Source organism: Thermostichus sp. MS-CIW-25, assembly GCF_054060015.1.
On the sequence record NZ_JBSSCS010000012.1, the window covers coordinates 1 to 53497 of the forward strand.

Genomic DNA, 53497 nt, shown 5'->3' on the forward strand with positions numbered 1-53497 from the left:
GCCATTGCTGGAGTGCCTGTGGTACTGGTTCCGCCCGCCTATACCAGTCAGACCTGTCATAACTGCCTGCACATCCACCCTGAGCAGGGCAAGTCCTACCGAAGCGGCAAGTCGTTCAAGTGTGGACATTGTGGCTGGGAAGGGGATGCTGACTATAACGCTGCTCAGGTAATCTCTCTCCTTGGGGCGACTGTAAACTCGCCTGAAATTCCGAAACTTAGCTGCCCTCTGGGGCCGCTAGGGATTGGGATAAAGCCCGCACCCTGCGCATAGCGCGGGTGCCGGGTAGTTTACTCCCAACTTTCGGGCCTTAGAACCCAGATAATGCAACGGTTTGAAAGGCGTGTCTACGTTGGACGCGCTTTCCCCTCAGGGGACAGGGATCCTGCTGTTTGGGATAGAGCACCTTGTTTGCAGAGGTCATGCACAGGGTAGCTGCCGAAGAGCTTCAAGGTTTCAGCAATTGATTCCAGCGCCGCAACCACCTCGGCATCCAAATAGGGTTGGCCGATAGGGTTCTCCAAATCGACAAAAAAGACATACGTCCCTGCCGATTTTTTGGTGGGGCGCGACTCAATGCGAGACATATTCAGGCCTCGCTCCGCAAACACTTGCAGAGGTTTCAGCAGCGCTCCCGGCACGTTGTGGGGGAGGCTGAAGGCTAAGGAAGTATGGGATCCCCCCGGAGAAGCAGGATCGGCAGAGGTTTCACCCTGTTGACCGGAACGCGAGAGCGGCGCACGGCCAATAACCCAAAAGCGAGTGCAATTGTCGGGGTGATCGTTGATCGGGCAGGCCAAGACCGGCAGTTGGTAGAGGGTGGCAGCTCGTTCTGAGGCGATGACGGCGGCGCTGGGCTGCTCCTGCAGGCGATCCAATTCTTCGGTGGTCGAGCGGGTTGGGATCAAAGTGGCCTGGGGCAGATGGGATCTCAGCCAAGCCTGACATTGGGCCAAAGCTTGCGGGTGGGAGTAGACCTGCTCAATTTGCTCCAACCGCGAGGCACGTCCGATGAGGGCATGGCGAATGGGCAGGATCAGCGCCTGCCGGATCCCTAGCCCCTCCAGTTGCCAGAGGGCGTCTAAGGTCATCGAGACCCCCCCCTCCACCGAGTTTTCCACCGGCACCACCGCCCATTGTTGCTGGCCGGCAGCTACCGCCTCTAGACAGGCGCTGATCGTTGGATAAGGCACTAAGGGGTGGGATCCCTGGCTGTGCAGGTGAGGCTGCTCAGGGCAGGCCAGCAAAGCTGCCAACTCTGTGTAGGTTCCAGCAGGGCCGAGGAAGGCCACTGGCGAAGGGGAAACGTTCGCGCTAGCGGAGCGCAGCTCCATCAGAGCCATTTCTTCAATTGTCGCTAGGGGCCAGCTCTAACTCTATCGCCTCGACGTCGCGCGGCAGCAAAGGACATTCAGGTTCTGGGCAACGGGGATTGGCCGCCACCTTGTCCATGGCCTTCACCACCTCCAATCGGATCAGCCTCTGCAACTCCTGATCCGCTTGAATGGCTTCCAAAGTGTGGAGAGAGCCGTGAAAACTGGTGGCGTATCGAGGCTGGAGGTTGTTCAAGGCCAGGGCGGCAGCATCGTTACAGAATTTCTCGCAGAAGCAGTAGCGCTGTTGACTCTCCATCAGCAGGATTTCATTGACCATCTCCAGAACAGCCCGTTCCATTTGATTTTCCAGGCTCTTCAGAGGCTTATGTTGCTCCGCCATCGCTACCTCCCAATGGGAACCGAATCCGCCGCCAAGTCACTGTTTTCAGTGATCAGGAGTGCCCTCGATTACCTTCGATGCTGCTCTACTCTCTGTTGACACGTCAAGTCAAGCCCTCTGCTGCCGACGCGAACAGCCTCTGGCCCGCTCCTATCCGTGCTTGAGACAATCCAATCTGTCGTGTCAGGCATCATCAAAACCCAGAGAATTAACCAACACTCTTGGCAGACGGGCAGAAAGTCCACACAGCAACTCATAGGAAATAGTACCCAACTGATCGGCCCAATCCTGCACAGATAAACCCGCATTTGCCAGATTGGGGCCCAGCAGCTCCACCACATCCCCCACCTGGATATCCGGCCTCTCGGTTACATCCCACATACATTGATCCATCGTGATTGTGCCCACCTGTTGGATCAAGCCGCCGCGCACCCATCCTCGCAGCCAGCCGGAAAGCCGCCGTGGGATCCCATCCGCATAGCCGATGGCCAGAGTGGCAATGCGACTGGGGCGAGAGGTGATGTAGCGATGCCCATAGCTCACGCCAGTTTGAGCAGGCACAGTTTGGATGTGGGACAGCCGCGCCTTGAGCCGCAGAATTGGCTGCAGACCTGGCACCGGCAAGTGAGGGGCAGGGGACAGGCCATAGAGGACCAACCCCAAACGCACACGGGAGTAGTGGAGATGGGTTAAAGCACCGGCTGAGTTATCCAGATGCAGCGCCGGTAAGGGATCCCCGGCTTGGCGGATCTGTTCCACCACCTGGGCAAAGCGGGCGTGCTGCTGTTCCATGACTGGAGAATGGGGCTCGTCCGCCGTCGCCAAATGGGAAAACAAGCTACAGCCTTCCAGCTCCGGGATCCGACAAATCTGCCCCCACACGGCTGCAGCTTCCTTCCAGGGGATCCCCAAACGGGTCATACCCGTATCCACATTGACATGCACCGGGACGGGGCGCCCGGCCCAACGGGCTACCTGGCGCATCAGCGGGATTTGGTCTGTGCAGGTGAGGCTGACCTCCAACCGGGCTGCCATGGCCTGCTGTAGCTCCGCCCAAGTATTCAAAGCTCCCAACACCAGAACCGGAGCCTGCAGCCCCGTTTGCCGCAACTCGATCCCTTCGGCCAGGGTGGCCACACATAGCCCCTTGGCCCCAGCCGCAACAGCCACGGGAGCCACCAACTGCGCCCCATGCCCGTAGGCATTGGCCTTCACCACCGCCCAGATCTCGACGTTTGAGCCTAGGCGCCTCTGCAACAGTCGCAGGTTTTCTCGCAGCTGGGCTGCGTCAATTTCCACCCAAGCCCGACTGGTCAACAGCTCCAGGTCGATGGCCCAATCCAGCTCCGCCAAGGAATTGGCCTTCTGGGATCCCTCTCTCCAAGTATTGCCCTGCACTCCCAGAGCAGCTGCTCTCAAAGTGCCCTGCGCCGCCGGCGCGACCGGTTCTCGATTCACCGTTCACCCCCCACACCCAAAACCCGTCCTGATTAGATTTAGGTTTAGCGCAAAGTCCACTCCGGCGCCATCCACAGCAACGGCACGTCTGGGATCCCAACAGCCTCGTTGCTCTCCAACAGCCGGCCCAGCCAAGCGGCTTGCCTTTGCGAGGACAGTCCTTGGCTTAACAGGCGTCGCAGTACTCGTTGGAAGCCCTCTCCCTCACCCGCCGGCGACAAAGAGGGATCCCCGGTCATGCGCCGCAGATCCTCCACCGCCTCCGTGTACCCCCCCAAAGCATCCACCAAGCCCACCTCCACAGCTTGCGCCCCGGTGAAGATGCGTCCATCGGCCAATTGTCGCACCCGGTCTTCATCCAAGCTCTGCCGTCGCGCGATCATCTCTGCTTCCAGCACCTCATCTGCCTTTTCTGGCAAGTGCTGGCGTCCTTGGGCCACATCGCGAATGAACTGCTCGAGGGTATCCTCCACCAAGTTTTGCAGAAGGCGCTGCTCTTGAGGAGTGGCACTGCGGAAAGGAGAGAGAAGGTCTTTGTACTCGCCGGTTTTGAAGGTCTGCGGCTCTATGCCGTAGTTCTCCAGCAACTTACCAAAGCTGAGGCCGCTGATGATAACCCCTATGCTGCCGGTCAGGGTGCCAGGGTTGGCATAGATTTTGTCGGCAGCGCTGGCCACGTAGTACCCCCCACTGGCAGCAATGTTTTCTAGGATAGCGATCACCGGCTTGTCCGCCTCGTGCAGAGCAGTTACGGCACGGTAGAGTTCCTGGCTGGATCCCACAGCTCCGCCGGGACTGTTGATGCGCAGCAATACAGCCTTGACAGAGGGATCCCGTGCTGCCTCCCGCAACTGTTCCACAGGAGAAGTGGGCAGGCCTACCAAAGTCGAACCCCCTGGGCTGCCTATCGCTCCTTCCAGGGTGACCACCTCGATGCGATCCGCCCCCCGTGCGGCCTCTAGACCGACCCCGCCTCGGGTAGACTCTGGGGCAGGGCGCGTGCCCCCGACAATGGCCGCGATAAGGCAGACGACCAGCAAAGAAGCTGCCAAAGTGCGGTTAAGCAGAGTTTCTTGTGTCACAGGCCCCTCAATTGCCACTGACTCCGTTCTACCACCCTGCGGGCTTCCTGGGATGCCGGGCAACAAAAGGCTGAGGGCCGAGCAAACCCCACTGTTGCTTCCCCCCAGTTGAGCCATCCAAACTATTGACAAGGATCCTCCCCTTATCTAGTATGGGATCCCAGCACTTTTTACCAATAAGGCAGCTTCTACAGGCTGCAGGTGTAGAATGGAATAGAAAGTTGGATCCTTGAGCGGGATTCTGGCTCGAAGCCAAGTGATTGGGGCTTTAGCTCAGTTGGTAGAGCACTTCAATGGCATTGAAGGGGTCAGCGGTTCAAGTCCGCTAAGCTCCATTGATTGTGAGTTGGTTATGATACAACAGCATCCAAAGCCTGGAGAGTTTCCGGCAGGCCAGGGTTCTGGGACTCTTCAACCCTGGAACCTGCAAAGCTCACCAAGACGGTTAGCCCCGGCGAATTGACAGGCCAAAGGTTCGCCAGCAAGAACCAGGAGCAAAAAAACAGCAGTGGAAAAGGGATCCCCAGCCTTTCCCACAATTCACACCGATGGTGATATCGCTCCGTTCCAATCCAATGTCTTCGACCCAGCAATCTGTGGCCTCGTGGGAAACAGGCAAGGCATAGCGGCAAACCCGGTCATGGTTGCCCCTCTCCCTGGCGGCGGATCAAGAAGCGGATTTCCTGAAGGAGAACCTCAAAGCGTTGATCCGATTCAGCCTGCCGCTGCCTCAATTCTCTCAGCTCCTGCCGCAATTCCCGCACTTCCTGCCGCAATTCCAGGACAACCTCAGCGAGACGCCCCGAAAGAGTCTGCAAGGCAAGCTGAGCATCGGTAACCTGGGCAACTGTATTGGCCACCCTGGTCACAGCTTCGGCCAACTGGACAAACCGCGTCTCAATTTCCTCATTGGTCATGGCCGGGTGTGTCTTGCTTGGCTAATGATCAGCTCATTCTACCCTGCACGGTATGGAGTGCCACTCTCTGAGAATGGGCCGCAATTTTGAGGAAAAACCGGCTGGCCAACGGGGGTTATCAACCCAGGGATCCCCCATTCGCGCAAGTCAGCTGGCCAGCGCTATGAGGGTGGTGTAAATCCCTTGGAGGGACGCAGTGGCCTGGCTCCAGAGGGTGTGGGTCAACGACCACCTATCCAGACCCATGGCCCCGCACAACAGCAGCAGATACAGGTTGGCAAACGTGAAGAGCGAGGCTGCCCGATCTCGATTGCAGGGATCCTGCAGCAACTGCACCGCCTTCCAAACCAAGAGGGATCCCAGCAGCGCCGCGACGCTCAGATAAAAGGATCCCAGCATTCCCAATGGGTAAACCAGCAACAGGCTGACCGGAACCATCAGCAGCGCGTAGAGCAAAATCTGCGCGGCAGTGATCCTTTCGCCCGCGACCACCGGCAGCATCGGCACCCCCGCGCGAGCGTAGTCTTCCTGCTTCAGAATGGCCAAAGCCCAGAAGTGGGGTGGAGTCCACAAAAAGATAATGGCAAACATCACCCAGGCAGCCCAACTCAGCTCACCTGTGGTCGCTGCCCAGCCCACCAAAGGCGGGATGGCTCCTGCCGCTCCACCGATGACAATATTTTGCGTGCTGGAGCGCTTCAGCCAGTGGGTGTAGACCCCCACGTACACCAGGATCCCCGACATGGCCAAACTGGCAGCCAGCAGGTTGGTGAACGTGGCCAACAGCCCAAAAGCAGTCAAAGCCAGGATCCCGGCAAAAATCAGAGCATCCTGCGCTCGGATTCGACCGGAAGGCAAGGGGCGATGACGGGTTCGCTCCATCATCCGATCGATATCGGCGTCATACACCATGTTGATGACGTTGGCTGCCGCCGCCGCCATTCCTCCCCCCAAAAGGGTGATGAAAAACCTGAACGGGTCGGTGTTGCCTGCCATCCACATGGCCCCAGCCGTGGTCATCAGCAAGAGGGCGATGATCTTGGGCTTCACCAACTGGCTGTAGCTGCGCAAAACCTGGACAAGCGCCTGGCGTTCGCGCCCCAGAGCACATGGGCTCTGCTCGGCAGGGATCCCCCCTATTGGCTCCTGGTAGGAAGCCAGACGGTCAGTTAAAACGCTATTTTGCATGGAAATTCACTCACCGGTCATTTCTGCGGTTACGGCCATCCACCGGCCTTCTTCCCCTCGGCTTCGCATTTGCCAGGCCAGCACCGTAAAAGCCAGCAAACAGGCCAGCAAAGCTGCCCCCACCATCTGATGGGCCACCGTCAGAGGCTCCACCTGCAGCCGGTAACGGTAGGTCAAAACGCCGATCCCCACCTGAACCAGCAGCAGGCCGACAGATCCATGACCCAGAAGCTTGAGGAGCCAGGGGATCCGCTTGCGCCGTAGCCCGGTGGCCACCGCTACTGCCAACACCCCAAGGGTGGCCGGAGCAACTCCCAGCAGGTGGCTGTTCATCACCCAGCACAGCTCGCCGGCAGCAAAGCATTGATGCAACGCCCATTGGGAGGCCACCAAGGCACCGAGAAGGCTCTGGACATACACCAGCAGCACCGCCCCCAAGCCCAGCCAAGGCAAGTAGCCGACGGAAAACGGTCCTTCACCCAGTCGTGCCGGCAGGACGAAGCCCTCGGAACCGGATCCTGTCAAGATCAGTAATCCCAGAGTAAGCAGAGTGGCAAAGAACAGCAGGCCCGTGCCCAAGTGGGCTGTCACAATGTCAAAGCGCAGCAGCTCCGTGACCGTCAGCCCGCCCAGGATCCCTTGCATCAAGACCAGGGCAAAAGCCAAACTCAAACCCCAGGGCAGCCAAGTGGGCAATGCCTGACGCTTCAGCCAAGCAAACCCCATTAGAACCAAGGTAGCCAAGCCTACCCCAGAAGCCACCATGCGGTGAAACCATTCCAAAAAGACTTGCAGGTTCATCTGCTGGCTGGGCACAATTGCCCCGTAGCAAAGGGGCCAATCTGGACAAGACAGCCCAGCATTCATGACGCGGGTGGCACTGCCCAACCCCATTAACAGCCAAGTGGCCAATGCTAACCCCAGTAGGGCTTGCCCTATGCGCCGGGAAAGCTTGCCCGAAGGCACGGGATCCCGCCGGGAAGAAGGTTGGGATTGAGAGATCGAAGAGTCCATCGCAGTTGAAGGCAGAACATTAAGCCAACGGTTCAAGCAGCCTGCACTGAAGAAATCGGTTGGGCTGACAAGACGCAGCGGGTTCGGTAGCAGATGATTCTGAAAACGAGGGTGCAGGTTACTCGCTAACGAACCCTAGAAGCCAATCCTAAATGCGGTTTTGCGTCTGGCGAAAGCTTTTTAAGAATTTCTTTCTTGGCTCACAATCCCAGGCACCCCCACGAAGTCAAGCCAGCACCGGCCAGCAGACCAATCCTTTCCCCCTGCCGCAAAACCTCTGCGCCAGGACGGATCCCCCACAGGGTGTCCATACATCACTCCCTTGGCCAAGACTTCCTGGCCAATACAGCAACTTTTGCCAAGGGAAGCAGCCTGCCACAAGACTGCCTTTTGGAGTCTGTAGTCTGGAGCCAGCTCTTGCTCGGTGGCGGGATGACCAGCTTCTGGGCACAGAGATTCCCAAAAATTCTGTCAGGGCCAGCTCCGCTCCGGCTTGGGATCCATATACGTCGTTGCCAGATCTGGGATGCTGGCGGAGAGGGTCACGATGGCAGCGAAGTTTCCCGGTATTGGCCAACAAAGAACCTTGCTCTCACTCAAGAGCTCAGGTAGGTATCTGGACTTAGACTTAGGTCGAAATCTCGAACAGCTCCAGCACTGAAGAAAATTGCTGTAGGAATCCTCACCTCAAGCATAGGCAAGTTATAATCCCAGCAGCCTCTGTGGAGATTGCTCTCTTATGTCTGTAAAGCTCCTGCCTCAGTGTGAGAACTTGAAAGAGCAGGTTGAAGCTATCCTGCAACTCTGGCATCAGGATTCCACTTTTTCGGGCAAGCAAGATACCACTCGGATTCAAGCTTCCCTCAGCAAAGCTATTTCTCCAACCTTCGAGATTGTCTTTGCCGGTGCTTTCAGTGCCGGCAAGTCTATGCTAATCAATGCCCTCTTAGAAAGAGAGCTTCTCTACAGCGCCGAGGGGCACGCCACAGGGACAGAGTGCTACATCGCCTACGCAGAGCCAAATGCGGAGAGGGTAGTGCTCACTTTTCTTAGCGAGCAGGAAGTGCAAGAACAGATGACCGCCTTCTGCGCTTTCCTAAACTTGGCTCCGTCACTCAGCAGGCTGGAAGACACTGCACTGAATCCCCTGAAGGAGCGTGCTGAGGCTATTATTCAGCAGGAGGGAGGCAAAAGCAAGTCAGAGCGGGCGAAGCAGGCGGATGCACTTCGCTTGTTGATTACAGGTTTCCAGCAGAACCGGGACAAAATTCACCCTACCGAGAACAAAGTTTTCTCAATGGAGCAGCTCAACTTCGGCAACCTAAGGGAAGCTGCGGGTTTTGCCCGGCGCGGCGCCAATAGCGCAGTTTTGCGAAAGGTGGAATACTATTGCCACCACCCCTTGCTGGAAGATGGAAACGTTATTGTCGATACTCCTGGGATCGATGCTCCAGTCAAAGCGGATGCAGAGCGTACTTATCGAAAAATTGCCGATCCGGATACGTCCGCAGTTGTTTGCGTTCTCAAGTGTGCTGCAACGGGTGAGCTGACCAAGGAAGAGACAGAGCTTATTGAGCATATTCAAAGTAATGATAGCATCAGGGATCGCGTCTTCTATGTGTTTAACCGGATTGACGAGACTTGGTACAACGCACAACTAAAGCAGAGACTAGAAAACATTATCGACCAGCAGTTTCGTCAACTCCGCGTATTTAAGACAAGCGGCCTTCTCGGCTTCTATGGTTCCCAGATCAAGGCAACTACCCCCGAGGATCGATTTGGACTGGATACGATTTTTTCAGAAAGCATCAAAGAATTGGGTGGTGGGGAAGAAACACCCCAGTTTGTCAGCGAGTTTAACAAGTACTGCACGTCAGGTAGGTTGGTTGGATCCCCGTTCCGCCCTTCTGTACATGGGTACGACACACCCATAAATAACTACGTTCGGATTCTGAGGGAGTGGGGAAAACCTTTGATTGAGTATATGATTAAAGATAGCGGTATTGAAGACTTTCGGGCTGGGATCACTCGTTATTTAACGGAAGAAAAGCGGCCACAGCTATTTTCCGCGCTGGCCGATGATTTGCAACCTCTCTGCATCGAGATGAGGAAGTCCTATCTAGATCTCTACCGAGACATTGATAGCCAGCCCAAAGAGATTGACAGCATGATTTCCTATGAGCTGACGCTGATCAATCAGCAGCTAGCCAGTATTGGCCGAGAGTTTGACGAGCATATCCAGACAGTAGTCAATAAAGTTATTAACGGAGAAAACAAAGAATTTGAGAACGATTTCCGTAAATTGCAGGCTAGGATGGTACGGAGGCTAGATGAGCTTTTGGATACTTTTTCGTTGGACAATGTTTACAGTCAAGCCGTTCGCATTCGTCCCCGCAACTCCACAGCTCCATTCTTAGCTGTATTGGTCGAAGCCTTTTACTATTTATCCAACCATCTAGAGGACATCCTGGTAGAATCAGCCAGCACGCTTGTAGAGAACTTCTTTCGTCGCCTTGTTGATGAAGTTCGCAGCTCGAGCTACTACAGGCAGTTGTTTCGCCTACTGGGATCCGATGGGGACTTGGAGAAAAAGCTTCTTTTGGTTAGAGATGTAACTTTGAGTTCTCTTGTCAATGGTGCCCGAAAAGAGTGCGACCGCTACCTCAGAGAAAGTCCCCGCTTCTACGACGAAGGAACATTCTCGATCTACCAGTTTCGAGAAGTCCTAAAGCAAACCAGCCAATCTTATGACATCTCTGCTATTCGCGACGCAGAGCCTGGAATCCGACAATTACTTAAGCTTGACTTCGAGCCGAAAATTAACCAGACAGTGCGTTCTAGCTTCCGACAAGAGACCAACAATACTCTGAAAACTCAGCTATTGCCGGTTGCCAAGCAAGTAGCCGATGAGATTTTGCAAAAGTACCCAGAAGCAAAGCAGTTCATGGAAGCAACTCTCAGAAAAGAGGCTGAAGAGAAAATTGCGCTTAACCAACAGCGGCTGAAAGAACTGGAGGCAAGCATAGACAAGTACAACCAAGCTGTTTCTGGGATCAACCTCTGCTTGCAAGCTTTGGGCCTCAATCGTGAGATGCTGCCCTTGATTACTCGTCCTGAACCTTCCTCTGTTGGTGAGTCAGTTCAGATTTTGGCAAGTCTTCCTGAACAGCAAGTAGGTGACAGCAATGCAAGCGAAGCAGTCGCTCTTGATCGTTCTACACCCATAGACGAGAGTTTTCCAGAGTTGGATAGCATCCTCGATGATCTGAGATAGAGCGGCTTGTCTTTGTTTTTGGCCTTTCACTTGATCCAGATAAAGTCATGGGATCCAAATCAATACCTCTACAGCAGCACCCAGAAGGGATCCTCTCTGTAAGAGAGAAAACTTTCAAGGTTGCCAACTTGGTCAAAGCAGCCCAAGAGGACTTGACCAAGAAAGAAGAGCTGAATCGCTTGTTCATTGCGGCCTTGAGATCCTCAGGGATCCTGCCGCCGGAAGACTTGCTCAACATTGCCAGTAGCCTTCTTGCTCCCAAGCCAGAAGAAAAATTGTTGCAAGAAGCGAAGTGGTTTGGGCAGGGACTTGCTTGTCAACTCTTGGTGCCGGGCAAGAAAGATTGGGAAAAAGGCAGAGTCAGATTGCGGATCATTGTAGAGTTTGAGCCAGAGGATACAGGCTCAGAGAGCAGCAGCGGATCCCCTCTGGATGACCTTCGCGAAAGTGAGAGCTAGCCTAAGCCAGAGAGACATAGAGGGGGTTGGGCAAGTGTCAAGTAATGATCAATCTCAGGAGTGCTTTGTTGAGCTAGATATTTTCCAAAATACTGTCATTGATATAGGAGGACGCCTAATCTACTCGCAAGAGTTTGCTCAGGTGTACTCAGAGATTGTTTATGAGAGTATCAGATCCTACTTATCCAGCAAACTTAGCGAAAAGGGAGTCTCGATTCTATGGAGCAACTTGAACGGAATAACTAACGTGAAAGGAATTCCTGCTAAACTCTTACGTCCTGGCTCACCGTGGATTGTTGTCTCTATGTCTTGAGGTCGATAAGATGACAAAAACATCCATTAATCTTAGCCAACTGGGAGACGGAGTTATCACTTTTATCAACAAGAACAATAAGCAGAAAGTCTACATGATTTCCAAGCTTTGCGATTCTATCAATTCTTATTTCCTGAGGTTTGACCAAATGGGAAGCGGACTAAACAGTCACTTGAGTTCGTCTGAGATACAAACAGGTATTCCCCATGAAGATCAGGTTCATTTTTTCTATAAAGGAGTTCCATGCTCGATTCTTTCTCCTAAAACTAACGGTTGGCAGACCGGTAGAGTAAAAGTAAGAGTAGAAGTTACGATTGACTTTTATCCTGACAATCCTGAATTTCTGATAAAAGAACCCGACCAAGAGATATTAGAACCTCTAGATGAAAAGTCTCCACTGGACGATCTTCGCAGTATGGATGAATAACGATGAAAGAAAGAAAATCCGGCGAAAGGATTCTAATTCCAGCAGCCGTGCGGGAGTATGTTTTCCAAAGAGACGGCTTCCGTTGTCGCGGTTGCGGAAAGTCGCCCCCAGAGGTTCAGCTTCAGATCGATCACATCATCCCCATTGCCCAAGGGGGCAGTAACGATATCAGCAATCTGCAAACGTTGTGCAAAACCTGCAACCGACGCAAAAAGGATCGACGGGATCCCCGCTTTCGCCGCCACTTTGACTGGTGAGTTGCGGTGTTTCGCCTACGCTTCTCCCTCTAGAAAAGAGAGGAGAGAGGTCTGCAAAAACAACCTCAGACAATAGGCGGAAAGCTCAAAAACGGCATTCGAGTCAGGACTCCCGGCACCGAGCCGACTTCTACTTGTAGACCTTCGGCGGGCTCAAACTTGGTGCGCACGTATCCCAATCCCAGGTACTCTTGCGAAGTTTGGCCTGCACTGGTCAGCAGCCCAATCTTTTCCCCCTGCCGCAAAATCTCTGTGCCAGGACGAGCTTCTCCTTGAAGGCGGATCCCCCACAAAGTTTGCCGAATGCGCCGGTAGGTTACCTGCTTGGCCAAGACTTCCTGGCCAACGTAGCAACCTTTGTCAAGGGAAACAGCTCGCCACAGGCCGGCTTCTAGGGGGTTGTAGTCTGAGGTCAGCTCTCGGTCGGCGGCGGGGCGACCCGCTTCTAGGCGTAGGACTTCCCACAGCTCAGGTGGGGCCAGCTTGGCTCCGGCTTGGAGCAAGCATTCTTCAAGAGCGACTTTCTGGTCAATGGTGCCCCAGAGGGTAAACCCCGGCTGGGCAAGACCCGTGCCACAAGCCAGATGGACAGGGATCCCCTGGATCTCCACGGGGCGGTGCTCATGAGGCCCGGTCGGGATCTCTTCTGAGCTCACCACTTGCTCCAGGAGAGCCTGACTCTGGGATCCGAGCAATCCAAAACCAAAGGTCTGATCTGTCTCATCTTTCAACTGTGCTCCCCGCACCAAAGGCAGCATGCGCCCCAAACTCTGCATCAGCAGGCTGCGCCGCTGGGGTGAAGTCCAGATCCAGCAGTCTTCTTCTCCCACGTACACCGTTGCCAAATCCAGGATGCCGGCGGTGGGGGTCACGAAAACCGTGTCGGCCCCCTGCCCTGGCTTGAGGGCCTTCAGATTTTGGGTGCTTTGGTTGTGCAGATAGTCCAAGCCTGGGGATCCCTTCATGCGCAAACGGCCCCACCCGGAGCGATCCAGAAGCAGGGATCCCGTGGAAACAGCAGCTAGAAGAGACATCGCTCACCCCAGAGATGGGCTTTGGTTTTCTTCTCTACCCTAGAATAGGCTAGTTCACCCTACCGTCTGTGGCAGACCCCCGGCGTACTGAACTGTGATTGAGGTTGAAGTCCACCAACAGTTGCGGCAGCTTTTGCGGCAGTCTCCCGAAGCCCTGTGGCCCCACCAGTTGACGATGGCTCGCATGGTGGCGCGGGGGTTGCGGCTGGGTCGCAGCACCTTGATCCAGGTGCCCGCTGGGGGTCAGCACCGCCTCAGTTATCTGCTGCCGGCCCTGATGTGGCCCAACCCCACCTTGCTCTGTGCCACAGCTCCTGTGCAGGCGCAAATTTTGGGGGAAGAGATCCCCTGGCTACAGCACACCCTGCAGTTGCATAAGCCCGTCCTGCAAAAAGACCGTTGGCCGGATCCCGATTTCCAGGGGTTGCTGTTGGTGGATCCCCTGGATTGGCTGCAAGCTCGCTTGAGAAAGGGATCCTCGCAAGTGCCGACAGGGATCCCTTTGATCCTGGATGGAGCCGAAGACCTGGAAGATTGGGCCTACCAGGCGCTAACGGTGACCCTGGAAGCCAGCCATTGGCAACAGCTCCGGCAAATCTTCCCTGCCGAGGCGGAGCAGCTCTCCCAGGTTCAGGTCAATTTGTCCCTGCAGCTTTTGCGGCGGCCTCTTTCCCGCTGTCTGCTTCATGCGGATGAACAGGTTCACCTGGATGCTGTGCTGTCTTTGGTGACAGGCTACCCCGGCTGGCTGCCGGATCCCTGGGATCAAATCCGCCGGCGGCTCAGCTCTGAGGGGGATCCCGTCTCCAAATGGATTTGGTGGGCCGAAACCGACCGAGAAACCGGTCGCCTCACCCTTCACCACAGCCCGACGGCTCTGCAGGATTGGCTGGCCCCCATTTGGGCCACACAGCCGGTGGTGATTATTGGGGAAGCGCTGGATCTGGATCGCCAGGCGGAAACCTATCGGCGACGGTTGGGCTTGCCGGATTTGACGCCGCTGCGGTTTGCCTCAGGCGAGGGTTGGCCACGTTCTGGCGGGGCGGAGCTTTCCCTTTACTTGCCGCGCCTCCCCCTGCCCAACAGCCCTCTATTTCGGGATCACCTGCTGCAAGAGCTGAAAAACTTGATCCCTCAAGCGCAAGGCTTTGTGGTGGTGTTGGTGTCGGATCAACCTCTGCAGGCACAGGTGGGGGCGGCTTTGGCTGCCGAATTCGGCTCACGGGTGCGGGTAAACAGCCCGTTCCCCGGCGAAAAGGGCATTTTGGTCTGCGACTGGCCCTACTGGCTGCACCACAAGGCTGGCTTGCCGCGCCCTGAGCTGATGGTGATCGCCACTTTGCCCTTCCCTTCTGTGGAAGACCCGAGGGTGGCCGGACGGGTGCAATATCTGCAACGCACCCAGCAGGACTGGTTCCGTCAGTACCTTTTGCCGGTGGCCGCTGCCCAGTTGCAACGGGCTGTTGCGCCTCTGCGGCAAAGCTCTGATTCGGGAGAAGATTCCAGCTCATCCACCCGATGGGTGGCCATTTTGGATAGCCGCATTATCGTCCGCAGCTACGGCGTCTCTCTTCTCAATGCCTTGGGGCCAACTTTGCGGGTCGAGCAGCGCAGCCAATTGTTCGTTTAGGGATCCCTGGGCCTCTTGCTCGAGTTGATGGGATGTATGGTCATTTTAAACAGGAATGAAACATTTCTGTCCAGCTCCTCTCTCCCTCTGGGAGAAGGTCTGGGGGTGGCCGCGGAAGCAGCGCGGAACGCCTGGGGAGTGTCTCAATCTAGTTTGGAATGACTATATTGAGGATTTTTTGGCTTGAGCGACTGAGAGAAGGCTTGTTCAGAACAGAGGGGGAGATTTGTATCCTAGAGAGCCAAAGCCAACTGGGATCCGAGTTATTCTGAGGGTGGATCACTCCTACTCACCTTCTTCTCATGACCAATCCTGCTCTCAGCTCCGTTCACGCTCGCAACAGCGGTGCGGAGCACTCCAGCGAGCCAGAGGCCCTCACAGCACTGCGCACGCAAGCAGTTTGGAAGCCATTGCGGCAGGCCATTGTGGAAAGCTCGGGTTTTCGGGGATGGCTCCAGGGCCGGGAGTTGCCCACTCAGGAAGCAGAGCTGGATCAACTGGTGCATAGCTACCTCGAGCAAACCTTGTCTCACCTGGCCTATTAGGATCCCCAGAGTCCCAGCCAGAGGGGCAAGGTCAGCAAGGCGGCTAAGTACCCCACGGCCAAGGCAGTTACGGTAATTTCCCGATCCAAGTCGTATTCTTCCGTGAGCACCAGGGTGGCGATGGCGGGGGGCATACCGCTCTGCAGGACCAGCACCAGCTTGGCCAGAGGCGGGTAGGGGGTGAAGGCAAGGCCGATTCCCACCAAGAGCGGCACAATCACAATTTTGATCAAGAGGGCCACTCCGGCGGCAAGAAAGGATCCCCAGCGCTTCACCTGGGCCAGCCGCATCCCCAAAATCATCAAACTGAGCGGGATCATGCTCCAGGCAAAAGCCGCCAACCCTTGAGAGAGCCAACCCGGCAGGGGTTCGCGGGTCAGCAGTAGGCCCATAGCAAAAGACCAAAGAGCAGGGGTGCGCAAAATGTGGAGGCCCACCTGCCAAGGTTGGGCATGGGAACTGCCGTGGCGGCTGGCCACCCACACGCCAAACCCGTAGGCCATGAACAGAGTGCCCAGCAGATCATAGAACAGGGCCCAGCCAAAGTAAGCCCTTCCGGCCACAGCCAAGCAGATGGGGTAGCCCAAATACCCGGTGTTCCCCAGAGTGGCGGTCAGGTGAAAGCTGCCCTGCTGTGCGCTGCTCCAACAGTTGGGGACATCCCCCACACCACGGTGCTGCCACCACAGCCAGGCGCTGGTCAAGGCAAACCCCAGCCCCACCGACAGCCAACAGATCAGAGGGGCGACCCAGATTTGGCCCGACAGATCCACCCCCTGCATAAACCCGACAATGCTGAGGGGCACCCCCACCCAGAACATGAACCGCCCCAAGGCGTGGGGATCCAGCCAACGCTTCCAGTCGCCGGGCAGCCCCTTCTGGAGAAAAAAACCCAGCAGCGTCCAGCCCAGCAAGGGAGGATAAACCTGAAAAAGGGTGTTGAGCACGCTCAAAGGGAAGAGGGAAGGGATCCCTAGGCAGGGATCCGCCGAGGTTCTTCACGCAGGGCGAAGATGCGTTGAATCACCTCCTCGACAACGCGGTCTGGGGTAGAGGCACCGGAGGTAATGCCGATTTGCACCGGCCCATCGGGTAGCCACCCTTCGGTAACCGTCGGGTCTTGGTGAAGAGGCTTGTGGCGGATGCGGTTGTTGGGTTGGATGCAGTCGGGGCCATCGATGTGGAAGGAAGGCAAGCCCTTGGCCAGGGCAATTTCCTGCAAGTGGGTGGTATTCGAGGAATTAAACCCCCCGATCACCACCACCACATCCAAAGGCTGCTCCAGCAGCTCGAACATGGCGTCCTGCCGCTCTTGGGTGGCATTGCAGATGGTGTTGAAGCTCATGAAGTGATTGTCCAACTCCTGGGGGCCATATTTGCGCAGCATGGTGGTCTCAAAGAGCTTAGCAATGGCGCGGGTCTCCCCCTCTAGCATGGTGGTTTGGTTGGCGATGCCGATCCGCTCTAGATCGCGATCCGGATCAAAACCGGGGGAAGTGGCCTTGCCGAAGCGCCGCCGAAATTCTGCCGCATCTCCGCCTTGCAAAATGTAGCGAGCGACCCATTCTGCTTCTTCCAGGTTCAGCACCACCAGATATTTTTCGGCAAAGGAGCTGGTGGCTACGGTTTCCTCGTGGTTGTACTTGCCGTGGATCACAGAGGTGAATTGAGCCGCGCGGTGCTTGTCCACTTGGTTCCACACGCGGGAAACCCAGGGGCAGGTGGTATCGACGATCTCATTGCCCTGCGACCGGAAAAACGCCATTTCCGAGGCACTCGCCCCAAAAGCAGGCCAGATCACCACATCTTGGGGCCGGATCTGAGAAAAGTCCTTCTTGCCGTCCGGGCCTTTCTCCACAAAGCGGATCCCCATCTCCTTCAGGTGCTGGTTTACCAGAGGGTTGTGGATGATCTCGTTGGTGATCCACAGTTGCCGATCCGGAAAGCGTCGCCGCGCTTCATAAGCATATTCCACCGCCCGTTCCACACCCCAGCAAAAGCCAAAGGCCCTGGCCAGGTGAATGGTAATGTCGCCCCGCTGATAGCGGTAAGCCTGGGCGCGGATTTGCTCCACAAGGGGGCTTTTGTAGGTGGTTTGCAGCTCCAGTTGAGCCTGATCCTTGTGTTCTTCAAACCCCTTGGCGAAGTAGGTGCTGGATCCGCGCAGGGCTTTGCGCAGGGCCCGTGGGTCTTGGGGAGAGGGATCCGGGGAAGTGGGTTGGGAATGAGGCATGGTTACGGTTGGAGATACGCACTGATCAAGCAGACGGCGAAGGGATCCTTTCTCAGCTTACGCCCAGTCTCAGTCGGCGAGCTATTTCGGCACGCTTTCCTCAGGGCCACCGACAAAATCGTCCAGCAAGTCAACGGCGGGAGCGAAGCCGTTGAGCCAAAGCCAGAAAGCAGAGGGATCCCTTTGGCAATTGTGCGTTATTGGGGCGGTTGATCCTGCATTTCCAGTTGGCGCACCCGCTCTTGTAATTGGCGGGCGGTGGCAGAAAAGCTGCGCCCAGGCCAGAGGAGAGAGCCCAGCCCCACCGTCAACAGGCCCAAGCCGACAGCCGCGGCAATGAGAAATCCCAAAGGCAGCTCCACCGAGCGCCACATTAAGAAATGTACGGTCAGGGTGGTGGGGTTTTGCCCGGCCAGGACTGCCACTCCCAAAGCCAGCAGCAGTGTCAAGACCAAGTTGAACAGCAGCAACATCAGGGATCCCGTCGCAACAGTTCCATTCTGCCTTGTCTGCTGGGGGGGTGGCTCAAGCCCGCACACTCCCGTCGGGTAGGGTGGCTCCGCTGAGGTCAGCGCCGGTCAGCACTGCTCCGCCGATTTTTGCCCCGCTTAGATCGGATCCCTGCAGTTGTGCACGGGTCAGCTTGGCTTCCCAAAGGTAGGCACCGTGCAAGTTGGCTTCCCGCAAGTCGGCAAAGCTGAGATCCGCGCCGATCAAGTTGGCTTCCCAAAGATTGGCCCCGCGGAGGTTGGCCCCCATCAAGTTGGCCGAGCTGAGATCGGCGCCGCGCAAATCGGCTTCCTGCAGGTTAATGCCACTCAGCTTGCCAAAGGAGAGGTTGGCCCCTCTCAGATTCACCCCTTGCAAGTTGGAGCGCACCAAGTCCACCCCCACCAGGTTGGATTCTTGAAAGTTGCGCTCGCCAGAGGCATATTCTGTCAGCAGCTCGTCAGCAGTTGTCACTCGGGGCATGGCCGGATACTGCCATCCGTGCGTTAAGCTTAACAATACAATTTCTGGCTGCTCAACGGGGTACTGATGACCGCTCCGAAAGACCTACGAAACGCTAACAAACACTTCCAGAGTGTTCAGTGCCTGTCGCGTCTGATACATTTACGCTGAACACTGCTGAACATCACTGTTCAACTATGCAGCGATAGCATTCTGTTTGTTTCCAAACAGAATGGCGGTATCCCGCAAAGCTTTGAGTAGAATACCCAAAGCGCAGTTTCCGTGTCGTCTTACTACCAATTTTCTGCTTTGCTTTGGCTACCATGTTGGCAGACTCGAAAGTAAACAGAAAGATCAACTGGTAGTAATCCGTACTGAACATATTATACATTATTTTCAGTATAGTTGAGCTTATTATTGACTAGAGTCATGCTCTCAAGCTAACAACCACGTTCTTGGGTGTGGTCACCGGGAGCAGCTCTGCGCAGCGCAGCCAACCGAAGATAGGTACCTTGATGCGGTTGCCAGAAGTGCGAATACTCCCTTCCAGGTAAAAGCTGTCTCGCACTCCCTTGCGTTTGAAGCGGGGAAACTTCCCCAACCCACCCCGCCAGCGCTTAAGGGCTTGCTCCAAGTTGCGTAATGCCTGCTGAGGGGCGCATTTGGAGACCTGGTAGTACCAGCGATGTTCTTTCTTCACCTCGGCCACTAGGCGCTTGTGCAGGTCAATGGCGGTGGGAAGTTTTTGCTGGTTCTCCAGGGCTTGCCGACAGACTTCTAAGCCCCAGTTATAGGCGTGGCGGGCTACCCCAGCGTGTTGGGCGGCTAGAGTTGTTTGCTTGCGGTTAAGAATGAGTTGCGTCCGAAAACCCAGTAACATGCCCGCCACACCGCAAAGCGTCCATGAGTTCCGTGAAGCTTTCGGCTTGGCGCTCACAAGCCCCCTTTAGCTTTAGGTAACTCATGTTGACTACTGTAAGCTTTTCGGCCTGCTGTTGTCAGCCTCTGGTTTTGTCTGCTGGTTTTGCTGGGGTTGGGGGGGTGGGGACGGCCAGCAGGGATCCCCTGCCACGGGTTGGATGTGCAACTCCAGGTAGCCGGTGGCCGGATCCGGTTGACGGGAGAAGCGGTACTCCGGGCTATCGGCGAGGACAATTTCGGCGGTGGTGTAGATGAGGCAGCCGGGGCGCAGGTGTCCCCCCCAGGTTTGGCCTCGGGCATCGGCAACGGTGAGATGGAGATGGACTCCGTCAGGGCACAGGGATCCACTCAGGGCCAGGATCTCCAGGCGTTCCGACAGCAGGTGATCCCCCATTTGGTCGGCCAGGCGCAGGATGGCTTGGCTGAGGCTGCCGACAGCGCTGAGGACAAACCCCGCTTGCAAGGGCTGCTGCCGGGCCAATCGCTCTAGTTCCTGCTTGAGATCTTGGCCGGGGAAGAGGCGCAAGGGATAAATCTTGAGGGATCCCGGTGGCATGGGCTGGGGCTCCTGGGGGCGGGAAGAGCGGATCCCGGGTCGCCAGCCGGGCTTGACCACCGGGCGGGAGCGAGCGATCACCAAGCAGTCATCCGGCAGAGGGTAGCGGGCAGGGATGGTGGAGCCGGCGGCAATGGTGACATTGGATCCCACCTGCAAAGGAGCCACCAACACCGAGTTGGCGCCTGTTTTGCTGCGATCCCCAATTTCGGTGAAGTGCTTTTGCTGGCCGTCGTAGTTGGCGATGATGGTGCCCGCGCCGATGTTGACCTGGGATCCCAGCTTGGCATCTCCCAGGTAGGCCAAGTGGGCGGCATTGCTGTGGGATCCGATCTGGGCATTTTTGGTTTCCACAAAGTTGCCGATGCGGCAGTGATCCCCAATCTGGCTGTGGGGGCGCACGTGGGCGTAGGGGCCTATCCAGACGTGGTTGCCGATGCGGCTGTGGCTGACCACCGAGTAGAGAATGTGACACCCAGATCCAATCTCGCTGGACTCGATCCAACTGCCCGGCCCCAGGCGGGTTCCCGAGCCAATGCGGCACACCCCTCGCAGATGGGTTTGGGGCTCGATGATCACATCGGGGGCCAATTCCACCGTTTCCTCGAGGCTGCTGCTGTCGGGATCCACAAAGGTGACCCCGGCTTCCATCCAGGCTTCTTTGAGGCGATCCTGCAAAATCTGGTACGCCTGGGCCAGTTGGCGGCGGTCGTTGATGCCCACAATTTCTTGCGGATCGGCAACATCCAGAGCGATGGCTTTGCCCACCCGCTTGACGGCATCCGTTAGGTAGTACTCCTGCTGCGCGTTGTTGCGATTGAGATGGGGCAAAACCTGAGCCAGAGCCGGCCAGTGAAAACAATACACCCCACTGTTGATGCGGCGATTTTGCCGTTGGGCTGGGGTGCAGTCTCGCTCTTCCACCAGTTCCAGCACTCGCTGTTGGGCATCGCAGAACACCCGTCCATAGCCATAGGGATCCGCCACCTGAGCCGAGAGCAAGGTTACCTCTGGGTTCACCTGGCGGTGGCGCTCCACCAAAGCTTGCAGGGTTTCCGCCCGCAGCAGGGGCACATCCCCGTTGATCACCAGCAGATCCCCCTGAAAATCGCCCAGGACGGGCAACAGTTGCTGAACGGCGTGTCCGGTGCCCAATTGCTGGGCCTGCTCCACAAATTCAACCGGGTACTCCCGCAGGGCTTGGCGCACCTGCTCCTGTTCATAACCCACAATCACCAGACAGCGGTGGGGTTTCAAGGTTAGCACCGTGCGCAGCAGCCGCTCGATCAAAGACAGGGATCCCAGCTTGTGCAGCACCTTGGGCAGCCGTGATCGCATCCGGGTGCCCTTGCCCGCTGCCAAGATCGCTACCGATAGCTCCCGCTCTGCCATGTTCCTTCCCCGAACTGCCCCCATCAAGTATAGGCGGCAGGATTCTGCTCAAAAATCTTCTGAGGTTGGATCCAAGTTCCTGAGCCCTGTGCGGCCAAAACTGAGCTAGCTTAATGGCACATCTAGCTGGTGCAGTCTATGGCCGAGGGCAGGGGCCCTGATATGCCCCCACAGGAACGTCGGCGGTTGGTCCGCGAGGTGGCCGGCTGGCTGGCGATGCTGGGGGTGTTCATTCCAGGGTTGCAGCGCTTCTATATGGGGCACCAACGCTGGGGCTGGGGCTACTTGGTGGCGGGGCTGATGGTGTTCGTTCCTTCCATCCCGCTGCAGATTCTCAGCTACGGGGTACGCGCCCTTTGTTTGCTGGAAGGGCTGTGGATCCTGACCATGAGCAATGCCGATTTCGATTTTCGATTCAACCGAGAGTTGATCGAGCTGGAATGGACCAGTGTGGAAGGGCGAGAAGCCCGGGATCCCGAACAGCAGTTGGAAAGCCAGTTGAAACAGGGCTTGATCACCCGCGCTGAATATGAGGAGCGCCGCCGGCAAATCCGCAAGATTTCGTAAACTACCCGGCTCCGACCGCTAAGCGGTACGGAGCGGGCTTTCAGTAGCCCTGAGCCTGCTCTGCTCTACCAGAGAACAAAACAAGCCCGGACCTCTAGGCTGGTTTACGGCAGCCCCCAAGAGCGCAATTACGTTTGCACCATTCAAATCCGCATCCCCTTCCCATCCACAGTGCCCACACTTAAACTTCTTTCCACTGCGGTAGGATTGCGCAGGGTCGGGATGGATGTGTAAACACTTGTGACAGGTCTGCGACGTGTAGGCAGGCGGCACAAGAACCAGAGAAACCCCTGCAACCCTCGCCTTGTATTCCAGAAACTGGCGTAGTTGGTAGAACGCCCAACTGTTGGCCCTGCGCCTTTCGGTTTTGCTGCGTGGCTGTTGATTGACCCTTTCCCGGATCCCTGTCAGGTCTTCCAGAGCAATAGCACTGTTTGTGGCTTTTGCCCTGGAGACAATAGTTTTGGAGATGCGATGATTGACCCACACTTGAAAGCGTCTCTCCTTGCCAGACAGCCGTTGCAGCAGTTGACGGCATCTGCGCCGCGAACTGCGTGTGCCCTTACTGGCTTTGCGTTGAAGTACCGCCCTCAATCGGGAGTAGTGGTCTCGGACTCTGTTCAGCTGCTGTCCATTCCAGTTGTCCCCTTCTGACGTATGAGCAATATCCGTCCTTCCCAAATCCACCCCGATCACCTTGTCGGTTTCTTGTTGCTTGGGTGGCTTTTCCTCTACGCAAATCTGGATGTAGTAGGAGCCATCTTTCCGCTTGACTAGCGTGGCGGCTTTTGGGTTGGAGCCAGCCAGCATCCCACGCTGGTAGTTACCAATGGCCAGTCCAAAGCGCTCTCGCCCTTCCACCGTGGTCAGCGACACCGTCCAGTCTCTCTCACGAAATGAGAAGATGCGTGCGTCGTAGGTAACGAACCTACGCTTGAACTCTTTAACTGGACGGTTGCGCTGTCTCGCCACTTTGCGAGCGCCTGCCACCCGTCTGCACACCTGTTGAGCCAAGTTACTGGACAAGCCGAACCGGGCTCGAATCTCGTAGTAGCAAAGGGATTGCAGTTTGACCGCGTTGACGATCTTCTCCGGCGTGTTCTGGTTGACCCAGTTCAAGGCTTGGCCAAAAGCCTCCATCGTCGCGTCCAATTTGGCGGCTTGCGACTGGGACGCCTTGAGCTTACAGGAGACGGTCAGGACTTGGGTCATAAGTTCATTGTACTTCATCAAAGCGCATTCCTCCCGACACTGACCCTACGGGTACAGTGCGGGGCTCCTGCGATTTCTAGCTGACGCAAGCATCTGCCTGGATAGACAGCCCGATAGATGGATAATGGTTCTGGTGTTGATTTTCCCGGCAATAGCTCCTGCCCGAGCTGGGCTCCTTCCTCTCCCCTGTTATCTTGCACCGTCCTTTTGCCTTATGTTGCCAAGCCTTCCTCTCGCAGCTATCCCCCTGTTCTCTATTGCGGCAGCCATGCTCTTGGTCTATCTGCCCATGGGGGTGGTGGGCTATGCCCGTGCCCGCGTCGGCTACGACCTGCATGCCCCTCGGGCTATGTTCGATAGGCTACCTCCATATGGACAGCGGGCCACCTGGGCTCATGCCAACGGGTTTGAGACCTTTGGGATGTTTGCGGCAGCAGCGTTGATTGCCTACATCACCGGCCCACACCCGGATCCCTGGTATTTTGGCCTCAGCGGAGATGAAGGGGTAGCTGTGCTGTGTGGGGTGTTTCTGCTGGCGCGGCTGCTCTACAACTTTTTCTACATTGCCGATATTCCCATTGGGCGATCCCTCTCCTTCTTGGCGGGATCCCTGGCCACGTTGGGCCTGTTGCTGATTAGCCTGCTGCCTTTTCTCGGCACCGGCCTGGCCTAATCTGGCGAGAGAAACTCCCCCGTCATTTGTTGAGCCTGCCGGTACCCTGGCCCAACCTGCGATACTGGAAAAGGACTTCGTCCTGCTGTCGCCAACGGCGTCCTCTGGGTGCCTCTCTTTTGTCCCACGGCCCACTACGCAACGGTCAGCCATGTACACTCTGGAACTGCTCCTGAAAGGGAACCCTGCCCCCATCGTTGTCCACCAAAAAGAGGAAGAAGCGGCCAACCGGGCCTACCAAAGCATCGTCAATGCTCTGCAGAGTGGATCCCCTCAGAGTTTGGAGCTGACCTGCGACCGCACCGGCAAAAAGGTGTTCCTGCTCACCGGTGAGCTATGTGGCGTGCAAATGACTTCCAAGTCGGGCGGCGCCAGCCCCATGGGAGCCCGTCCCGGTTTTTTGGCCCAGTTGCAAAGCTGAGGACAGCTCTTTATCCCTCTGCCGCTAAGGGATCCCCATGTCTGAGGTGGCCATTCGGGTGGAGAGTCTGACCTTTGCTTGGCCGGAACGTCCGCCGGTTTTGCAGGCGTGCAGTTTTGTCATTCCCAAGGGCCAGTTGTGGATGCTGTTGGGGCCCAATGGCAGCGGCAAGTCCACTTTGTTGCAACTGTTGTCCGGATCCCTGACCCATCCTCGGCCCCTTTCGGGCCGCCTGGAGATTCGCGGTCGGCTGGGCTATGTGTTTCAAAACCCGGATCACCAACTGTTCATGCCCACGGTGGGAGCCGATGTGGCCTTTGGCTTGGGGGCAGAGGCTCTGACCTTGGCGGAAATTCACCAGCGGGTGGAAACAGCCTTGGAGCAGGTGGGATTGAAGCACCTGATCCGTCGGCCCATTCACGGCCTCAGCGGCGGACAGAAGCAACGGGTGGCGGTGGCAGGGGCTTTGGCCCGGCGCAGCGAGGTGCTGCTTTTGGACGAGCCGACAGCCCTGTTGGATCCCGACAGCCAGGCGGATTTGCTGCGGTGCATCCGGCAACTGGTGGATCAAGAAGGCATCACCGCCCTTTGGGTAACCCATCGGCTGGCGGAACTGGAATGGGCAGACGGGGCGATTTTGCTCTCGGAAGGTCAAGTGCGTCAACAGGGATCCCCAGAGCAGGTGCGGCAACGGATTGAACAACTGTTTGGGGCCTGAGGGATCCCTGCGCATCCTGATCCCAAAGAGATCGCGAAAGCGCAGCTGCACCCCCCTGCCGTCACTGTTTAGAATGGGTAATGTATCCGGTTGATCAATTCGGTTGGCACAAGGTCATTATCCTGGACTCATTCCTCATCTGGATCGGCTGGTTTTTACCTGTTGATCCTCGGTTACACCGAATCCCTACAGGTTCTGCGTCAACCGGTTACATCAGCGGGCCACCGGCCCCATCTAGTCTAAAGGAGCTTGAGAACATGGGACTGTCTGAAGTGATCGCCAAAGAGCTGGAAAATGCTCGCAACGTCTGCTCTGAGTACGGCGAAGGGGATCCCCACTGCCGTGCGGCCTGGGACGCAGTTGAAGAAGTGCTGGCAGCTCGCAGCCACCAGCCGAGGACTCCCAGCAGCCTAGAGCAGCACTGCGCCGAAAACCCAGATGCTGTTGAATGCCGGGTCTACGATACCTGATTCTCGGGAACCCCACAGAGTGGATGCTCTCTGTCGATTCCGTAGCGATCGACAGGGTTTCCTACTGGGGATCTCCGACAAAATCCAGCGGCCTGCCGGATCCCTGCCGGTAGGCTTTGCTTTCTTGGACTGGAAGGCTTGACTGGGTGCGGTTTCAGGCGCGACGTACAGAGCGCTTTCTTTTTAGGGTCGTTTTGATTCAAACCAGGACACTGCACCCGCACTTAAAACGTTAGATGCACAGGGCCAGAAGGCTTTTCCCAGTACCTCGGTCGCCTTGTCCCAACCTGAAACGACTATGAAATTGTGACCTGCATCATTGCCATCCATCAAAACCAGGACAGGGATTCATCAAACTTATGGCTTATGGGATCCCCAGTGCCGGTGGAGAGCGTTTTTCACGAAGAAAGCCTCTGAGCAGAATCAGCCCGCAGCCATTGCCTCACCCACAAGGCGAAGGCTATTCCCAGCAGCAGCAGTTGGGGGAGCAGCGTCTGCCAAGTAGGATATATGCCCAGCCAGCGCAGCTTTGGGATCCCAACAAGAGGAGTGATGGGCAGCCAGTCCGCCACCTGTAGAGCGTGCAAGCCACTGCCCAAAAACTTAAAGCCCAAGTAGAAAATCAGCAGACTTAGACCCCGGAAAAAAACTCCCAGCGGCAATTTCAGCCCCACCTGCAGCAGCAAGATCGCCAGTGCCACCAACACCAGGGATCCCAGGCCGATCCCCAGCCAAAAATCTTTTGCCGAGAGGGAAGGGGCCAACCCCACATAAAACAGCACCGTTTCCGCCCCCTCGCGAAACACCGCCACAAAGGCCAGAAAAGCCAAGGAAAACACTTGACCGGTGGCCAGTGCCGCCTGCGCCTGTTCCCGCACAAAGGTTTGCCAAGAAGCCACTGCAGCCCGGCGGTGCAACCAAAGGCTGACCGAGAACAACAAGCCTGCTGCCACCAGCCCGGTGATCCCTTCCAGCACCTCTTGTCGCGTGTGGGTGAGCATCTGCTGGAAAAACAGCTTCACCAGCAGACCGAGCATCACCGCTGCCAGCAAGCCCGCGGATCCCCCTAGCCACACCCAGCGCTTCTGAGCCGATTGCCCGCTCTTGCTCATAAGGGCCAGCAGTGCCACCAGCACCAAGAGAGCTTCCAGGCCCTCCCGCAGCAGAATCGAAGCAGCATCCAGGAACGTGTAGTCCGACATAGGCTCACCCAGACAGGCGGCTCAGTTTTAGCTGGAGCCAAGAGGATTTCTAAGTGGTGGCTGGGATGAACTTGAGGGCAGCAGAATTGATGCAGTAGCGCAAACCCGTGGGTGGGGGGCCATCCCGAAACACATGCCCCAGATGTCCACCGCAGTTAGAGCAGTGGACTTCCGTGCGGGGCACAAACAATTTCCAGTCCGTCTTGGTGCCGATCACATGGGGAGCAATCGGCTCCCAAAAGCTGGGCCAACCGGTGCCACTGTCGTACTTGGCCGCCGAGGAAAACAGCTCCTGACCACAGCCGGCACAGACGTAGATACCTGGGGCTTTGTTGTCGTAGTAAGCGTTGCGGAAGGGGGGCTCAGTGCCCTCTCGGCGCAGCACATAGTATTGCTCTTCGGTGAGCAGTTGCCGCCACTCGGCGTCGGTTTTGGTGAAGGGATAAGTCTGTTGGGCCATTGCTCTTTGCTCTCCTGCTAAGCTGAGGGGTGCTGTAATCAACCCGGCCACCGCCAAGGTCAACAGCTCGCGTCGTCGCATGATGAGGTTCATCTGTTGTCGCTGTGTAAGTGGCGGGGAGGCCATCCCTACTAGAGGGATCCATCCGTCTTCGTCCGCCACCGCTGGGTTGAGACTTGCGAGTAGGTCATCTATATCTTAACTCTTCTTTACGTTCCCTCCTGCAAAACAGGGAAGTAGGCAAGTATTCTTCTATGGGTTTTCTATGGGTTCTATCGACAGCTTCTATCCCCGGCTTCGGGCCCGCTCCCGCTACAATGAGCTCACGTGGGCTGCTTGTCCAACCCTAGACGAGTCATGGAGTTTTTCCTATGCTGCTGGTCGGCTCAGGTGCAAAGTTTGTACAGCAACTGGAGCAATCTGGAGCTTTGGCCATCTTTGTAACCCCAGAAGGGGGGTCCGAAGGACATTACCTGCGGCGGCTGCGCGGAGCCGGGTATGAGGTGGTCACGCTCTCCAGCAAGGGAATCGGGGATCTGGCCAGCTATTTGACGTGCATTCATGGGGTACGGCCTGCCACATTGGGCAAGTCGGAGCGGCGCACCTATTTTTTCCCGGCGTTGATCGAGCAGTATCGGGCCACCTTGCCCCCAAAAGCTAAGGGGTTGGTGTTCTGGTTTTACGAAGGGCATGTGTTCAGCCAACAGGAACTCTCCTACCTGGTGAAGCTGAGTCGGGAAGACAAGGGAGTGAAGTTTGTGGTGGAACTGGGCCGAGAACGGTCAATTCGTTGGCAACCTCTGCAGAGCGCCTGAACCTCTCTTCAGGATCCTGGAAATTTCTTTGCTACCATCTCAAGTAGATGGCCTGCGGCTCAGATTTCCATCCTGCTAGCGGCTTCTTGTGCCTGTGACCTTGCCAACCGCCTCGCTGCAACAGGGTACCTGGTTTAAGTTGATCTGCGGTGCAAGTTTCCACCACTTGCCCTCGGTTCGGGAGCTGGCTTTCCTTTACACGCTGGCCGGGGCAGATTGCATTGATGTCGCTGCCGATCCGGCCATAGTGCGGGCCGCTCAACAAGGGATCCAACGGGCACAAGCCGAAGATCCCCAGGCGGGATCCCCTTGGTTGATGGTCAGCGTCAATGACGGTGAAGACGTGCATTTCCGCAAGGCGGTGCTGACGGCTCCTGTTTGTCCTGCCGACTGTCCTCAGCCTTGTCTGGCAGTTTGTCCCCCTCATGCTTTGACCCAGGCAGCCCTTCCTGCTCAAGTCCACATCCAGACAGAGCTGTGCTACGGCTGTGGGCGCTGTGAGCCGGTTTGCCCCCACCGGCGCATTGCCACCTTCGGCTACCAGGTCGCTTTGTCAGAAGTTTTGCCGCCTTTGGTCGAGCTGGGCATTCAAGCGGTGGAGATTCACACCTGCATCGGTCGCCAGAGGTCATTCGAGCAATTGTGGGGATCCCTGAAGCCCTGGCTACCTCAGCTCCAGGCCATCTCGATTAGCTTTAACGATGGTCCGGGCCTAGAGGCTTATTTGAGGGATCTGCTGGCCCTCATGGATCCCTTGCCGGAGGTGTTGATCTGGCAGGTGGATGGCCGGCCTATGAGTGGGGATATTGGAGCTGGCACCGGCAAAGCTGCCCTAAAGTTGGCCGAGAAGGTACTGAATATGGGTCTGCCAGGCTATGTGCAATTGGCAGGAGGAACCAACGCCCAAACGGTGCCGCTGTTGGATCCCCGGTGGCCGGTGGCGGGGGTAGCCTTCGGCAGCTACGCGCGACAGTTGGTGTCAGCCTATCTGGAAGGGCCAGCCCACAGCTCATCGGAGTCAGGATGGAATCCTGGATTGGTGGCAGGGATCCCGTTGGCCAAGCAGTTGGTGCAGCAAGTAAAGCGGCGATCCGTTGCTTTTAGGCAAACCTGTTTTTCCTGCGTTTAACGACGTTGCTCAGCCATGAGTTTCCCCGTACAGCCCTCAACCCCAAGTCCGTCGATGGATCCGGAAAGTGCTCCGCACCGCTTACGTGAACGTACCGGCTTTCCCGGCCAGGTTCAATACAGCGACGACCTGAGTAAGCTTTTGGATATCCTGCCTGCTCCGATTCGTGAGCGCCTAGAACAGCATCCCCACTTGGATCGGTTGGTGGAGGTGGTGCTGGATTTGGGTCGCCGCCCCGAAGCCCGCTTCCCCGGCTTTGCCGATTACCTTTCAGAAGACGTGATCACCCGGGCCGACTTGGATCAGGTGATCAGCCGGGTTGGAGAGTTCAGCAGTGACAACCGCGCAGGCATTGCCTCTACCCTGCACCGGATCAGTGCCATCCGCAACCGCCAAGGCACAATCATTGGCCTCACCTGCCGGGTGGGTCGCTGCGTTATCGGCGTGATCAGCATGATCCGCGACTTGGTGGAACAGGGGCGCTCCATGCTGTTGCTAGGCCGACCGGGGGTGGGCAAAACCACGGCCCTGCGGGAAATTGCCCGTGTGCTGGCGGATGAGCTGGGCAAACGAGTGGTTATTATCGACACTTCCAACGAGATTGCTGGCGATGGCGATGTGCCCCACCCGGGCATTGGCCGGGCCAGACGGATGCAGGTGGCCAGCCCAGAGCTGCAGCACAAGGTGATGATCGAGGCAGTGGAAAACCACATGCCCGAAGTGGTGGTCATCGACGAGATCGGCACCGAACTGGAAGCCTTGGCCTCTCGTACCATTGCCGAACGGGGGGTACAACTGGTGGCCACTGCCCATGGCAACCGCATCGACAACCTGATCAAAAATCCCACCCTCTCAGACTTGGTGGGCGGGATCCAATCGGTCACCCTGGGAGATGAAGAGGCGCGGCGACGGGGCTCTCAGAAGAGTGTGTTGGAGCGCAAAGCCCCCCCCACGTTTGAGATTGCCATAGAGATGCTGGAGCGATCCCGCTGGGTCATCCACGAAGATGTGGCCGCCACTGTGGATCGTCTCTTGCGCAACCGCGAGCCGCTGACCCAAACCCGCAGTTTAGACGAACACGGCCAGGTGGTGATAGTGCGGAGCACCGCTGGCGCAAACGGGCGCCCGGCTCTATCTGGCCCCCAATGGCCCCCTGCCGGCAGCACAATCTCCGCAGCACGGGAGCGGGGAGGATGGCAACGCTCTGGACGGATGGAAGCTCTGCCTTCAGAGCCGCTTGAAAGTCGCTCGCAGCAGCAAGGAGAATCGGGTTTGCTCCTGGAGAGGCGAGAGGACTCCGTCCCGCTAACGCCGGCGGGATCCCGTCCTGCCGCTCAGGTGGTGGCCGAATCCAGAGTAGAATCCGGCTCTGACGAAGAAGAAGATTTGGACTGGGAGGGATCCGCCCTAGCCCCGACAGGACGGCAGCAGAATCCGGATGGGCCGCTGATGATCTACCCCTACGGAGTGAGCCGCTTCTACCTGGAGCAGGTGATCCAAACCCTGAAACTGTCGGCGGATGTCACCAAAGATCTAGACGAGGCAGACATTGTCTTGGCCTTGCGATCCCAAGTGCGTAGCCGTTCCAAGATCCAGCAGATGGCCCACTCCCGCCAGATCCCGATTCACACCGTCAAGGCCAATACTCTGATTGCCCTGGCTCGCGCCCTGCGCCATATTCTCAACATCGAAAGCGAAGAGGGATCCGATTCCGACCTGGAGCTGTTCATTCGCGCCAGCTCAGGCGATGAAACCGAAGCTCTGGAAGAAGCCCGCCTGGCGGTGGAGCAAATTGTCATTCCCAAGTCTCAGCCGGTGGAACTTTTGCCCCGTTCGCCTCTGATCCGCAAGCTCCAACACCAGTTGGTGGAACATTACCACCTGCGGGCCCAAAGCTTTGGCGAAGAGCCCAACCGCCGCTTGCGCATCTATCCCAACTAGCCCCACACGATAGCTCAACCGATAGTTCAGCTCCGTAGAAGCTCTACCCATTGAGCCGTCGTGGCCAGAGAGGGAGGACTCCGTCCCGCTTCTGTGAACGGGATCCTGGGCTAAGATTTGGCTACGCCAAGTGCGGTTCCCGCTGTTGCGACAGCGTTGCAGTTGTCGGCCCAGTGTCGTAGGTACAGCAGCAGGGTGCCCTGGGCATAGCACCATTTATTGCTATAGGGATAGCTAATGACTGCTACAGAAGTACGCTGGACCACTCGGGATATCGAGGCTCTTCCAGAGAATGAATGGATCTGCTACGAGATCATCGACGGAGAACTGCTGGTGACTCGCTCTCCTCATCACAAACATCAGCACATTATCGGGTGTTTGTTCTCCGCACTGCATCGGTGGTCGCTAGAAACAGGATTGGGAGAACCCTCAATCATGCCAGGGATCCTCTTTTCCGAATTTGATAATGTGTCTCCCGATGTTGTTTGGGTTAGTTATGAGCGGCTATCACAGATTCAAGATGAAGCAGGACATTTTCGGGGTGCCCCTGAGCTGGTGGTTGAAGTCCTATCACCTGGAAAAGTTCATGAGGATCGAGACCGCTTGGCAAAACGGAAACTCTACTCTGTGCATGGGGTGCAAGAGTACTGGATCGTCGATCGGCTGGCTCAGAGAGTAGAGGTGTATCGCAGACAACAGGCCCAGTTGGTCTTGGTAGAAACGCTGTTGGCTCAGGATGCGTTGTCTTCTCCCCTGTTGCCCGGCTTTGTCTGCACGGTTGCTGAGCTGTTTACCTCCCGACCCTAGGCTCCAGGCGTACAACAGCCGAAAGGGATCCCATCCCATCGGCCAAATCAATGAAGCAACCAAGATGCCTGCTGCTGCGTACTCTAGCCGGAAAAAGTGCGGCTTGGCCCTGGCCGAAACTGTTCCGGTGTAACAAAATGTTAAGGGCAGCATTTGTACGGGGATCCCTTCTGAAGGGGCCGGTCTTTTGCTGGCTCATGACCTACATTTCGCACACCTCCAAGGACACATAGCCATGTACAACAATCGTCGTGGTTTTCTTCGCTGGCTGGCTCTCGGTTTTGGCTCGTTGGTGGGTTGGTTACCTGGGTTTACCCGGCGCCGTTTTGCCCTGGCCCAGGGAACTGCTTCTGGCTCTAAGGCTTCTGAGCCGGAGTTTGTGAAAGTTGCCACTCTGGCCGATCTCAAAGATGGCCCCTTCAAGGTGGAAAACGCCTTTGGGAAAAACACCGCCACCCTCTGGCTGGTCGGGGATCCGCAAAAAGAAGATTCTCTGCTGGCTTTGGATGCCGCCTGTCCCCATGCGGGGTGTGATGTGAACTGGCGGGGGGAGAACTTTGTCTGCCCCTGTCATGGCTCGGCTTTTGCTGCCGATGGCAGCCGTACCCGTGGCCCGGCCAAGGCAGACCTGGCCATCTACAAGGTCAAGGTGGAGAAGGGAGAAATTTTTGTAGCCAAAGCCTCATAAAGTTCTGGGCAGGCTGGGGGCTCTGAGACCAGGCAGAAGGAGTCGGGTATCCGGATTGAGAAGATAATGGGCTGAGCTGCCGAGACTCTCCCGATGGCTCGTCCCTACCGCTATCTGTTCCTCTCCACCCCTGTTGGACCTCTGGGATCCGGGGCCGGTGGTGGTGTGGAGCTCAATCTTGCCAACCTGACGCGTGTCTTACTCCAGATGGGATCCCAAGTGCGGGTGTTGGCCCCTGTGGGATCCCGAATGGCGGAGTTGCCGGAGGAGGTGATCGAGCCGGTGGCGGGCCTTCCCCCGGCCTATGCGCAAACCCAGCGCCGCGATCAGCCGGTTCTGATCCACACCCCCTCTCTGCTGGCCAACCTGTGGCAGCGGGCTGCCCACCTGCAAGATCAGTTCGATCTAATCGTGAACTGGAGCTACGATTGGCTCTCGTTTTATTTGACGGATTTTTTCCGCACCCCGGTGGCCCACATTGTTAGCATGGGATCCCTCAGCGATGCCGTCGATCAGGCTCTAGAGCACATTGCCCATCGCTACCCTGGTCGGCTGGCGGTGCATTCGCAGGCGCAAGCCCAGACCTTTGCCTTTGCCCGAGCCGAGATGGCGGCAGGTCGGGATCCCTTTGTCTATCTGCCCTGCGGGGTGGATCTGCGCCTCTACGACTTTGTGCCCCAAGGGAATGGATCCCTGTGTTGGATTGGGCGCATTGCCTCCGAAAAGGGCCTGGAAGACTGTGCTGCCCTAGCCGAGAAGACGGGAAGGCCGGTGGTGATCCTAGGCCACCTGCAAGAGCCAGGCTACTGGCAGCAGATCCAAGAGCAGTACCCGCATGCCCAATTGGATTACCGAGGGTTTTTGCCCACCCCGCAAATGCAGCGGATCTTGGGGCAATGCTCAGCCTTGATCATGACCCCCAAGTGGGTGGAGGCCTTTGGCTTGGTGGCGGTGGAAGCTTTGGCCTGTGGCGTGCCGGTGATTACCTACCGCCGGGGTGGGCCCGCGGAAATTGTCAGCGATGGAGAAACCGGCTGGATCGTCGAGCCGGACAACGTGGCAGCTTTGGCAGAGGCTGTAGAGCGCCTAGATCACATCGACAGGAGCCGCTGTCGGCAACGGGCAGAAGAGCACTATTCCCTGGGCGCGATGGCAGAGCAGTTTCTGGCCTGGAGCAGGCAGATTGGCCGGGATCCCACCTGGGCAGCCCGCGAGGGAGGAGACAGGCAGTGGTACTATTAACTTACTTAATTCTGGCGAACTGTGTCAGACACGCAGCCCAACAACGGGAACGTTTTGACTTACGACGGGGAAACCATCATGACGACTGGGAAAGGATCTGTTGCGCTGGTGCGATCAGAGGTTCGTCGGCGGTCACAGGTTCTGGGAACGCAGGTGATCAGCCAGGGCAACGCAGCCCGGCTTGGGGTAGTCAGCGAAGTTTGGGCGGATCTGGAAGCCAAGCAGGTTCTGGTGCTGGGGGTGTTGGAGAAAGCCCTTGCCGGATCCCCCCGTTTGATGGAGCTGCGGCAAGTAACAGCGTTGGGTCAGGATGCAGTTCTTGTCCCCAGCGAAGAAGTTTTCGATAACTTGGATTTGGAGGGCCTGAGTCGCGTGGTTGGCAGCGAGGTGGTAACCGAAGAAGGGATCCGCCTCGGCAAAGTTAAGGATTTTGAGTTCAACTCCGTCTCCGGCATCATCACGGGCTTGGTGCTCTCCAACCTTGGCCTCACCTTTTTACCCGGCTTCATCCTCAGCACCTATCTGCTCTCCACTGACGAGATTGTCTCTGTGGGCGGGGATCGCCTTATTGTTGCCGATGGCGCTGAGACCCGCCTAACCCAACTGGCCAAGGGGATTTTGGAAACCCTGGGAATCGGCAAGCCCCCTTGGGAAGCCGGAGTTAGCCCTGCTCCTGCCCTGCCCAGTGCTGTCGAGAGTTCCGCCGTCGAGGAAGATTACGAAGAAGAATACGACGAGGAATACGAAGCCGAAGAAGAAGACGTTTACGCAGAAGAAGAGCCTGAACCTGAGCCGCAGCCTGTGCGTCCACGCCCGCCTGAGCCCGCACCCGCCCCCGAACAACCGGCTTGGGAACAGGAGTATGCCAAAGAAGAGGCCCCTCCTTCTGAGTCTGCCCCTCCTCCTTCCAGCTCCACTCCTGTGGATGGTGATCCCTGGGAAGATAAGGCCGGGGAGCCCACTTGAGTTGCCGGGCTTGTATCAACTCCCCTTTCCCCTCAGGGAAGTGGCTGGGGGTGGTCGCGTCAGCCGAGAGTACGGTCGTTCCCCCTGATGTCAGGGCTGCTTCTTGCGTCAATCCCCAGCTGTTTTCTTCCAAGGGGTGAAGGGATCCCCCATCTGTCTATCCCGGCAGGGCAGGATCGGCTTCGGCCAAGAAGCGCAAAGCCACCGACAAAAAGGTCTGCGGCGCTTCAATGTGCGGAAAAGCAGCCCCCGGCAATCGGTAAATCGGCACCTCCGGGCGCAAGGTGCGATATCGCTCTGCCTGTTCTGGGCCGGTGAGGCGGTTCTGTTCTCCCCAGACCAGAACCATGGGCTTGGTCACCACGCGAAAGTCGTCTTCGATGGGCAAGTTGAGCTTGCCGGTGAGAAAAGAACGGGGGGCAAATTGAGCCCCCGCTTGGTGAGCTGCCCGGTAATAGTAGTCCACCACCCCATCATCCAGGGCGTAGCTGGGGGAGCATGACTCTAGTCAATAATAAGCTCAACTATACTGAAAATAATGTATAATATGTTCAGTACGGATTACTACCAGTTGATCTTTCTGTTTACTTTCGAGTCTGCCAACAGGGTAGCCAAAGCAAAGCAGAAAATTGGTAGTAAGACGACACGGAAACTGCGCTTTGGGTATTCTACTCAAAGCTTTGCGGGATACCGCCATTCTGGTTGGAAACAAACAGAATGCTATCGCTGCATAGTTGAACAGTGATGTTCAGCAGTGTTCAGCGTAAATGTATCAGAACAAGCTCTGCTCTGTAAACAAGCGTACACTCCAGGGGGCGGTGATGCCGTTGTAGAAGGCCAACCCCAGAACGGGCAGGCTGAGGAATCCATAGGCAATCTGGGCCAAAGGGATCCCAAGGGCATCGGGGATGAGGCTGTTGTCTCCCAGAGGGGCGATGAGCAGCAGCTTCTGCCAATGGTGGGGCTGTAGGCGGGCCGAGCGCAGCACAAACCCTGCCGAGAGGGAATTGGCAATGACGTGACACGGTCGCCCGATCACCTGCTGGACAAAATCCCCGATCATCTCGGCATAGAGGCTGCCGGTGTACTTCAAATCTGGACGTTCTGAGTTGCCCCACCCTAACAAATCCAGAGCATAGACTTGATGGTGCTGCCCCAGCTCCGCCATAATGGCACGAAACTCATAGCTGGAGGAGCCTGCCCCAATGCCGTGCACCAACAACAACGGCTGGCCGGATCCCATGACCTTGTAAAACAGGCGATGGCCGCGCCAGAAGTGATGCCTTTCCTCTCCCGGCAGCAGGCTCTGCAGAGGCTGAGTTTGGGAAGAGATCCAAGCGTTGAAAACGGCTAGAGCACCCAACCCGCCGACAGTAGTCCAGAGCCCGATCTTGAGAACTTGGCTCAGCTCTTTCATCCTCAGCAGCCCAGCTAGGGAACCTACTTTTTCTTAAGGCGGTAGGTGATGCGCCCTTTGTTGAGGTCATAGGGGCTCAGCTCCACCTTAACCCGGTCGCCGGGCAAGATCTTGATGTAGTTGCGGCGAATTTTGCCGGAGATATGAGCGAGCACGTTGAAGCCGTTGTCCAGATCCACTCGGAACATGGCGTTGGGCAGGGATTCCGTAACAACCCCCTCCATTTCAATGGCATCTTCCTTAGACAATGAGCCCTCCCAAAAACGACATAACAAACAACAGAACAATCCACAGCCGCGACGACACGCGCTGTTAAGAAATGAAAATATACTCCATCTCTTCTATCCTAACCGTTGCAGTCCTTCATCAGGGGATCCCTTAGGACTGAAAAGGCGTGCGATCGGTCAAAATTTCTGCTCCAGACTCGGTGACCAAGACCGTGTGCTCAAACTGAGCTGACCAAGAGCCATCTACTGTGACCACCGTCCATTGGTCTGGCAACACTCGGGTTGCCTCTCCCCCCGCATTCACCATCGGCTCAATGGCCACTGTCATGCCGGAGCGCAGCTTGGGATTGGGCAGATCGCGGGTGCGATAGTTGGGAAACTGCGGCTCCTCGTGCAGGTTGCGCCCCACCCCGTGACCAACATACTGCTTCACCACAGAATAGCCCCGCCCCTCGATGTAATCTTCAATGGCACCCGAGACATCCTGAAGCCAAACGCCGTGGCGCACACAGTCGATGCCCGTCTGCAGGGCTTTGGCCGCAGTATCGATCAGATCCCGAGCTGCGTCGCTCAGGGGTTCCAGGCCGATGGTGATACAGGAATCCGCATGCCAGCCCTCGACGATGGCACCAAAATCCACTTTGACCACATCTCCCGGCTGCACCACTTTACGGGGACTGGGGATCCCGTGCACCACCTCATGGTTGACACTGACACAGACGCAGGCGGGAAAGCCGTAGTAGCCCTTGAAACTGGGCAAAGCATTAAGTTGGGCCACCCGTCTCTCGGCATAGGCATCGATATCTGCCGTGGTCCAGCCCGGCTCTAGGCGCTCCGCGATCTCCTGCAATACTTGGGCCACCACCCGACCGGCCCGCCGCATTTTCTCCACTTCGCGGCGAGATTTGATCTCGATGAGCTGCATACCCCGCCGCTGGGAGGGATTTCCAGCTCTTGCTCTGATCACGCCGTCCTCCTGAAGCCTTCCAAAAGAGCCTGCAGATGTTCCTGTACGGATTCCACCGGCTGGTTGCCGTTGACCCGCTGCAAGCGCCCCTTGGCCTCATAAAAATCAATTAGGGGAGCCGTCTGCTGCCGATAGACCTCCAGACGCTTGAGAATCACCGACCGATCCGCATCATCGCTGCGCCCCTGTTCCTTGCCCCGGGCCAGCAGCCGGGCCACCACCACCTCATCCGGCACCTCCAAGTTGAGGACGTAGTCATAATCTTGGCCCAGCTCTTGCAGCAGCTCTTCCAAGGCCTCTGCCTGGGCTAAGGTGCGAGGAAATCCATCTAGGATCCAGCCCTGCTCTGGAGATTGCTGCAACTGCCCCTTCACCATTCCGATCAGCACCTCGTCGGGCACCAGCTCTCCCGCATCCATGTAAACCTTGGCCTGGCACCCCAGGGGCGTTTGGGCTTTCACCTCGGCCCGCAACAGATCGCCTGTGGAAATTTTGGGCGTGTGGTAAATGGCCGCCAGCCGCTCCGCCTGTGTACCTTTGCCCGCCCCCGGCGGCCCCAGAAAGATCAACCTCGGCACTACTGTTTGACCATCCCTTCGTAGCGTTGTGAGATGACATAAGTCTGGATCTGCTTGGAGGTCTCGATCGCCACCCCCACCAAAATCAGTAGCGAGGTCGCCCCCAAACCTTGGAAAGTGGTGATGCCGGTTGCCCGTTCCACCGTCGTCGGGATGATGGCCACCGCGCACAGGAACAAAGCCCCCAGCAGCGTCAGGCGGTTGAGGATCCCTTCGACATACTCGGCAGTGGCCTTGCCCGGGCGTACCCCTGGAATGCTGGCCCCCATCTTCTTCAAGTTTTGAGCCAGATCCACCGGGTTGATGAGCAAAGAGGCGTAGAAGTAGCTGAAGAAGAGGATCAGCACGAAATAAAAAGGAATGTAGAACCAGGAGGTGGGGGATAGGAAGTTGGCCACTTGCACCAAAGTCAGGTTTTGGGTGTACTGGGCCAGGGCCAGAGGCAGGGACATCACCGAGTAGGCAAAGATGATCGGCATCACCCCCCCTTGGTTTAGCCTCAGGGGCAGATAGCTTTTCTGCTCGCGGAACAGCTTGTTGCCCACCTGGCGCTTGGCGTAGACGATAGGGATCTTGCGGCTGCCTTCTTGGACAAAGACAATGCCGACAATGGTGGCCAAAAAGATTGCCAGCAACAGCAAGATGCCACCGATGGTGCTGCTATCGGCACGGGCCAGGCTAATAGTCTGTCCGAGGGCACGGGGCAGAGTGGCAACAATGTTGACGAAGATCAAGAGCGAAGGGCCACTTCCCACCCCTTTCTCCGTGATCATCTCTCCCAGCCACATCACAAACAGGGATCCCGCCGCCAGAGCCAGGGTGGTGGAGGCCATGAAGGCCAACTCATTGGTGGTACTGGCAAACTCCCGCACCCAAAAGGAAATGCCAATGCCCTGGATGATGGCCCAAACCAAGGTGACATAGCGGGTGTACTGAGAAATCTGCCGCCGCCCCTGTTCTCCCTCGTTTTTCTGCAGGTTCTCCAAGGCTGGAATGGCCGAGACCAGCAACTGCATGATAATTGAGGCATTGATGAAGGGCAGGATCCCAAGGGCGAAAATTCCCAAAGCAGAAATCCCCCCGCCGGAGAAGACATCCAGCAAGCCAAACACAGGGCTGTTGGCAGCTTCGGCAGCAAAGCGGGCCCGATCGATACTGGGAATGGGGATGTAAATGCCCAGTCTGACCAACAGCAGCAAGCCCAAGGTGAGAAACAGACGGCTGCGCAGGCCAGAGGCCATAGCCATCTGCATAAAGGTCTCTTGGGCAGAGGGGGCGGAACCTCGTGTGTCAACCATAGGGAAGAGAATCTCGCGGGAGCAAAAGGTAAGGTGAGCTATCTACCACTCTACGCTGCCGGTGGTGCAGTCGGCAAAATCAAAGTAAATCCAGAGAAAGTGCAACTCAGCAACTTCCCACAGAAGCCGGCCAGAGCAGCGGGAAGGGGCGGTCTAGGATCCCAAGATTTCCACCCGACCTCCGGCTGCCTCGATCTTGGCTTTGGCTGAAGCGGTAATAGCCGCCGCCCTGATCGTCAGGGGCACGCTGACTTCCCCATCCCCCAAGATCTTCAGCGGGCCATCGTTGGTGGTGACGATCCCTCGTTCCATCAGGCTTTCCAGGCTGACCTCGCTGCCGGCAGGCAGATCCGCCAAGGCGCGCAGGTTGACCAGGGTGTATTCCAGACGCCGCGTGTAGCGGGGGAAATGCTTAAGCTTGGGCAAACGCCGGTAGAGGGGAGTCTGCCCCCCTTCAAAGCCGGGTCGTGTACCACCCCCCTTGCGGGCCTTTTGCCCCCGCATCCCCTTGCCACAGGAGGCCCCCTGCCCGGCAGAAACGCCACGACCTAGCCGCCGCCGCCGCCGCGTCGAACCTGCTTGAGGCCGAATGTCTTCCAGTCGCATGTCTACCTCTAGCTCACTTGCTCAATATCACCTGTCCATCACTTGCCAAGTAGGCGGCGCACATCGATGTCTCGGTCTTGGGCCACCTGCTTAAAGGTACGCATCCGCCGCAGCGCATCGATGGTAGCACGGGCATTGTTGAGGGGGTTGCTGGATCCCAGTTGCTTGGCCAAGCTGTTGCGTACTCCTGCCAGCTCCAGAACGGTGCGGACTGCCCCCCCTGCGATGACGCCTGTGCCGGGAGCTGCTGGCATGACCAAGACGGTGGCACCGCCGCCTGCCCCCTGCATGGGATGGGGTACGGACAAACCTTTGGTGAGGGGCACCTCAATGAGGTGCTTTTTACCGTCCACAACCCCCTTGCGTACTGCTCCAATCACGTCGTTGGCTTTGCCTACGCCAACCCCGACTTGGCCGCGCTCGTTGCCGACCACCACCACAGCGCGGAAGCTCAACTTCTTGCCGCCCTTGACCACCTTGGTGACGCGGCGAATCTGGATGACCCGCTCTTGCCACTCGGTGGGTTGCTCTTCGCGGTTTTTTTTGCTTCTGCGACGTTCCCTCTGCTCAGCCATGTGCTATGTCCTCAGTAGCTAGAACTGTAACCCTGCTTCTCGGGCAGCTTCTGCCAAAGCCTGAACGCGCCCGTGATAGAGCTTGCCCCCCCGATCGAAAACCACGCGGGAAATGCCCATCTGTAAGGCTCGTTCGGCAACTGAGCGGCCCACCAAGGCAGCCGCTTCTTGAGTAGCCGTCCCGGTTTCTTTGAATTTTTCGCGCAGCTCCCTGTCCAAGGTGGAGGCGGAGGCTAAGGTATGCTGGGCTACATCGTCGATCACCTGGGCGTAGATGTGTCGATGGGAGCGAAACACGGCCAGGCGAGGCCGCTCGGCAGTGCCGAAGACTTTGCGGCGAATGCGTCGATGACGACGTTGGGTGGTGATTTTGCGGCTGGTTTTCATAGGACTCCGTCCCGCTTTCGCAATGGGCTATTTACTTCTTCGCTTTCCCGGATTTACCCGCCTTGCGGCGAACTTGTTCCCCTAGATAACGGATCCCTTTCCCCTTGTAGGGCTCTGGGGGCCGGACGGCTCGGATGCGGGCGGCAGTATTGCCCACCAGTTCTTTATCTGTGCCTGAGACAACAATGATGTTGTTTCCCTCAACGGCAATTTGGATGCCGGGGGGAAAGGGGATCTCCACAGGGTGACTGTAGCCGACGTTCAAAACCAACTTGCTGCCTTGGATGGCAGCCCGGTAGCCCACGCCCACCAATTCCAGCCGCCGCTCAAATCCCTTGGATACTCCATCGACCATGTTGGCGACCAAGGTGCGGCAGAGGCCGTGGAGTTGGCGGGCAGGCCGAGAATCGTTGAGACGGCTGACCGTGAGCATCTGAGCGTTTTGCTGGACTGTGATCAAGGGCGGCAAACTGCGGGACAGTTGACCTTTCGGGCCTTTCACTGCAATGTGTTGGCCGTCGATCTGGATCTCCACCTTGGCAGGAAGGGCGATGGGGCGTCTACCGATACGGGACATGGGAAAAACTCCTGACCAGAGAAAACTTAAGGTCTAGTAGACAAGACAGAGGACTTCACCACCAATGCCCTGCTTACGAGCCTCCCGGTCGGTCATGATGCCGTTGGAGGTGGAGATGATGGCGATCCCAATTCCTCCCAGCACTCGGGGCAGCTCTTTGTGGTTGCGGTAAACCCGCAGGCCGGGTCGGCTCACCCGCTTTAAGCCATTGATGATGGGCCTGCAGTTGCGGCCTTTGCCTTTGTACTTCAATCGCAACACCACCCGGGCTTGGATCCCTTCTCCCTCCTCTTTCCATTCGCTGACAAACCCTTCCTCATGAAGAACGCGAGCGATGCTGCGGGTCATGCGGGTGGCCGGAACTGCCACCGACTCGTGCCGAGCCATGGTGGCATTGCGAATGCGGGTGAGCATATCGGCGATCGTGTCGTTGGTGTGGGCCATCAGTGCTCCTCGGAAGATCAATCAAGGAAACTCAGGGTGGGCAAAGCTAAGAGGCAAAGGGCATGCCAAACGCTTTGAGCAGGGCACGGCCCTCTTCGTCGGTTTTAGCAGTGGTCACAATTGAAATATCCATACCTCGCAACTGATCTACAGAGTCATAGTTGATTTCGGGAAAAATCAGTTGTTCGCGGATGCCCAGGGTGTAGTTGCCTCGTCCATCAAAGGCTTTGGGGCTGACGCCGCGGAAGTCACGGATACGGGGCAGAGCAATGTTGATCAGGCGATCCAAAAACGCATACATGCGCTCCCGCCGTAGGGTTACCATCAGGCCAACCGGCATGCCCTTGCGAATCTTGAAGCTGGCAATTGCCTTTTTGGCGCGGGTGATCACCGGACGCTGACCGGTGATGGCGCTGATCTCGGCAATGGAAGATTCCAGAGCCTTGGCATTTTGGGAAGCTTCCCCCAAGCCGCGGTTGATCACGATCTTCTCCAGGCGGGGCACCTGATGGATGTTGGTGTAGCCCAACTCCTTTTGCAGCTTGGGGACGATGACGGTGTTGTAGAGGATTTGCAGACGTTGGGGCATGGTGGCTTCTCCTTGCGGCTCTGGGCTGGGTCAGAGCCAAACCAATGATGGAAAGGGATCAAAAGCTTAGTCGAGAATCTCACCCGTTTTCTTAAGGACGCGAACCTTGCGACCATCGGCGGTGATTTGATAGCCGATGCGGCTGGCCACTTCCTGCTTCTTGGAATAGGCCATCACTTTGCAGACGGGAATGGGGGCTTCCTTGGTCTCAATCCGGCCACTTTCCCCTTCTCGCTGAGGTTTGCGGTGGTAGGTAACAATGTTAACCCCTTCCACCAAAACCATGTTGCGTTCGGGAAAGACCCGCAGCACCTCGCCGATTTTGCCTTTGTCATCGCCGGAGATCACCTGCACGGTATCCCCTTGCTTGATACGCATTTTGTAGCGCAGGCTGTTGCGGTGCTTGCGAATGCCCGGTCGCCGAACTAAGCGCCGAATTTGGCTGGGTTTGAGGGGGCGAACCATCAGAGTACCTCCGGGGCAAGGGAGATGATCTTGGTGAAGTTTTTCTCCCGCAGCTCACGGGCTACAGGGCCGAAAACACGAGTTCCACGGGGGTTGCCGTCGTTGTTGATGATCACGGCGGCGTTGTCGTCGAAGCGGATGCACATGCCGTCAGGGCGACGTACCGTATCGACGGTGCGGATAACAACGGCCTTGACAACATCGGATTTTTTGACGGGCATGTTGGGCAGGGCATCCTTGACGACGCCGATGATCACGTCGCCCAAGCTGGCGTAGCGACGGCCACTGCTGCCCAGCACGCGAATGCACATCATTTTGCGGGCGCCTGTGTTGTCGGCCACCGTCAGCATGGTTTGCTGCTGAATCATAGTTTCTTCACCTCCCTCAGGATTTCGGCAACTTGCCAACGCTTGGTGCGGCTGAGGGGACGGGTTTCCGTGATGCGCACCAGATCCCCTTCTTGACAGCGGTTTTCCTCGTCGTGGGCCTTAAACTTCTTGGTCTTGACGACGATCTTGCCGTACTTCGGGTGAGCAACTCGATTTTCCACAGCAACAACCACCGTTTTTTGCATCTTGTTGCTGACAACAATGCCAATCTTCTCCCGAACAGCCATTACTCCTCCTTGGTTGGGCGTTTGCCCCGCTTACGCTCTCCCTCCACAGTTAGTAGTTGCGCCAGCTTGTGTTTGCGCAGCCGGATGAGATGGGGCTGGTTCAACTGCCGCGTGGCCTGCTGCAAACGCAGCTCAAACAGCTCTTTCTTGACGGCGTAGATTTCGTTGCTCAGCTCTTCGTCCGATAAAGCACGGGCATCAGCAATTTTGGGCATGGGCATGGCTGAACTCTCCTCATACACTGCTGGTGGCCACCTCTGAAGCCGTTGCCTGGGCGGGCTCTGGCTTTTCAAAGTCGGCTTTGGTTACAAACTTGACCTTAATGGGCAGCTTCTGGGCGGCAAGGCGCATGGCCTCGCGGGCGATGGGCTCTGCCACTCCCCCCATTTCGAAGAGGATACGGCCCGGCTTGACGACACAAACCCAGTACTCAGGGTTGCCTTTGCCGGATCCCATGCGGGTTTCAGCAGCTCGCTGAGTAACGGGCTTGTCGGGAAAGATGCGAATCCAGATTTGGCCACCCCGCCGAACATAGCGGGTCATGGCCCGACGGCTGGCCTCGATCTGTCGAGCTGTAATCCAGGCGGGTTCTAGGGCCACAAGGCCGTATTCCCCAAAGTTGATGCGGTTGCCACGGGTCGCTTTGCCTTTCATGCGCCCGCGCTGTTGCTTGCGGTACTTGGTGCGTTTGGGGCTTAACATGGCCGTTCCTTAAGTCAACTGCGATAGGGATCCCTGGACGTTCCGGTGTTGGCCCTCAGGCCTCCTGAGCCGAGCGATCTTCAAAGGTGGGCCGCCGCCGCTGCTGCCGACGTTTGGGCTGTTGCAGGGGAAACTTCTGTTCGTGGCGTTCCTGCCCGGGCAGAACTTCCCCTTTGAAGACCCAGACCTTGACCCCGATGATGCCGAAAGTGGTGTGGGCGAGGTGCTCGGCGTAGTCGATGTCGGCCCGCAAAGTATGCAAAGGGATCCGCCCCTCCCGCGTCCATTCGGTGCGGGCAATCTCGGCCCCGTTGAGACGCCCGGCAATTTGGATTTTGATCCCTTGTACGCCTGCCCGCTGGGCCCGTTGGATTACCTGGCGCACGATGCGGCGAAAAGCAATCCGCCGTTCCAACTGTTGGGCGATATTTTCCGCCAGCAAGGTCGCTTCGGCGTCGGCACGGGTGACCTCTACTACATTGATGCGAATGGTTCGTTCGCCGCCACCTCGTGAACCAGGGCTTTGTCCCGCTAGCGCGGACAGCTCTTTCTGTAGACCTTGGCGCAAAGTCTCTAGGCCGGATCCGCCCCGACCCACAACTACCCCAGGGCGAGCAGCGCGGATCTCTAGGTCAATTTGATCTGCTTTGCGTTCAATTTGGATATCGGCCAAGCCAGCACTGCTCAATTGCTGGGTCAGGTAGGTGCGAATCTGATCATCCTCCTGTAACAGGGCTGGATAGCGGGCTGGATCGGCAAACCAGCGGCTGCGATGTTCTTTAATCACGCCGAGGCGGAAACCGGTGGGGTGGATCTTCTGTCCCATGGTGGTTAAGGGGTAGAGGTCTGGGAATACGGAAGGTTAGGAAGCTGTCACCACTTCAGCTCCTATGGGCCGGACGGCGATGGTGATGTGACAGGTGCGCTTGCGAATGGGGTAGGCCCGCCCTTGGGCGCGGGGGCGAAACCGTTTCAGGACGGGCCCCTGATCAGCATAGGCCTGGCTGATCACTAGATCCCGGGGATCCAAGCCGTTGTTGTGCTCTGCGTTGGCCACCGCCGAGCGCAGCACCTTACGAACCGGCTCACAGGCAGCGTAGGGCATGAACTCCAAAAGAATCAGGGCATCGGCATAGGTGCGCCCGCGGATCTGATCCAACACCCGCCGCACTTTAAAGGGGGACATGCGGATATAGCGGGCTACCGCTTTAACCTCAGGGGATGAATCGGCCATGGCCCTCTCCTTGCCTACTCGATACTTTCCTGTTCGTTATTCCTCTCAACGGCGAGCGGCTTTTTTGTCGCTCCCCGCGTGGCCACGGAAGGTACGGGTGGGGACAAATTCCCCCAGCTTGTGACCCACCATCTGGTCAGTGATGTAGATGGGCACATGTTGCTTGCCGTTGTGAACGGCGATGGTGTGGCCGATCATGACCGGCAAGATGGTGCTGGCCCGCGACCAGGTCTTGATCATGTGCTTCTCGTTGCGCTCGTTCATCTTCTCCACCTTGAGAAGCAGCTTGGCATCCACAAAGGGGCCTTTTTTCAGCGAACGTCCCATAAGAACCTCAACTGTTTGACAAGCAATGACCATCGAAGAAGCTTCAGGAAGCGCATGGCCAGACGGCTATTGGGCAGCCCTTCCGCCCTTGTCCCGGCGGCCCCCGCGACGGCGACCGCGCACGATGAATTTGTTGCTGGGCTTGTTGCGTTTGCGGGTCTTGTACCCCAGGGTGGGCTTGCCCCAAGGGGTGACAGGGGTACTGCGGCCTATGGGGGCTCGCCCTTCCCCGCCGCCATGGGGATGATCCACAGGGTTCATCACCGAGCCACGCACCTTGGGACGGCGCCCCAACCAACGGCTACGACCCGCCTTGCCCAGGCTGATGTTGTTGTGGTCAACGTTGCCCAGTTGGCCGATGGTGGCGTAGCACTCGCCGCGGATCATGCGGACTTCGCCGGAGGGCAGCTTGAGGGAGACATATTTGCCTTCTCTGGCCACCACTTGAGCGCCAGCCCCGGCAGCGCGAACCATCTGCCCGCCGCGACCGGGATACAGCTCCACATTGTGAACCACCGTTCCCAAGGGGATCCGCTCCAGGGGCATGGCATTGCCGATCTCAAAGGGGGCCTCTGGCCCGGCCATGATGGTGGCTCCCACCTGTAGGTTGCGGGGAGCGAGGATGTAGCGTTTCTCGCCGTCTTCGTATTCCACCAGGCAGATGTGGGCGCTACGGTTGGGATCGTACTCCACAGTTTTGACGGTCCCCGGGATCCCCCGCTTGTCGCGACGGAAGTCGATGATGCGGTAAAGCCGCTTGTGGCCACCACCGCGGTGCCGGCAGGTGATGACGCCACGGTTGTTGCGCCCTTTCTTGCGGTGAATAAATTGCAGCAGCGACTTTTCCGGTCTGGGCCGCTTGCCGTTCTCGTCACGGGACAGCTCCTCGAAGTCAGAGACCGTCATGTGACGGGTGCTGGGGGTGTAAGGTCGGAGAGTACGAATGCCCATGGCTCGGGTAGGGGTGGGGGATGGGATGACAACAACTCAAAAAGGGGGGTTAGGTGTCCGGGAAGAGGGTGATGGAATCTCCCTCCGCCAAGGTCACGATGGCTCGCTTGGGACGGGTGCGGTAGCCCACAAAGCGGCCCACCCGCCGTTGCTTGCGCGGGAGCTTCAGGGTGTTGACGGAAGTAACTCGCACGCGGAACATTTCTTCGACGGCAGCTCGGATGAGCGGCTTGGTGGCGGTGGGCAGCACTTCAAAGACATATTTGCGCTGCTCCATCAAGGCGGTTGCCTTTTCGGTGATGACGGGGCGCAACAGGACGTCGGCCAGGATCCGCTTGCTCTCAGTCATCGCTTTCCTCCTCTGCTGGGGCTGCTTCGGCCTCTTCTACCGTTGACGGCTCTACTCCTTGAGCCAGTTCTTCTGCTTGATCTTGGGGCTCTTCGGTTTGCTCTTCTGGCCCCTGCGGATCTGCTGGACGTCCTTGGAGGGCAGCTTGGTTTTCCTGGGCCTCAGGTTGGGCTGGGGTTTGCTCTGCTTCCTCGTGTTCGCTTTCTGGAACGGCCTGATCTTCCGGCCCATCTCCGGGCAGGGCCTGATCTTCGGCTATGTCGGCCTGAGGTGCATCCTCAGAGGGCCTCTCCAGAACTGCCGGCGCAGCGTCGGATCCCCAACGGGCCTTGAGCTGCTCTAGGGCAGAAACGGTGATCAGCACCCAATCGACGTTGAGCAGATCGAAAACGTTGATCTGATCCAGGCCGATCAGCTTAACGCGGGCGATGTTGCGCACGGCCCGCTCTACGGCTTCCGAGCGTTCGGCAACGATGAGCAGAGCCGATTGATCTTCCATCACCCCCCAGCGCAGCAAAGCCTGGGCCACAGCACGGGTTTTGGGCGGGTTGAGCTGCTCCTGGAAATCCTCCACGACGATCAGGTCTTCCACCCGACTTTGCAGAGCGGTGCGCAGGGCCAGTTGCCGTTCTTTGCGGTTCATGGCCAGGTTGTATTCCCGCTTGCGGGGGCCGAAGATCACCCCCCCTTTGCGCCAAAGTGGGGAGCGGATGGAGCCGGCACGGGCCCGACCGGTGCCTTTCTGCTTCCAAGGCTTGCGACCGCCGCCGCGCACCTCAGCTCGGGTCTTGGTGTGGGCGTTGCCCTGACGAGCATTGGTCATCTGCCGGCGCAGTGCCAGATAGAGGATGTGGGCGGCTGTTTCGGGACGAGCAACTTTAAGGCTCAGCTCCGCGCTGCCCACCGTTTCCCCTTGCCAATTTTTCACCACACAACTTGCCATGGTTCCCTCGTCTTTGCGGATGCCGGTCAACCTTGGTTTCACCCAGGGATCCCTCCCCTAACGCTTGTTGCCCACCTGCTTGGCAGGGGTGATCTCCAGCAGCCCTCCTTCTACGCCGGGCACGCAGCCCTTAATCACCAACAGATCCCGCTCTGGATCCACCTGCACCAACTGCAATTTGCGGGTGGTGACTCGGCCACCTCCCAACCGCCCCGCCATGCGCATCCCCGGAAACACGCGGCCTGGGGTTGTACCGGCGCCAATGGAGCCCGGTCGGCGGTGGTTTTTGGAGCCGTGGGACATGGGGCCACGACCGAAGTGGTGGCGCTTTTGATAGCCGGCAAACCCTCGCCCGATGGAGGTACCTGCCACATCCACCAATTGGCCAGGGGAGAACATCTCAACGGTAATTTTCTGCCCCAATTGGTAAGCTTCCGGCTGGTCAACGCGAAACTCCCGCAGGTGGCGAAGCAGCTCCGTCACCCCCGCTTTGCTGAGGTGACCCCGCTGCGCCCGCGTGAGATGTTTTTCAGCGGTGGGCAAGTAGCCCAACTGAATGGCGTTGTAGCCATCTGTGGCTTGAGTTTTGATCTGGGTCACGGTGCAAGGCCCTGCCTGTACGACAGTGACCGGAATGGCCAGCCCTTCTGGAGAGAAGATCTGGGTCATGCCGACTTTTCTTCCAAGGATGCCAAGTGCCACGAGAACCTCCAATCGAGCCTGCACGACTCGTTTTCATCAACTCAGAGCTGGCTCACCCCAACAACCAGCCAGCCATGCGCAAAGCGGGCCGTAGGCCAATGGCTCAGTCAGCCAGATGCATAGACGTACAGCAACAGCGTGGCAGGAGGGAGCTCAGAGCAAACCTGAGCCTGACCGTTCAGGCGAGTAAGCAAGGCAGGGAAAGGCTTGGATCCCTGCAGCTCAAAGCCAGCGCCATCAATGCTGGACTTTTTGCTTAGTTCACCCTCGAGTTACATGCCAAACTGCTTTTGCTGAGAGCTGCTCAGACTTGCCTGCGAAGAGGCAGTATCTGGGGTAGCAGCACGCCGGTTCGCCAAAGCGGATGGGCTTGGTTGGCAACGAAAACCAATCATAATGAAGCGAAGGCCCGTTTGTCCAGACTTTTGCCGAGAAAATGGGTGGGTTGGGGGAGGCCAGCAATGGCAAGAGCAGCTCAGGTGGAACAAAAGAGCCATCGGCGGGGGGAACCCTCTCCCTTCAAAAGCGTGATGGGCTGGGCAGGCAGTGGGCTGACTCAGGCCTGTGTGGATCACTATCGAAGTTTGTTGCAGGCGGGATCCGATCCGGGCCGGGTCTTGTTTTTGGTGCGGAGTCAACGGCAAGCGGATGAGGTGTTGCGGCGCTTGCAGCAGTCCAGTTCGGGCTTGGTGGGGCCGTGGCGGATCGAGACGTTCTTGCAGCGGGTTGGGCGCTCTCTGGCCGATCATTGGCCGCAGGTGTGTGCCCGCCTTCCTCAGTTGCCTCCTCAGTTTGAGCCGATCCCCTTGGCCAAAGATCTCACTCAATTTCTCTGCGAACGAGCTTGCGCTTTGTGCCCTCGGCATGGGGAAGCCTTTGCCGGCGTCGGGCTCAAGGAGTTCCAGATCTGGGATCAGATCAGCAGTGCTGCTTACATTGCGGGGGCTTCGGGTTTGTCGGCAGAAGTGGTGGGATCCCGGCTGGCCCGGGCTTGGCCGGAAGAGGCGGATCCACGGCGGGCAGAGGCCTTACAGGCAATGGGCTGCTGTGTGGGGCGGCTGTGGGAGGCAGCGCTTCGGTTGGGATCCCTGGATTTTGGCCTGCAAATTCGGCTGTTTGGCGAGCACATCCTGCCGCTGGCGGAGTTTTGGCAAGAGTGGGATCACCTGATTGTGGATCAGGCGGAAGACAGTTGTGCCGTGGCGCTGGAGTTTTACCGGCAGGGGCAATCCCATCTGCAAAGTCAATTTTTCAGCTACACCCTCGGCGGCGGGGTCTCTTTGACCGGGATCCCAGAGGCAGTAGCTGACTTCTTGATGGCAAAAACGCAGGTTCGGTTTCTGGAGGGGAGCCATCGCGCTTCAGCAGGCATGATCCGCTTAGGGGTGCAGATTGCGCGGGTGTTGGATCCCCAGTTTTCTCATCCGCTGCCCGAGCCGCAGGGGGGAGGACTGCCGCTGGTGCAAACGCTGGAGGAAGAGACCCAGTTTGCGGCAGTGGAGGTGATGGTTGCTCAAATTCGCCGGCTTTTGGGGGCCGGGATCCCGGCCCATCGCATTGCTGTTTTGCTGCCCCGTATGGATGTGGGGGTGAGCCTGAGCTTGCAGGAGCAGTTGTCGGAAGTGCCGGTTTTGTCGATTGCCCCCTTCCCGGCCTTGATCCGCTATCCTTTGGTGCGGGCGGTGCTGACGGCAGCAGAATTGGCTCACCCTGAGTGGGGCGCTTTTCCCACTTTGCCGGCTTGGCGGCTGATGTTGAGCTGGGTGCTGGGGCTGGATCCCATCCGGGCGGCTCTGTTGGCCGAAGATACCTGGGATCCGGTGGGGCGTTCTCTGCGTCCCCGAACAGCAGTACGGCAGCCGGAGCGGGTGGGGTTTGCCAACCTGGAGCGCTACCAGCGACTGTTCGATTGGCTGCGCGGCTATCGTCCCGGCCCTTCATTGGCCGCTTTCTTCCAGCAGTTTTTTGCCGATCACTTGGCCTCGGTGATTGCTTCCCCTCAGGATCAAGAGCTGCTGCGCGTGTTGATGGAAGCGGCACGGCGGTTTCGCCAGGCCTTCCCCGCCGAAGGGGATCCCGCCTTTTTGGCCATGATCCGCTCGGGACAGACCCCCAGCAGCAGCCGCTTCGAGCCCGACTATTCCCGTTACTTGGTAGTTGCAACTCCGGGGGCCTACATCACTCGGGGTTTGGAGGCGGATTACCAATTTTGGTTTGATATCACCAACCCCAGCTGGTCCCGCTCCCTCTGGCATGTGCTCTACAACAGCCGTGTGCTGACGCCGGAATGGGACGGGGAGGTTTTCGATGCGGCGCGGGATTTACAGGCGCGTCAACAGATTTTGGCCCGCACGCTGCTGAACCTCTGTTGCCGCACTCAGAAGGGGCTGTGGCTGGTGCGCTCCAATTTTAATTATCGCGGCGAGGAGAACACCAGTATTCTGGACTACCTGATTTTGAAGGGGTTGAAGGCCATGGCAACCGCCGGCTAAGGGAGAGCCTATCCTGAAAGGGTGCTGGCAACTCAGGCCTCCAAGAAATCGGGGGATGCACTGCAGGAATGGTTAAAGGCAAGGGTTTTAGAAGAGCGGCGCAGCCGCCCCTCTTATCGTGGGGGTAGGAGTCGGCGGCAAAGTGTCTTAATCTTGTTTGAAACAACGATAAAGCAATACAGCAGAGCCTTTCCAAGAAATGGCTGGCCGGGATCCCTCTCAGGCAGGGGTAAGACTGATGACCTTGGGTGGCGCAGAGGGCCGGCGTCTCAAGCCGGCTGGAAACGGCTGTGGGCATTCCCTCTGTCTTCCAACACAGTCGAGTATCGAGTAGAGTGGGGGCGCCTGCTTTGATTTGGATTGGGTTTTATGAATCCAGCTACCCCTCCTGCTGCGCCCTCGTCCCGCCGCTTTCCCCTTCGTCCCGTAGCAATGGTGGCCCTCACTGCCGGCTTCTTGGCGGGGTTAGGAGCGGGGGGCTATGCCTTACTGCAGCGGCTACGGCTGCAGATGCACCGGGATCTGATCTTCTATCAGTACACCGTCTTTTCTGAGTTTGGCTATGGAGGCTCGCCAGCGTTCGATCCCGGCCAAAGTGATCGCTGGTTTCCTCTTACCTATCCGGTGTTGGCCCGCTGGGGGGGATCCGCCGACCCGAGCCGCCGCAGCTACGCCTTCTACACCTTGCAAAGCCATGGCCTGCCCTACAGCCGTTGGTGGTTGGAGGATCGGCTGCGGCAAAATTCGGCTCAGCCACTGAGTCTTTAAGCGTACCGCAGCTTTGCAGCTTTATAGCCTCTTCACAGAGCCTTCATGAAAGGCAAATAGGGGTATTCTTGGACGAGAGCTGTCTTGCGAGATCCAGGGAGAAAGGCTTTATCTCCCCTTTGTCTCGGCGGATCTGGACTAGCTTGGGTTGAGTTTCCTTGGGCTGCCATGGGCTGATGGATCCTGCCACCTTTCTGGAGCACTATGGGTTTGAGCTGGAAGGTCAACCCAGCCAGGTTTGGGTGGAGCGCTGGAGCCAGTTGTTCCCGGATCTTTGGATCCCGGCAGCCTTGCTAGAAGCCCTCTACCAGGGGCGGTACAAGGCCGCCTCTGTGGAGCAGCTTCTCCGCCTTTGGCAGCGTCGCGGCTCTCCTCATCTTACCTTTCCCCCAGAAATCGGCCAGTTCCTTTGGCAGGAGCAGCAGGAGCGGATCCGCTCTTTGGCTGCGGCTGCCTTTGCCTGTTCTCCTCTGCCGCCGGTACTCCTCGCAGGATCCCTGTTTTCCAGAGAACCGGCCATATCTCTAAACTTGTTGTTGGAGCAGTTGCAGGAGCTTCCCCCCAAGCTGCGCCGCCTGCTTGCCCAGTCCCCTCCTCCCCAACTCGCCCGTGCTGGTGGGGCAGAGTCCTCAGGGATCCTAGAGCTCCAGCAGACGGTCGTTGACCCTCCAACTCCTGCCGAGCCCCCTCAGGGACAGTCTTGATGGGCTTGCCACTCTCTTTCCTCAGGGATCCCCGCCATGACCTTTCCCCTTGATCGCGACAGCGGTGCAGAGCACATTGCCTCCTTGCCCTGTGGGGTGATCACCGTCAGCGACACACGCACCCCTGAAACCGATCACAGCGGCCAGTTCATCTGCACAGCCCTCCAGGAGTCCGGCCACCGGGTGGAGAGATATTGCATTCTCCGAGATGAACCGCAGCTCATTCGAGAGCAGGTTCAGGATTGGGCCGGATCCCTGCCGGTGATCTTGTTGAATGGCGGCACAGGCATCGCCCCCCGCGACACCACTTACGACGCCATCGAGGCTCTCCTGGAAAAGACCTTGCCCGGCTTTGGGGAGATCTTCCGCCAGCTCAGCTATGCCCAGATTGGCAGTCGGGCCATCGCCTCTCGGGCCATCGCCGGGATCCACGGAAAGTGCTTGATCTTTTCCATGCCTGGCTCCCCAGCAGCCGTGCAACTGGCTATGCGCAGCCTGATCCTGCCGGAGCTACCCCACCTGGTTAAGCAACTGCACCAGGGCAAGCATTGAGGCAGCAGGCCGTCTTAGTGATCCCCTCTTAGGCCAAGAGGGCAGTCGCCTTGGCAAGAGCCTCCTCCCGCAGCAGAGCAGCTTTGTCGGTGCGCTCCCAGGGCAGATCCAGATGGGTTTGCCCAAAGTGCCCATAGACCGCTACGTCTTGGTAGAAGCGCCCTCCCCGTTGGCGAGGCAACTCCCGCAGTTGGAACTGAGCCAAAATGGCTGCCGGCCTCAGATCGAAGTGGCGCTGCACCAGCCGCAACAGCTCCTCGTCAGGGATGCGCCCTGTGCCGAAGGTTTCCACCAAAATGTTGATGGGGCGGGCTACCCCGATGGCGTAGCTCACCTGCACTTCACACTTC

The 53497-nt window shown here is 57.7% G+C and carries 65 protein-coding genes, 1 tRNA gene and 1 pseudogene (1 of these 67 cut by a window edge); 24 read left to right on the forward strand and 43 right to left on the reverse strand.

Annotated features, from left to right (window positions below; genetic code table 11):
- Window positions 1–273: zinc ribbon domain-containing protein (locus ACVWZ1_RS06130; RefSeq protein WP_457502863.1), on the forward strand; the 273-nt coding region annotated here is incomplete at its 5' end.
- 74 nt (window positions 274–347) lie between these two features.
- Here the strand turns inward: ACVWZ1_RS06130 and pheA are convergent.
- The 4 genes from pheA to sppA form a co-directional block, all read right to left on the reverse strand.
- Window positions 348–1334: a prephenate dehydratase gene (gene pheA, locus ACVWZ1_RS06135; protein WP_457502894.1), complete on the reverse strand. Its 987-nt coding sequence runs from the start codon at window positions 1332–1334 to the stop codon at window positions 348–350.
- Between the two features lie 13 nt (window positions 1335–1347).
- Window positions 1348–1716 carry a late competence development ComFB family protein gene (locus ACVWZ1_RS06140; RefSeq protein WP_457502865.1) on the reverse strand — a complete coding sequence of 123 codons (369 nt, stop codon included), beginning with the start codon at window positions 1714–1716 and terminating at the stop codon, window positions 1348–1350.
- Between the two features lie 183 nt (window positions 1717–1899).
- Window positions 1900–3174 (reverse strand): alanine racemase, encoded by a 1275-nt coding sequence (gene alr, locus ACVWZ1_RS06145; protein ID WP_414417395.1) that lies wholly within the window; start codon window positions 3172–3174, stop codon window positions 1900–1902.
- A 44-nt stretch (window positions 3175–3218) separates the two neighbouring features.
- The gene (gene sppA, locus ACVWZ1_RS06150; RefSeq protein ID WP_457502866.1) at window positions 3219–4256 is read right to left on the reverse strand and encodes a signal peptide peptidase SppA; all 1038 of its coding nucleotides are present in this window, start codon (window positions 4254–4256) and stop codon (window positions 3219–3221) included.
- 262 nt (window positions 4257–4518) lie between these two features.
- Here sppA and ACVWZ1_RS06155 point away from each other — a divergent pair.
- Window positions 4519–4591: transfer RNA gene (locus tag ACVWZ1_RS06155), tRNA-Ala, on the forward strand.
- A gap of 303 nt (window positions 4592–4894) precedes the next feature.
- On the opposite strand, the gene ACVWZ1_RS06160 is transcribed toward ACVWZ1_RS06155, so the two are convergent.
- The 3 genes from ACVWZ1_RS06160 to ACVWZ1_RS06170 all read right to left on the reverse strand — a co-directional run bounded on the left by ACVWZ1_RS06160 (window position 4895) and on the right by ACVWZ1_RS06170 (window position 7375).
- Complete coding sequence (locus tag ACVWZ1_RS06160) at window positions 4895–5173, reverse strand: hypothetical protein (RefSeq protein WP_011432303.1); 279 nt, start codon at window positions 5171–5173, stop codon at window positions 4895–4897.
- 147 nt (window positions 5174–5320) lie between these two features.
- Window positions 5321–6313 (reverse strand): heme o synthase, encoded by a 993-nt coding sequence (locus ACVWZ1_RS06165; protein WP_457502896.1) that lies wholly within the window; start codon window positions 6311–6313, stop codon window positions 5321–5323.
- Window positions 6314–6367: 54 nt separating this feature from the next.
- Entirely contained in the window at window positions 6368–7375 is a 1008-nt protein-coding gene (locus ACVWZ1_RS06170; protein WP_457502868.1) for a COX15/CtaA family protein, read from the reverse strand.
- 739 nt (window positions 7376–8114) lie between these two features.
- Here ACVWZ1_RS06170 and ACVWZ1_RS06175 point away from each other — a divergent pair.
- The 4 genes from ACVWZ1_RS06175 (at window position 8115) to ACVWZ1_RS06190 (ending at window position 12104) form a co-directional block, all read left to right on the forward strand.
- Window positions 8115–10649, forward strand: a complete 2535-nt coding sequence (locus ACVWZ1_RS06175; RefSeq protein WP_457502869.1) for a dynamin family protein — start codon at window positions 8115–8117, stop codon at window positions 10647–10649.
- Window positions 10650–10696: 47 nt separating this feature from the next.
- Window positions 10697–11107, forward strand: a complete 411-nt coding sequence (locus ACVWZ1_RS06180; protein WP_457502871.1) for a KGK domain-containing protein — start codon at window positions 10697–10699, stop codon at window positions 11105–11107.
- 323 nt (window positions 11108–11430) lie between these two features.
- Window positions 11431–11847 carry a KGK domain-containing protein gene (locus ACVWZ1_RS06185; RefSeq protein ID WP_049749739.1) on the forward strand — a complete coding sequence of 139 codons (417 nt, stop codon included), beginning with the start codon at window positions 11431–11433 and terminating at the stop codon, window positions 11845–11847.
- A 2-nt stretch (window positions 11848–11849) separates the two neighbouring features.
- Window positions 11850–12104, forward strand: a complete 255-nt coding sequence (locus tag ACVWZ1_RS06190) for an HNH endonuclease (protein WP_011430012.1) — start codon at window positions 11850–11852, stop codon at window positions 12102–12104.
- Window positions 12105–12169: 65 nt separating this feature from the next.
- Here the strand turns inward: ACVWZ1_RS06190 and ygfZ are convergent, their stop codons facing one another.
- On the reverse strand, window positions 12170–13138 hold the full coding sequence (ygfZ, locus tag ACVWZ1_RS06195) for a CAF17-like 4Fe-4S cluster assembly/insertion protein YgfZ (RefSeq protein WP_457502872.1): 969 nt from the start codon (window positions 13136–13138) through the stop codon (window positions 12170–12172).
- A 94-nt stretch (window positions 13139–13232) separates the two neighbouring features.
- Between ygfZ and ACVWZ1_RS06200 the strand changes: the two genes are divergently transcribed.
- Window positions 13233–14768 carry a hypothetical protein gene (locus ACVWZ1_RS06200; protein WP_457502873.1) on the forward strand — a complete coding sequence of 512 codons (1536 nt, stop codon included), beginning with the start codon at window positions 13233–13235 and terminating at the stop codon, window positions 14766–14768.
- Window positions 14769–15070: 302 nt separating this feature from the next.
- The gene (locus tag ACVWZ1_RS06205) at window positions 15071–15313 is read left to right on the forward strand and encodes a hypothetical protein (RefSeq protein WP_414423841.1); all 243 of its coding nucleotides are present in this window, start codon (window positions 15071–15073) and stop codon (window positions 15311–15313) included.
- Here the strand turns inward: ACVWZ1_RS06205 and ACVWZ1_RS06210 are convergent.
- The 7 genes and pseudogenes from ACVWZ1_RS06210 to glmU form a co-directional block, all read right to left on the reverse strand.
- Entirely contained in the window at window positions 15310–16260 is a 951-nt protein-coding gene (locus ACVWZ1_RS06210; RefSeq protein WP_414422536.1) for an AEC family transporter, read from the reverse strand. The two genes, ACVWZ1_RS06205 and ACVWZ1_RS06210, sit on opposite strands and share 4 nt — an antisense overlap.
- Window positions 16261–16286: 26 nt before the next feature.
- On the reverse strand, window positions 16287–17546 hold the full coding sequence (locus ACVWZ1_RS06215) for a 4-hydroxy-3-methylbut-2-enyl diphosphate reductase (protein WP_457502874.1): 1260 nt from the start codon (window positions 17544–17546) through the stop codon (window positions 16287–16289).
- Window positions 17547–17743: 197 nt separating this feature from the next.
- On the reverse strand, window positions 17744–18019 hold the full coding sequence (locus ACVWZ1_RS06220) for a lipopolysaccharide assembly protein LapA domain-containing protein (protein ID WP_011434193.1): 276 nt from the start codon (window positions 18017–18019) through the stop codon (window positions 17744–17746).
- A gap of 52 nt (window positions 18020–18071) precedes the next feature.
- The gene (locus ACVWZ1_RS06225) at window positions 18072–18518 is read right to left on the reverse strand and encodes a pentapeptide repeat-containing protein (RefSeq protein WP_414328976.1); all 447 of its coding nucleotides are present in this window, start codon (window positions 18516–18518) and stop codon (window positions 18072–18074) included.
- Window positions 18519–18924: 406 nt separating this feature from the next.
- Window positions 18925–19377, reverse strand: a complete 453-nt coding sequence (locus ACVWZ1_RS06230; protein WP_414355920.1) for an RNA-guided endonuclease InsQ/TnpB family protein — start codon at window positions 19375–19377, stop codon at window positions 18925–18927.
- 90 nt (window positions 19378–19467) lie between these two features.
- Window positions 19468–19974 carry a PPC domain-containing DNA-binding protein gene (locus ACVWZ1_RS06235; protein ID WP_414355965.1) on the reverse strand — a complete coding sequence of 169 codons (507 nt, stop codon included), beginning with the start codon at window positions 19972–19974 and terminating at the stop codon, window positions 19468–19470.
- A gap of 36 nt (window positions 19975–20010) precedes the next feature.
- Window positions 20011–21366: pseudogene (gene glmU, locus ACVWZ1_RS06240) on the reverse strand (bifunctional UDP-N-acetylglucosamine diphosphorylase/glucosamine-1-phosphate N-acetyltransferase GlmU); the annotation flags it as partial.
- A gap of 162 nt (window positions 21367–21528) precedes the next feature.
- On the opposite strand from glmU, the gene ACVWZ1_RS06245 reads away from it, so the two are divergent.
- Complete coding sequence (locus tag ACVWZ1_RS06245) at window positions 21529–21933, forward strand: SHOCT domain-containing protein (RefSeq protein WP_414332012.1); 405 nt, start codon at window positions 21529–21531, stop codon at window positions 21931–21933.
- Between the two features lie 18 nt (window positions 21934–21951).
- Here ACVWZ1_RS06245 and ACVWZ1_RS06250 read toward each other — a convergent pair whose 3' ends face one another.
- Window positions 21952–23145, reverse strand: a complete 1194-nt coding sequence (locus ACVWZ1_RS06250; RefSeq protein WP_457502875.1) for an RNA-guided endonuclease InsQ/TnpB family protein — start codon at window positions 23143–23145, stop codon at window positions 21952–21954.
- 214 nt (window positions 23146–23359) lie between these two features.
- On the opposite strand from ACVWZ1_RS06250, the gene ACVWZ1_RS06255 reads away from it, so the two are divergent.
- The 4 genes from ACVWZ1_RS06255 to ACVWZ1_RS06270 all read left to right on the forward strand — a co-directional run bounded on the left by ACVWZ1_RS06255 (window position 23360) and on the right by ACVWZ1_RS06270 (window position 25427).
- Entirely contained in the window at window positions 23360–23818 is a 459-nt protein-coding gene (locus ACVWZ1_RS06255) for an MAPEG family protein (protein ID WP_414384097.1), read from the forward strand.
- A 151-nt stretch (window positions 23819–23969) separates the two neighbouring features.
- Window positions 23970–24239 (forward strand): hypothetical protein, encoded by a 270-nt coding sequence (locus tag ACVWZ1_RS06260; protein ID WP_414332008.1) that lies wholly within the window; start codon window positions 23970–23972, stop codon window positions 24237–24239.
- A gap of 37 nt (window positions 24240–24276) precedes the next feature.
- Entirely contained in the window at window positions 24277–24957 is a 681-nt protein-coding gene (locus ACVWZ1_RS06265) for an energy-coupling factor ABC transporter ATP-binding protein (protein WP_457502876.1), read from the forward strand.
- A gap of 257 nt (window positions 24958–25214) precedes the next feature.
- A complete protein-coding gene (locus ACVWZ1_RS06270) occupies window positions 25215–25427 on the forward strand; it encodes a CP12 domain-containing protein (RefSeq protein ID WP_011434185.1) in 213 nt (70 codons plus the stop codon).
- A 398-nt stretch (window positions 25428–25825) separates the two neighbouring features.
- Here the strand turns inward: ACVWZ1_RS06270 and ACVWZ1_RS06275 are convergent, their stop codons facing one another.
- Together ACVWZ1_RS06275 and msrB are read right to left on the reverse strand one after the other, a co-directional pair.
- A complete protein-coding gene (locus ACVWZ1_RS06275; protein ID WP_457387581.1) occupies window positions 25826–26629 on the reverse strand; it encodes an FTR1 family iron permease in 804 nt (267 codons plus the stop codon).
- Window positions 26630–26678: 49 nt separating this feature from the next.
- Window positions 26679–27182, reverse strand: a complete 504-nt coding sequence (msrB, locus tag ACVWZ1_RS06280; protein WP_414350127.1) for a peptide-methionine (R)-S-oxide reductase MsrB — start codon at window positions 27180–27182, stop codon at window positions 26679–26681.
- A 278-nt stretch (window positions 27183–27460) separates the two neighbouring features.
- Between msrB and ndhN the strand changes: the two genes are divergently transcribed.
- From ndhN to ACVWZ1_RS06315, 7 genes are all read left to right on the forward strand, one after another.
- Window positions 27461–27904: an NAD(P)H-quinone oxidoreductase subunit N gene (gene ndhN, locus ACVWZ1_RS06285; protein ID WP_414417381.1), complete on the forward strand. Its 444-nt coding sequence runs from the start codon at window positions 27461–27463 to the stop codon at window positions 27902–27904.
- An 88-nt stretch (window positions 27905–27992) separates the two neighbouring features.
- Window positions 27993–29033 carry a Light dependent period protein LdpA domain-containing protein gene (locus ACVWZ1_RS06290; RefSeq protein WP_457502877.1) on the forward strand — a complete coding sequence of 347 codons (1041 nt, stop codon included), beginning with the start codon at window positions 27993–27995 and terminating at the stop codon, window positions 29031–29033.
- A gap of 54 nt (window positions 29034–29087) precedes the next feature.
- Window positions 29088–30974 carry a R3H domain-containing nucleic acid-binding protein gene (locus ACVWZ1_RS06295; protein ID WP_457502897.1) on the forward strand — a complete coding sequence of 629 codons (1887 nt, stop codon included), beginning with the start codon at window positions 29088–29090 and terminating at the stop codon, window positions 30972–30974.
- A 237-nt stretch (window positions 30975–31211) separates the two neighbouring features.
- Entirely contained in the window at window positions 31212–31781 is a 570-nt protein-coding gene (locus ACVWZ1_RS06300; RefSeq protein ID WP_457502878.1) for a Uma2 family endonuclease, read from the forward strand.
- A gap of 235 nt (window positions 31782–32016) precedes the next feature.
- On the forward strand, window positions 32017–32469 hold the full coding sequence (locus tag ACVWZ1_RS06305) for a QcrA and Rieske domain-containing protein (RefSeq protein WP_414330183.1): 453 nt from the start codon (window positions 32017–32019) through the stop codon (window positions 32467–32469).
- Window positions 32470–32562: 93 nt separating this feature from the next.
- Window positions 32563–33711 (forward strand): glycosyltransferase, encoded by a 1149-nt coding sequence (locus ACVWZ1_RS06310; RefSeq protein WP_457466689.1) that lies wholly within the window; start codon window positions 32563–32565, stop codon window positions 33709–33711.
- 78 nt (window positions 33712–33789) lie between these two features.
- On the forward strand, window positions 33790–34677 hold the full coding sequence (locus ACVWZ1_RS06315) for a PRC-barrel domain-containing protein (RefSeq protein WP_457502879.1): 888 nt from the start codon (window positions 33790–33792) through the stop codon (window positions 34675–34677).
- A 157-nt stretch (window positions 34678–34834) separates the two neighbouring features.
- Here ACVWZ1_RS06315 and ACVWZ1_RS06320 read toward each other — a convergent pair whose 3' ends face one another.
- The 24 genes from ACVWZ1_RS06320 to rplC form a co-directional block, all read right to left on the reverse strand.
- Window positions 34835–35143 carry an alpha/beta fold hydrolase gene (locus ACVWZ1_RS06320; protein WP_457443856.1) on the reverse strand — a complete coding sequence of 103 codons (309 nt, stop codon included), beginning with the start codon at window positions 35141–35143 and terminating at the stop codon, window positions 34835–34837.
- Between the two features lie 306 nt (window positions 35144–35449).
- Window positions 35450–36094 carry an alpha/beta fold hydrolase gene (locus ACVWZ1_RS06325; RefSeq protein ID WP_414374542.1) on the reverse strand — a complete coding sequence of 215 codons (645 nt, stop codon included), beginning with the start codon at window positions 36092–36094 and terminating at the stop codon, window positions 35450–35452.
- 23 nt (window positions 36095–36117) lie between these two features.
- Entirely contained in the window at window positions 36118–36342 is a 225-nt protein-coding gene (infA, locus tag ACVWZ1_RS06330) for a translation initiation factor IF-1 (protein ID WP_011434173.1), read from the reverse strand.
- 130 nt (window positions 36343–36472) lie between these two features.
- Complete coding sequence (gene map, locus ACVWZ1_RS06335; RefSeq protein ID WP_011434172.1) at window positions 36473–37246, reverse strand: type I methionyl aminopeptidase; 774 nt, start codon at window positions 37244–37246, stop codon at window positions 36473–36475.
- 38 nt (window positions 37247–37284) lie between these two features.
- Window positions 37285–37866 carry an adenylate kinase gene (locus ACVWZ1_RS06340; RefSeq protein WP_414328926.1) on the reverse strand — a complete coding sequence of 194 codons (582 nt, stop codon included), beginning with the start codon at window positions 37864–37866 and terminating at the stop codon, window positions 37285–37287.
- Window positions 37866–39164 carry a preprotein translocase subunit SecY gene (secY, locus tag ACVWZ1_RS06345; protein WP_457502880.1) on the reverse strand — a complete coding sequence of 433 codons (1299 nt, stop codon included), beginning with the start codon at window positions 39162–39164 and terminating at the stop codon, window positions 37866–37868. Before secY ends, ACVWZ1_RS06340 begins: the two co-directional genes overlap by 1 nt.
- A 153-nt stretch (window positions 39165–39317) precedes the next feature.
- A complete protein-coding gene (rplO, locus tag ACVWZ1_RS06350) occupies window positions 39318–39770 on the reverse strand; it encodes a 50S ribosomal protein L15 (RefSeq protein ID WP_414349592.1) in 453 nt (150 codons plus the stop codon).
- A 38-nt stretch (window positions 39771–39808) separates the two neighbouring features.
- Window positions 39809–40345 carry a 30S ribosomal protein S5 gene (gene rpsE, locus ACVWZ1_RS06355; RefSeq protein WP_011434168.1) on the reverse strand — a complete coding sequence of 179 codons (537 nt, stop codon included), beginning with the start codon at window positions 40343–40345 and terminating at the stop codon, window positions 39809–39811.
- Window positions 40346–40363: 18 nt separating this feature from the next.
- A complete protein-coding gene (rplR, locus tag ACVWZ1_RS06360; protein WP_011434167.1) occupies window positions 40364–40732 on the reverse strand; it encodes a 50S ribosomal protein L18 in 369 nt (122 codons plus the stop codon).
- 31 nt (window positions 40733–40763) lie between these two features.
- A complete protein-coding gene (gene rplF, locus ACVWZ1_RS06365) occupies window positions 40764–41309 on the reverse strand; it encodes a 50S ribosomal protein L6 (protein WP_011434166.1) in 546 nt (181 codons plus the stop codon).
- A gap of 33 nt (window positions 41310–41342) precedes the next feature.
- Window positions 41343–41753, reverse strand: coding sequence for a 30S ribosomal protein S8 (gene rpsH, locus ACVWZ1_RS06370; protein WP_011434165.1), 411 nt, complete (start codon window positions 41751–41753; stop codon window positions 41343–41345).
- 46 nt (window positions 41754–41799) lie between these two features.
- Window positions 41800–42342: a 50S ribosomal protein L5 gene (rplE, locus tag ACVWZ1_RS06375; RefSeq protein ID WP_414355946.1), complete on the reverse strand. Its 543-nt coding sequence runs from the start codon at window positions 42340–42342 to the stop codon at window positions 41800–41802.
- Window positions 42343–42408: 66 nt separating this feature from the next.
- Window positions 42409–42807: a 50S ribosomal protein L24 gene (gene rplX / locus ACVWZ1_RS06380; RefSeq protein WP_011434163.1), complete on the reverse strand. Its 399-nt coding sequence runs from the start codon at window positions 42805–42807 to the stop codon at window positions 42409–42411.
- Window positions 42807–43175, reverse strand: a complete 369-nt coding sequence (rplN, locus tag ACVWZ1_RS06385; RefSeq protein ID WP_011434162.1) for a 50S ribosomal protein L14 — start codon at window positions 43173–43175, stop codon at window positions 42807–42809. The genes rplX and rplN overlap by 1 nt, the downstream gene beginning before the upstream one ends.
- A complete protein-coding gene (rpsQ, locus tag ACVWZ1_RS06390) occupies window positions 43172–43423 on the reverse strand; it encodes a 30S ribosomal protein S17 (protein WP_011434161.1) in 252 nt (83 codons plus the stop codon). The genes rplN and rpsQ overlap by 4 nt, the downstream gene beginning before the upstream one ends.
- Window positions 43423–43644 (reverse strand): 50S ribosomal protein L29, encoded by a 222-nt coding sequence (gene rpmC / locus ACVWZ1_RS06395; RefSeq protein WP_011434160.1) that lies wholly within the window; start codon window positions 43642–43644, stop codon window positions 43423–43425. Before rpmC ends, rpsQ begins: the two co-directional genes overlap by 1 nt.
- 13 nt (window positions 43645–43657) lie before the next feature.
- The gene (gene rplP, locus ACVWZ1_RS06400) at window positions 43658–44125 is read right to left on the reverse strand and encodes a 50S ribosomal protein L16 (RefSeq protein ID WP_011434159.1); all 468 of its coding nucleotides are present in this window, start codon (window positions 44123–44125) and stop codon (window positions 43658–43660) included.
- Window positions 44126–44180: 55 nt separating this feature from the next.
- Window positions 44181–44951, reverse strand: coding sequence for a 30S ribosomal protein S3 (gene rpsC, locus ACVWZ1_RS06405; RefSeq protein ID WP_457393083.1), 771 nt, complete (start codon window positions 44949–44951; stop codon window positions 44181–44183).
- Window positions 44952–44987: 36 nt separating this feature from the next.
- Window positions 44988–45359: a 50S ribosomal protein L22 gene (rplV, locus tag ACVWZ1_RS06410; RefSeq protein WP_414355949.1), complete on the reverse strand. Its 372-nt coding sequence runs from the start codon at window positions 45357–45359 to the stop codon at window positions 44988–44990.
- A 45-nt stretch (window positions 45360–45404) separates the two neighbouring features.
- On the reverse strand, window positions 45405–45686 hold the full coding sequence (rpsS, locus tag ACVWZ1_RS06415; RefSeq protein WP_414331934.1) for a 30S ribosomal protein S19: 282 nt from the start codon (window positions 45684–45686) through the stop codon (window positions 45405–45407).
- 66 nt (window positions 45687–45752) lie between these two features.
- Window positions 45753–46637: a 50S ribosomal protein L2 gene (gene rplB / locus ACVWZ1_RS06420; protein ID WP_457502882.1), complete on the reverse strand. Its 885-nt coding sequence runs from the start codon at window positions 46635–46637 to the stop codon at window positions 45753–45755.
- A 49-nt stretch (window positions 46638–46686) separates the two neighbouring features.
- Window positions 46687–46986 (reverse strand): 50S ribosomal protein L23, encoded by a 300-nt coding sequence (locus ACVWZ1_RS06425; RefSeq protein ID WP_414330452.1) that lies wholly within the window; start codon window positions 46984–46986, stop codon window positions 46687–46689.
- The gene (rplD, locus tag ACVWZ1_RS06430) at window positions 46979–47971 is read right to left on the reverse strand and encodes a 50S ribosomal protein L4 (RefSeq protein ID WP_457502883.1); all 993 of its coding nucleotides are present in this window, start codon (window positions 47969–47971) and stop codon (window positions 46979–46981) included. Before rplD ends, ACVWZ1_RS06425 begins: the two co-directional genes overlap by 8 nt.
- A gap of 15 nt (window positions 47972–47986) precedes the next feature.
- Window positions 47987–48631: a 50S ribosomal protein L3 gene (gene rplC, locus ACVWZ1_RS06435; RefSeq protein ID WP_414522658.1), complete on the reverse strand. Its 645-nt coding sequence runs from the start codon at window positions 48629–48631 to the stop codon at window positions 47987–47989.
- 461 nt (window positions 48632–49092) lie between these two features.
- Between rplC and ACVWZ1_RS06440 the strand changes: the two genes are divergently transcribed.
- The 4 genes from ACVWZ1_RS06440 to ACVWZ1_RS06455 all read left to right on the forward strand — a co-directional run bounded on the left by ACVWZ1_RS06440 (window position 49093) and on the right by ACVWZ1_RS06455 (window position 53147).
- A complete protein-coding gene (locus ACVWZ1_RS06440; protein ID WP_457502885.1) occupies window positions 49093–51123 on the forward strand; it encodes a hypothetical protein in 2031 nt (676 codons plus the stop codon).
- A 369-nt stretch (window positions 51124–51492) separates the two neighbouring features.
- Window positions 51493–51891 (forward strand): hypothetical protein, encoded by a 399-nt coding sequence (locus ACVWZ1_RS06445; RefSeq protein WP_457466681.1) that lies wholly within the window; start codon window positions 51493–51495, stop codon window positions 51889–51891.
- 176 nt (window positions 51892–52067) lie between these two features.
- Window positions 52068–52595, forward strand: a complete 528-nt coding sequence (locus ACVWZ1_RS06450) for a hypothetical protein (protein ID WP_457502886.1) — start codon at window positions 52068–52070, stop codon at window positions 52593–52595.
- Window positions 52596–52631: 36 nt separating this feature from the next.
- Window positions 52632–53147, forward strand: a complete 516-nt coding sequence (locus ACVWZ1_RS06455; RefSeq protein ID WP_414344296.1) for a MogA/MoaB family molybdenum cofactor biosynthesis protein — start codon at window positions 52632–52634, stop codon at window positions 53145–53147.
- A 28-nt stretch (window positions 53148–53175) separates the two neighbouring features.
- On the opposite strand, the gene metK is transcribed toward ACVWZ1_RS06455, so the two are convergent.
- A protein-coding gene (gene metK, locus ACVWZ1_RS06460) for a methionine adenosyltransferase (RefSeq protein ID WP_414380885.1) crosses the window boundary here: on the reverse strand, window positions 53176–53497 show its final stretch. 938 nt of this gene lie beyond the right edge of the window; only the last 322 of its 1260 coding nucleotides appear in the window; the start codon falls outside the window, past its right edge — the gene reads right to left on this strand; it ends in the stop codon at window positions 53176–53178.

Coding starts and splice junctions, on each gene's coding strand:
- pheA (WP_457502894.1), bottom strand. CDS start 1,334: ATGGAGCTGCGCTCCGCTAGCGCGAACGTTTCCCCTTCGCCAGTGGCC.
- ACVWZ1_RS06140 (WP_457502865.1), bottom strand. CDS start 1,716: ATGGCGGAGCAACATAAGCCTCTGAAGAGCCTGGAAAATCAAATGGAA.
- ACVWZ1_RS06160 (WP_011432303.1), bottom strand. CDS start 5,173: ATGACCAATGAGGAAATTGAGACGCGGTTTGTCCAGTTGGCCGAAGCT.
- ACVWZ1_RS06170 (WP_457502868.1), bottom strand. CDS start 7,375: ATGGACTCTTCGATCTCTCAATCCCAACCTTCTTCCCGGCGGGATCCC.
- ACVWZ1_RS06175 (WP_457502869.1), top strand. CDS start 8,115: ATGTCTGTAAAGCTCCTGCCTCAGTGTGAGAACTTGAAAGAGCAGGTT.
- ACVWZ1_RS06180 (WP_457502871.1), top strand. CDS start 10,697: ATGGGATCCAAATCAATACCTCTACAGCAGCACCCAGAAGGGATCCTC.
- ACVWZ1_RS06185 (WP_049749739.1), top strand. CDS start 11,431: ATGACAAAAACATCCATTAATCTTAGCCAACTGGGAGACGGAGTTATC.
- ACVWZ1_RS06190 (WP_011430012.1), top strand. CDS start 11,850: ATGAAAGAAAGAAAATCCGGCGAAAGGATTCTAATTCCAGCAGCCGTG.
- ygfZ (WP_457502872.1), bottom strand. CDS start 13,138: ATGTCTCTTCTAGCTGCTGTTTCCACGGGATCCCTGCTTCTGGATCGC.
- ACVWZ1_RS06205 (WP_414423841.1), top strand. CDS start 15,071: ATGACCAATCCTGCTCTCAGCTCCGTTCACGCTCGCAACAGCGGTGCG.
- ACVWZ1_RS06215 (WP_457502874.1), bottom strand. CDS start 17,546: ATGCCTCATTCCCAACCCACTTCCCCGGATCCCTCTCCCCAAGACCCA.
- ACVWZ1_RS06220 (WP_011434193.1), bottom strand. CDS start 18,019: ATGTTGCTGCTGTTCAACTTGGTCTTGACACTGCTGCTGGCTTTGGGA.
- ACVWZ1_RS06225 (WP_414328976.1), bottom strand. CDS start 18,518: ATGCCCCGAGTGACAACTGCTGACGAGCTGCTGACAGAATATGCCTCT.
- ACVWZ1_RS06230 (WP_414355920.1), bottom strand. CDS start 19,377: ATGTTACTGGGTTTTCGGACGCAACTCATTCTTAACCGCAAGCAAACA.
- ACVWZ1_RS06235 (WP_414355965.1), bottom strand. CDS start 19,974: ATGCCACCGGGATCCCTCAAGATTTATCCCTTGCGCCTCTTCCCCGGC.
- ACVWZ1_RS06245 (WP_414332012.1), top strand. CDS start 21,529: ATGCCCCCACAGGAACGTCGGCGGTTGGTCCGCGAGGTGGCCGGCTGG.
- ACVWZ1_RS06250 (WP_457502875.1), bottom strand. CDS start 23,145: ATGACCCAAGTCCTGACCGTCTCCTGTAAGCTCAAGGCGTCCCAGTCG.
- ACVWZ1_RS06255 (WP_414384097.1), top strand. CDS start 23,360: ATGTTGCCAAGCCTTCCTCTCGCAGCTATCCCCCTGTTCTCTATTGCG.
- ACVWZ1_RS06260 (WP_414332008.1), top strand. CDS start 23,970: ATGTACACTCTGGAACTGCTCCTGAAAGGGAACCCTGCCCCCATCGTT.
- ACVWZ1_RS06265 (WP_457502876.1), top strand. CDS start 24,277: ATGTCTGAGGTGGCCATTCGGGTGGAGAGTCTGACCTTTGCTTGGCCG.
- ACVWZ1_RS06270 (WP_011434185.1), top strand. CDS start 25,215: ATGGGACTGTCTGAAGTGATCGCCAAAGAGCTGGAAAATGCTCGCAAC.
- ACVWZ1_RS06275 (WP_457387581.1), bottom strand. CDS start 26,629: ATGTCGGACTACACGTTCCTGGATGCTGCTTCGATTCTGCTGCGGGAG.
- msrB (WP_414350127.1), bottom strand. CDS start 27,182: ATGAACCTCATCATGCGACGACGCGAGCTGTTGACCTTGGCGGTGGCC.
- ndhN (WP_414417381.1), top strand. CDS start 27,461: ATGCTGCTGGTCGGCTCAGGTGCAAAGTTTGTACAGCAACTGGAGCAA.
- ACVWZ1_RS06295 (WP_457502897.1), top strand. CDS start 29,088: ATGGATCCGGAAAGTGCTCCGCACCGCTTACGTGAACGTACCGGCTTT.
- ACVWZ1_RS06300 (WP_457502878.1), top strand. CDS start 31,212: ATGACTGCTACAGAAGTACGCTGGACCACTCGGGATATCGAGGCTCTT.
- ACVWZ1_RS06305 (WP_414330183.1), top strand. CDS start 32,017: ATGTACAACAATCGTCGTGGTTTTCTTCGCTGGCTGGCTCTCGGTTTT.
- ACVWZ1_RS06310 (WP_457466689.1), top strand. CDS start 32,563: ATGGCTCGTCCCTACCGCTATCTGTTCCTCTCCACCCCTGTTGGACCT.
- ACVWZ1_RS06315 (WP_457502879.1), top strand. CDS start 33,790: ATGACGACTGGGAAAGGATCTGTTGCGCTGGTGCGATCAGAGGTTCGT.
- ACVWZ1_RS06325 (WP_414374542.1), bottom strand. CDS start 36,094: ATGAAAGAGCTGAGCCAAGTTCTCAAGATCGGGCTCTGGACTACTGTC.
- map (WP_011434172.1), bottom strand. CDS start 37,246: ATGCAGCTCATCGAGATCAAATCTCGCCGCGAAGTGGAGAAAATGCGG.
- secY (WP_457502880.1), bottom strand. CDS start 39,164: ATGGTTGACACACGAGGTTCCGCCCCCTCTGCCCAAGAGACCTTTATG.
- rplO (WP_414349592.1), bottom strand. CDS start 39,770: ATGCGACTGGAAGACATTCGGCCTCAAGCAGGTTCGACGCGGCGGCGG.
- rpsE (WP_011434168.1), bottom strand. CDS start 40,345: ATGGCTGAGCAGAGGGAACGTCGCAGAAGCAAAAAAAACCGCGAAGAG.
- rplR (WP_011434167.1), bottom strand. CDS start 40,732: ATGAAAACCAGCCGCAAAATCACCACCCAACGTCGTCATCGACGCATT.
- rplF (WP_011434166.1), bottom strand. CDS start 41,309: ATGTCCCGTATCGGTAGACGCCCCATCGCCCTTCCTGCCAAGGTGGAG.
- rpsH (WP_011434165.1), bottom strand. CDS start 41,753: ATGGCCCACACCAACGACACGATCGCCGATATGCTCACCCGCATTCGC.
- rplE (WP_414355946.1), bottom strand. CDS start 42,342: ATGCCCCAACGTCTGCAAATCCTCTACAACACCGTCATCGTCCCCAAG.
- rplX (WP_011434163.1), bottom strand. CDS start 42,807: ATGGTTCGCCCCCTCAAACCCAGCCAAATTCGGCGCTTAGTTCGGCGA.
- rplN (WP_011434162.1), bottom strand. CDS start 43,175: ATGATTCAGCAGCAAACCATGCTGACGGTGGCCGACAACACAGGCGCC.
- rpsQ (WP_011434161.1), bottom strand. CDS start 43,423: ATGGCTGTTCGGGAGAAGATTGGCATTGTTGTCAGCAACAAGATGCAA.
- rpmC (WP_011434160.1), bottom strand. CDS start 43,644: ATGCCCATGCCCAAAATTGCTGATGCCCGTGCTTTATCGGACGAAGAG.
- rplP (WP_011434159.1), bottom strand. CDS start 44,125: ATGTTAAGCCCCAAACGCACCAAGTACCGCAAGCAACAGCGCGGGCGC.
- rpsC (WP_457393083.1), bottom strand. CDS start 44,951: ATGGGACAGAAGATCCACCCCACCGGTTTCCGCCTCGGCGTGATTAAA.
- rplV (WP_414355949.1), bottom strand. CDS start 45,359: ATGGCCGATTCATCCCCTGAGGTTAAAGCGGTAGCCCGCTATATCCGC.
- rpsS (WP_414331934.1), bottom strand. CDS start 45,686: ATGGGACGTTCGCTGAAAAAAGGCCCCTTTGTGGATGCCAAGCTGCTT.
- rplB (WP_457502882.1), bottom strand. CDS start 46,637: ATGGGCATTCGTACTCTCCGACCTTACACCCCCAGCACCCGTCACATG.
- ACVWZ1_RS06425 (WP_414330452.1), bottom strand. CDS start 46,986: ATGACTGAGAGCAAGCGGATCCTGGCCGACGTCCTGTTGCGCCCCGTC.
- ACVWZ1_RS06440 (WP_457502885.1), top strand. CDS start 49,093: ATGGCAAGAGCAGCTCAGGTGGAACAAAAGAGCCATCGGCGGGGGGAA.
- ACVWZ1_RS06445 (WP_457466681.1), top strand. CDS start 51,493: ATGAATCCAGCTACCCCTCCTGCTGCGCCCTCGTCCCGCCGCTTTCCC.
- ACVWZ1_RS06450 (WP_457502886.1), top strand. CDS start 52,068: ATGGATCCTGCCACCTTTCTGGAGCACTATGGGTTTGAGCTGGAAGGT.
- ACVWZ1_RS06455 (WP_414344296.1), top strand. CDS start 52,632: ATGACCTTTCCCCTTGATCGCGACAGCGGTGCAGAGCACATTGCCTCC.